44 protein-coding genes and 1 pseudogene (2 of these 45 only partly in view) are annotated in these 57,671 nt (G+C 50.4%); 23 read left to right on the top strand and 22 right to left on the bottom strand.

The window, feature by feature from the left end; all coding sequences use genetic code 11:
* Nucleotides 1–66, top strand: partial view of a hypothetical protein gene (locus BFO_RS05120; RefSeq protein WP_014224586.1) — the 3' portion only. Its footprint begins 147 nt before the window's first position; only the last 66 of its 213 coding nucleotides appear in the window; the start codon falls outside the window, past its left edge; it ends in the stop codon at nt 64–66.
* A 230-nt stretch (nt 67–296) separates the two neighbouring features.
* Here BFO_RS05120 and BFO_RS14385 read toward each other — a convergent pair whose 3' ends face one another.
* Both BFO_RS14385 and BFO_RS05130 read right to left on the bottom strand, forming a co-directional pair.
* Complete coding sequence (locus tag BFO_RS14385) at nt 297–2,543, bottom strand: S1D family KLIKK protease miropsin-1 (protein ID WP_014224587.1); 2,247 nt, start codon at nt 2,541–2,543, stop codon at nt 297–299.
* 372 nt (nt 2,544–2,915) lie between these two features.
* Entirely contained in the window at nt 2,916–3,113 is a 198-nt protein-coding gene (locus BFO_RS05130; protein WP_014224589.1) for a lipoprotein, read from the bottom strand.
* A 412-nt stretch (nt 3,114–3,525) separates the two neighbouring features.
* Here BFO_RS05130 and BFO_RS05135 point away from each other — a divergent pair, with 412 nt between their 5' ends.
* From BFO_RS05135 to BFO_RS05190, 11 genes are all read left to right on the top strand, one after another.
* Nucleotides 3,526–5,580: an alpha-L-fucosidase gene (locus BFO_RS05135; RefSeq protein WP_014224590.1), complete on the top strand. Its 2,055-nt coding sequence runs from the start codon at nt 3,526–3,528 to the stop codon at nt 5,578–5,580.
* Nucleotides 5,581–5,634: 54 nt separating this feature from the next.
* A complete protein-coding gene (locus BFO_RS05140) occupies nt 5,635–6,300 on the top strand; it encodes a MarC family protein (protein ID WP_014224591.1) in 666 nt (221 codons plus the stop codon).
* Between the two features lie 287 nt (nt 6,301–6,587).
* Entirely contained in the window at nt 6,588–7,862 is a 1,275-nt protein-coding gene (gene purD / locus BFO_RS05145; RefSeq protein ID WP_014224593.1) for a phosphoribosylamine--glycine ligase, read from the top strand.
* Between the two features lie 15 nt (nt 7,863–7,877).
* A complete protein-coding gene (locus tag BFO_RS05150) occupies nt 7,878–8,894 on the top strand; it encodes a hypothetical protein (RefSeq protein ID WP_014224594.1) in 1,017 nt (338 codons plus the stop codon).
* Complete coding sequence (locus tag BFO_RS05155) at nt 8,882–9,331, top strand: YqaA family protein (RefSeq protein ID WP_014224595.1); 450 nt, start codon at nt 8,882–8,884, stop codon at nt 9,329–9,331. The genes BFO_RS05150 and BFO_RS05155 overlap by 13 nt, the downstream gene beginning before the upstream one ends.
* A gap of 254 nt (nt 9,332–9,585) precedes the next feature.
* Nucleotides 9,586–10,974 carry an alpha/beta hydrolase family protein gene (locus BFO_RS05165; RefSeq protein WP_041590700.1) on the top strand — a complete coding sequence of 463 codons (1,389 nt, stop codon included), beginning with the start codon at nt 9,586–9,588 and terminating at the stop codon, nt 10,972–10,974.
* A 295-nt stretch (nt 10,975–11,269) separates the two neighbouring features.
* Complete coding sequence (locus tag BFO_RS05170) at nt 11,270–14,287, top strand: SusC/RagA family TonB-linked outer membrane protein (protein ID WP_014224599.1); 3,018 nt, start codon at nt 11,270–11,272, stop codon at nt 14,285–14,287.
* An 11-nt stretch (nt 14,288–14,298) separates the two neighbouring features.
* Nucleotides 14,299–15,840, top strand: a complete 1,542-nt coding sequence (locus BFO_RS05175) for a RagB/SusD family nutrient uptake outer membrane protein (protein WP_014224600.1) — start codon at nt 14,299–14,301, stop codon at nt 15,838–15,840.
* Between the two features lie 19 nt (nt 15,841–15,859).
* On the top strand, nt 15,860–16,651 hold the full coding sequence (locus BFO_RS05180; RefSeq protein WP_014224601.1) for a LamG domain-containing protein: 792 nt from the start codon (nt 15,860–15,862) through the stop codon (nt 16,649–16,651).
* An 8-nt stretch (nt 16,652–16,659) separates the two neighbouring features.
* On the top strand, nt 16,660–17,466 hold the full coding sequence (locus tag BFO_RS05185) for a carboxylesterase family protein (protein ID WP_014224602.1): 807 nt from the start codon (nt 16,660–16,662) through the stop codon (nt 17,464–17,466).
* The gene (locus tag BFO_RS05190; RefSeq protein WP_014224603.1) at nt 17,463–18,815 is read left to right on the top strand and encodes a glucoamylase family protein; all 1,353 of its coding nucleotides are present in this window, start codon (nt 17,463–17,465) and stop codon (nt 18,813–18,815) included. Before BFO_RS05185 ends, BFO_RS05190 begins: the two co-directional genes overlap by 4 nt.
* Nucleotides 18,816–19,016: 201 nt before the next feature.
* On the opposite strand, the gene BFO_RS05195 is transcribed toward BFO_RS05190, so the two are convergent.
* The 14 genes and pseudogenes from BFO_RS05195 to BFO_RS15545 all read right to left on the bottom strand — a co-directional run bounded on the left by BFO_RS05195 (nt 19,017) and on the right by BFO_RS15545 (nt 38,099).
* Nucleotides 19,017–19,574, bottom strand: a complete 558-nt coding sequence (locus BFO_RS05195) for a hypothetical protein (RefSeq protein WP_014224604.1) — start codon at nt 19,572–19,574, stop codon at nt 19,017–19,019.
* 822 nt (nt 19,575–20,396) lie between these two features.
* On the bottom strand, nt 20,397–22,415 hold the full coding sequence (locus tag BFO_RS05205; RefSeq protein WP_014224605.1) for a RagB/SusD family nutrient uptake outer membrane protein: 2,019 nt from the start codon (nt 22,413–22,415) through the stop codon (nt 20,397–20,399).
* A gap of 21 nt (nt 22,416–22,436) precedes the next feature.
* Nucleotides 22,437–25,664, bottom strand: a complete 3,228-nt coding sequence (locus BFO_RS05210; RefSeq protein WP_080561782.1) for a SusC/RagA family TonB-linked outer membrane protein — start codon at nt 25,662–25,664, stop codon at nt 22,437–22,439.
* Between the two features lie 742 nt (nt 25,665–26,406).
* Nucleotides 26,407–26,874 carry a DUF5018-related domain-containing protein gene (locus tag BFO_RS05220; protein WP_014224609.1) on the bottom strand — a complete coding sequence of 156 codons (468 nt, stop codon included), beginning with the start codon at nt 26,872–26,874 and terminating at the stop codon, nt 26,407–26,409.
* Between the two features lie 36 nt (nt 26,875–26,910).
* On the bottom strand, nt 26,911–28,770 hold the full coding sequence (locus BFO_RS05225) for a RagB/SusD family nutrient uptake outer membrane protein (RefSeq protein ID WP_014224610.1): 1,860 nt from the start codon (nt 28,768–28,770) through the stop codon (nt 26,911–26,913).
* 24 nt (nt 28,771–28,794) lie between these two features.
* Nucleotides 28,795–30,531, bottom strand: a complete 1,737-nt coding sequence (locus tag BFO_RS16065) for a SusC/RagA family TonB-linked outer membrane protein (protein ID WP_052299240.1) — start codon at nt 30,529–30,531, stop codon at nt 28,795–28,797.
* On the bottom strand, nt 30,500–31,897 hold the full coding sequence (locus tag BFO_RS16070; RefSeq protein ID WP_052299241.1) for a SusC/RagA family TonB-linked outer membrane protein: 1,398 nt from the start codon (nt 31,895–31,897) through the stop codon (nt 30,500–30,502). Before BFO_RS16070 ends, BFO_RS16065 begins: the two co-directional genes overlap by 32 nt.
* A 973-nt stretch (nt 31,898–32,870) precedes the next feature.
* Entirely contained in the window at nt 32,871–33,050 is a 180-nt protein-coding gene (locus BFO_RS05240) for a hypothetical protein (RefSeq protein ID WP_014224613.1), read from the bottom strand.
* A 9-nt stretch (nt 33,051–33,059) separates the two neighbouring features.
* Complete coding sequence (locus tag BFO_RS16075) at nt 33,060–33,278, bottom strand: response regulator transcription factor (protein ID WP_244262958.1); 219 nt, start codon at nt 33,276–33,278, stop codon at nt 33,060–33,062.
* Nucleotides 33,273–33,917, bottom strand: a pseudogene (locus BFO_RS05245) (helix-turn-helix transcriptional regulator); the annotation flags it as partial. The pseudogene BFO_RS05245 and the gene BFO_RS16075, both read right to left, overlap by 6 nt.
* A gap of 56 nt (nt 33,918–33,973) precedes the next feature.
* Nucleotides 33,974–34,915 (bottom strand): TIM barrel protein, encoded by a 942-nt coding sequence (locus BFO_RS05250; RefSeq protein WP_014224615.1) that lies wholly within the window; start codon nt 34,913–34,915, stop codon nt 33,974–33,976.
* Nucleotides 34,912–36,312, bottom strand: coding sequence for a Gfo/Idh/MocA family protein (locus BFO_RS05255; RefSeq protein WP_014224616.1), 1,401 nt, complete (start codon nt 36,310–36,312; stop codon nt 34,912–34,914). The genes BFO_RS05250 and BFO_RS05255 overlap by 4 nt, the downstream gene beginning before the upstream one ends.
* A gap of 41 nt (nt 36,313–36,353) precedes the next feature.
* A complete protein-coding gene (locus tag BFO_RS05260) occupies nt 36,354–37,916 on the bottom strand; it encodes an SUMF1/EgtB/PvdO family nonheme iron enzyme (protein WP_041590704.1) in 1,563 nt (520 codons plus the stop codon).
* A gap of 36 nt (nt 37,917–37,952) precedes the next feature.
* On the bottom strand, nt 37,953–38,099 hold the full coding sequence (locus tag BFO_RS15545) for a hypothetical protein (RefSeq protein WP_155642551.1): 147 nt from the start codon (nt 38,097–38,099) through the stop codon (nt 37,953–37,955).
* A gap of 300 nt (nt 38,100–38,399) precedes the next feature.
* Between BFO_RS15545 and BFO_RS05270 the strand changes: the two genes are divergently transcribed.
* The 3 genes from BFO_RS05270 (at nt 38,400) to BFO_RS05280 (ending at nt 41,495) form a co-directional block, all read left to right on the top strand.
* Nucleotides 38,400–39,245: a hypothetical protein gene (locus BFO_RS05270; protein ID WP_014224620.1), complete on the top strand. Its 846-nt coding sequence runs from the start codon at nt 38,400–38,402 to the stop codon at nt 39,243–39,245.
* A gap of 81 nt (nt 39,246–39,326) precedes the next feature.
* On the top strand, nt 39,327–40,871 hold the full coding sequence (locus tag BFO_RS05275; protein ID WP_014224621.1) for a glycine--tRNA ligase: 1,545 nt from the start codon (nt 39,327–39,329) through the stop codon (nt 40,869–40,871).
* 33 nt (nt 40,872–40,904) lie between these two features.
* On the top strand, nt 40,905–41,495 hold the full coding sequence (locus tag BFO_RS05280; RefSeq protein WP_014224622.1) for an FKBP-type peptidyl-prolyl cis-trans isomerase: 591 nt from the start codon (nt 40,905–40,907) through the stop codon (nt 41,493–41,495).
* Nucleotides 41,496–41,505: 10 nt separating this feature from the next.
* Here BFO_RS05280 and BFO_RS05285 read toward each other — a convergent pair whose 3' ends face one another.
* From BFO_RS05285 to BFO_RS14035, 4 genes are all read right to left on the bottom strand, one after another.
* Nucleotides 41,506–42,150, bottom strand: a complete 645-nt coding sequence (locus tag BFO_RS05285; RefSeq protein ID WP_014224623.1) for a carbohydrate-binding family 9-like protein — start codon at nt 42,148–42,150, stop codon at nt 41,506–41,508.
* 81 nt (nt 42,151–42,231) lie between these two features.
* Complete coding sequence (locus BFO_RS05290) at nt 42,232–43,872, bottom strand: fumarate hydratase (RefSeq protein WP_014224624.1); 1,641 nt, start codon at nt 43,870–43,872, stop codon at nt 42,232–42,234.
* A gap of 294 nt (nt 43,873–44,166) precedes the next feature.
* A complete protein-coding gene (locus BFO_RS05295; RefSeq protein WP_014224626.1) occupies nt 44,167–44,856 on the bottom strand; it encodes a response regulator transcription factor in 690 nt (229 codons plus the stop codon).
* Nucleotides 44,849–46,192, bottom strand: a complete 1,344-nt coding sequence (locus tag BFO_RS14035) for a sensor histidine kinase (protein ID WP_014224627.1) — start codon at nt 46,190–46,192, stop codon at nt 44,849–44,851. The genes BFO_RS05295 and BFO_RS14035 overlap by 8 nt, the downstream gene beginning before the upstream one ends.
* A 356-nt stretch (nt 46,193–46,548) precedes the next feature.
* Between BFO_RS14035 and BFO_RS05305 the strand changes: the two genes are divergently transcribed.
* Together BFO_RS05305 and BFO_RS05310 are read left to right on the top strand one after the other, a co-directional pair.
* Nucleotides 46,549–47,784, top strand: a complete 1,236-nt coding sequence (locus tag BFO_RS05305) for a site-specific integrase (RefSeq protein WP_007366539.1) — start codon at nt 46,549–46,551, stop codon at nt 47,782–47,784.
* 13 nt (nt 47,785–47,797) lie between these two features.
* The gene (locus tag BFO_RS05310) at nt 47,798–48,160 is read left to right on the top strand and encodes a hypothetical protein (RefSeq protein ID WP_007366538.1); all 363 of its coding nucleotides are present in this window, start codon (nt 47,798–47,800) and stop codon (nt 48,158–48,160) included.
* A gap of 91 nt (nt 48,161–48,251) precedes the next feature.
* On the opposite strand, the gene BFO_RS05315 is transcribed toward BFO_RS05310, so the two are convergent.
* Nucleotides 48,252–48,557: a helix-turn-helix domain-containing protein gene (locus BFO_RS05315; protein WP_014224629.1), complete on the bottom strand. Its 306-nt coding sequence runs from the start codon at nt 48,555–48,557 to the stop codon at nt 48,252–48,254.
* 39 nt (nt 48,558–48,596) lie between these two features.
* Nucleotides 48,597–48,890 carry a helix-turn-helix domain-containing protein gene (locus BFO_RS05320; RefSeq protein WP_007366536.1) on the bottom strand — a complete coding sequence of 98 codons (294 nt, stop codon included), beginning with the start codon at nt 48,888–48,890 and terminating at the stop codon, nt 48,597–48,599.
* A gap of 250 nt (nt 48,891–49,140) precedes the next feature.
* On the opposite strand from BFO_RS05320, the gene BFO_RS05325 reads away from it, so the two are divergent.
* The 6 genes from BFO_RS05325 to BFO_RS05350 form a co-directional block, all read left to right on the top strand.
* The gene (locus BFO_RS05325; RefSeq protein WP_014224631.1) at nt 49,141–49,533 is read left to right on the top strand and encodes a helix-turn-helix domain-containing protein; all 393 of its coding nucleotides are present in this window, start codon (nt 49,141–49,143) and stop codon (nt 49,531–49,533) included.
* Between the two features lie 3 nt (nt 49,534–49,536).
* Nucleotides 49,537–49,887 carry a helix-turn-helix domain-containing protein gene (locus tag BFO_RS05330; RefSeq protein ID WP_007366534.1) on the top strand — a complete coding sequence of 117 codons (351 nt, stop codon included), beginning with the start codon at nt 49,537–49,539 and terminating at the stop codon, nt 49,885–49,887.
* 19 nt (nt 49,888–49,906) lie between these two features.
* Nucleotides 49,907–51,484 carry a DUF3945 domain-containing protein gene (locus BFO_RS05335; protein WP_007366533.1) on the top strand — a complete coding sequence of 526 codons (1,578 nt, stop codon included), beginning with the start codon at nt 49,907–49,909 and terminating at the stop codon, nt 51,482–51,484.
* 59 nt (nt 51,485–51,543) lie between these two features.
* Nucleotides 51,544–53,634 (top strand): type IA DNA topoisomerase, encoded by a 2,091-nt coding sequence (locus BFO_RS05340; protein ID WP_007366532.1) that lies wholly within the window; start codon nt 51,544–51,546, stop codon nt 53,632–53,634.
* Nucleotides 53,635–53,872: 238 nt separating this feature from the next.
* Entirely contained in the window at nt 53,873–54,325 is a 453-nt protein-coding gene (locus tag BFO_RS05345; RefSeq protein ID WP_007366531.1) for a DUF1896 domain-containing protein, read from the top strand.
* Nucleotides 54,315–57,671, top strand: the 5' portion of a protein-coding gene (locus BFO_RS05350) for an N-6 DNA methylase (protein ID WP_014224632.1). Its footprint extends 2,508 nt past the window's final position; only the first 3,357 of its 5,865 coding nucleotides appear in the window; it begins with the start codon at nt 54,315–54,317; its stop codon lies beyond the right edge, outside the window. Before BFO_RS05345 ends, BFO_RS05350 begins: the two co-directional genes overlap by 11 nt.

Genomic DNA, 57,671 nt, shown 5'->3' on the forward strand with positions numbered 1-57,671 from the left:
TCTCTACGGTGCGTACTGCGTTCATTTGCGAAGTTTGCGTTCGGACACCGTGTACCTTGTACATAACCATTACCCGAAAGGGCTGCAAGCCAGATATATTTCAGCCCCATCCCGTAAGGGTGGGGTCCCGTCCAACCTTGTTCGGAGGGCTGTAAGCCTGACATGATCGTTAGCGATCAGTATTCAGTATTCAGCCATCAGCTTCCATCCAACAATCAAACAACTCAACAAACTCAACATTTCAACATCCAAACGCCCGAAGGGCATCACTTTTCACTTTTAGTTTTTTACTTTTCTCATTTTTTGATCAACTTCTGCGTATACGTCTGTCCGTTTTTGACCACGCGCACGAAGTACAGTCCTGCCGGCAGTCCGGTCATCGAGATTTGGAATGTCGGCTCATTCGTCCGGAACGAGCGCAGCATCCTCATACCGCTCCAGATTTGGATTTCGTAAGTGCTTCTGTCGGTCGAGAGCACGCTTAATCCGCTGACCTCATTCGTCTCCGTCAGCTGCAAAGTCACTTCGTCCGTGGCCGGGTTGGGGGAGAGGGTGAAGAGGTAGTTTGAGCCACAACTGTATTCATACCTTGCCAAAGGTATATAACAAGGATATCCTGTGATTTGTACCGTGATCATATAGGTGCCGGGACCGGGGAATGTGACAACCGGTTGGATGTTTATGAATGATGTATTCTGATAATTCCCGATTAAAGTATAATCGCTTCCGTCTATTTTCGTATAACTCCAATAATAATTCAATGGAACACGATATAAGTCTCCATTTTCTCCTTGAGGTGACGCAAAGAAACTGGCAGAATTGCTTCCTGAATAGCCGAGAAGCTGTACCTGAAATTTAGGTTGACCGGTCATTACACGTTCTTCTCTGATGGTATATGGGTTTTCTCCTCCCGTAAAAATGTTGGCTTGTATATTGGTTAGTGCAAAGGTTTGATCTGTCACCCGTAACAGTCCGTTATTACTGATCGTAGCAACATTTGGATTGGATACGCTCCACTCCACGATAGCTCCCGCCGGCAGGTTTTCTACCGTATAGGTTGCTTGATCGCAGACGGACGAAGGGCCGGAGATGGAGAGTACTCCTATACCATTTAATGTTTGAAAATTTATCCCCTGTGGATCAAGCCAATCTCTTAACCTCCTTCTCGAATCGGTAGCGCCGTTGCCCATCCAGGAAACACTGAATTTGCCGTAAGAAACTCTTTGTAATTCAGGATTATTTCCACATAAATGTTCAGGACATAGTTGTAAGTTGCCAGGCCCTAAAAGTTGCCCAATAACCTTTCTCTGTGAGTTAATTAAAGGGGAACCAGATGACCCGGGTTCCATTATTGAATGGTGATCATCTCCCGTTTTTATAAATCCGGTCATCCAATAATTATTATTCATACAAGTAGAATTAATGGGAGATGTATTATATGTTGCTATCTTTTTCACATCTCCTTTCGGATGATGAATACCGACACCGCCTGTGCCCGAATTCCCGGAACGATCCCAACCTAAATAGTAAGGGGTAAATCCGATTAAATTACGCGGGTCTTGCGTTAATCGAAGTAAAGCAAAATCAGATGATCCATTGTTAGCGACCACGGTAGCCCCAACTGTTGACCGATGAGCCGGCTCGTTTCCGTTGGAACAACCCGGATGTTCATACCCCCAATAGAAAACCCATTGAGAGGCGTTCGGATTGCTGATCGCATCGAACAGATTTTGACCGTAACCGTTTTGCAGACAATGATTTGCTGTCAATACGTAGGGGGTGTTGTCGTTATTGGTGTTATTGACCAATGAACAGGAGCACCATCCTGATCCGTAATCCGAGACAACCATAATTCTGGCAATAGCGTCCTTTTCCATTCTCCAATTCGCTCCCTCCGGACAATTTACATTTACCTGGCAATCGCCGGAGTCGTTGAAAGGCCTTGTTCGGGGAGTATACGGATTATTAACATACCTGTATCCATAGTCGATGCGAGCGATGGATATAATGGCTTCTTCACGCACGGTTTCCGGTTGATAATATTCGAAAGTAACCGTTTCTCCGTATATCAGACCGGTTGAAAATGCAAATGTACTATTTGACTCGTTATTAAGATACTCGGAGGTTATGGCCCCGATAGATTGTCTTGTTTCTTCGCTGTACACATAGAATTTCGCACCTTTAGGCAACCGGAACTTATCATATAAAGCGTTCGTGGAAAGGGCTCCCGGCAATCTGATCTTCAGCCTCCACAATTTGCCTCCGTCTTTCAATGTTTGCCATACGCCGGAATTGGCCAATGTGTAATGCACTTTTACGGGATAAGCAAATCGCAAAGGGCCACCCGGCAGAGTGTCATTGACTTTATCTTCTGCCCTTATTATCGCCATATCCGGTGCAGATAGCTCTTGCGTAGAAATACTTCTTAATAATTGAGACGGAGTGCTACCAAAGCTAAAAGGAACTTCATGGGTCGTTATTTGTGCGCTTAGGAATTGTATAAAAAACAAATAGCCTAAAATAGAGAATATAGTCTTTTTCATAGCTTTGAGTATTTATAAAGTAAGTAATGTTGCTTATTATCGTAGAAGAATTTCAGTTCATTCTTTTCCCATGTGTACGATTCGAGCGTTTTTATGATGCGATAGAACAATGCTGCGTCACCGTTTTCTTCATCTCCAATCATTGTTACTATACCAATGAACGGAGGAGTTGTAAGATAAACTGCCATTTGATTAAGCACTGTTCCTCCTTTTGCTTCTGTCTCGGAAATAAATTTAATGAATATCCGTGTTTGTACCTAAAAACTCCATTAAACTATTTAATAACAATAATTTGGATGCATGGATTGGAGTAAGAAATAAATTTCTGTAGATTAGCAATATATAATTAATTTTAGGCATATATACGGACATTCATATAAATTTAAATCCGTAGCAGCCTTTGGGTGCAAGGGGAGTGATTTTCCCGGTCTTTGCATCTACTATTCCGGCCAGTTCCCACCGGGTACCGGTCAGCTGGGTAGGAACCTCGTAGTCCTTGTTCTTCTCGCATCCCGTTCCTGCTGTTAGTAAAAGCAGGGCACCTATCCATAAAATAATTTTCTGTTTCATGTTTTTCTGTTTTTAAACGTTTATACTTGTTTTCCGCGTTCCGGATATTTCTTTTACGCTGCGCCTCCGTTGCAGTTTGCGAGGCGCATCAAATTGTCGGGTGGAGTGTCGGTTGTTATTTCCATAGCCTTGCGTTTTTGATGATACTACAAAGTTAGAAACATTTTTTGAGAATATGCAAATATTTTGTCTGTTTTTTTGCGTTCTTTGCGAACTTGGCGGTAAGATCACCGCAAAGGTTACGCAACGTACGCACGATTTATTTGATCGGAAACATTTCAACGCAACGCCCATTTTTATAGTTTGGCTTTTTGCATCTCAAAAAATGGCCCGTAAATCGTTAAAAGAAGCATCCTTCTCAAAAAAAGTTATATCTTTGTGTGGTCATTCATCATGATAAACAATATTAGCAATGAATATAAAACAATTTCTTGTTGTCGGTTGTATAACAGGCTCTCTTTTAGGGTGTGAGAACGGAGTTCCCGAAGCCCCGACGCCTGTTTTGCCGGTTCCTGCGCCTGAGCAGGTTGCCTGGCATAAAACGGAGATGTATGCTTTTGTACATTTTGGGTTGAATACGTTCAACGATCTTGAATGGGGCTATGGTGATACGCCCGCATCGACATTTAATCCGGAAAATCTGGATTGCGATCAATGGGCGCGCATCATCAAGGCCGCCGGATTCAGAGGTATTGTCATTACGACGAAGCACCATGACGGTTTTTGCCTCTGGCCGACGGAAACCACGAAATACAGTGTGAAAAATTCGCCATGGAGAGACGGCAAGGGCGATGTGGTACGCGATCTTTCCGAAGCGTGTAAGAAATATGACTTGAAGTTTGGTGTTTATCTCTCGCCGTGGGATCGGAATCATGCCGAATACGGTCGTCCGGGATACGTGGAGGCGTACCATAACCAAATACGTGAATTGTCGTCGAACTATGGATCGCTCTTCGAGTTCTGGTTTGACGGGGCGAATGGCGGCGACGGCTGGTATGGTGGTGCCAATGAGAAACGTTCGATCGATGCGGTGACATATTACAACTACGAAAAAGCACGCGAAATCATCAAAGAAAAACATCCTGATGCGATGATCTTCGGTGGGACAGTGCCCGATATTCGGTGGATCGGCAATGAAAGCGGATGGGCCGGCGATACGCAATGGAGCATTTTCGGAACCGAGCCGGAGTATCATGATCATTATAAACAAAGTCAGTGGGGCGACGAGAACGGCTCAAGATGGCTCGGCGGCGAAGTTGATGTATCCATACGTCCGGGATGGTTCTATCATGCCAGCGAAGATCATCAGGTACGCACACTCTCGCAGATGGTCGATTACTACTATCGCAGCGTGGGGCATAACGCGAATCTGATTCTGAACTTCCCGATCTCTCTGCGCGGTACGATCCATCCCTTCGACTCGGCACGGGTGATGGAATGGGCCGAAACGATTCGCAACGATTTGAAAGAAAATCTGCTTGCTCGAGCTACGGTTAAAGCATCGGTTGGGCGGGGAAGTAAGTACGCCGCCAGGCAGGTGCTTGACGGAGATTGGGATACTTACTGGGCTACGGCAGATGGCGAAGTAAGCGGTGATCTGACATTCTCCTTTTCGGAGCCGACAGCTCTGAATCGCTTTCTGATTCAGGAATATATCCCATTGGGACAACGGGTTCGTTCGTTTGTTATCGAAGCCGAGCACGAAGGTCAGTGGGTGCCTGTCGAGGCTTATGATTCTACGACAACGGTCGGTTATAAGCGTATCGTCCGTTTCCGGACCGTGACCTCAAAACAGTTTCGGATACGTTTTCTCGATGCCCGTGGTCCGCTCTGCATCAATAATGTGGAGGCTTTTCTGGCACCGGCGCTGATGGTTGAACCGCGTATCATTCGCAACGAGAAGGATGAGGTAATGATTCTGTCGGGCGATAAAAACTCGGTTGTGTATTATACAACGGACGATTCACGGCCTACACTCGAATCGGCACGTTACGATCACCCATTCTCATTTGCACAAAAAGGCCGAATCAAAGCAGCTTGTTATGATGAAACATTCCGGAGATGGAGTCCGGTTACTGTGGCCGAACTCGATCTTCCTGCATCGTCTTATGAAATGACAGATGATAAAATGATCGCACTTTTCGATGGGGACGGAACGACACTGTATGCCTTGCCTCAGGGTGAGAACTCGTTGATTGTCAGGTTGAAAGAAAAGAAAAAAATCGTTGGGTTTCGCTATTTACCCAACCAGCAACGCTATGCCGATGGGCATATTTCTTCGTATCAGGTTTTGGTCGATGGAAAAGAAGTAGCCCAAGGAGAGTTCTCAAACATTCGCAACAATCCGGTCATGCGAGACGTGTGGTTTGCCCAACCGGTCGAAGGAAAAACGCTTCGCCTTGCAGCAAAGAGTATCGTTCTGAATCCGCCCGTAAGAATCGGTGACTTCTCTCTGATTACAGAATAACAACGTGAGAACAGAAGAACTCATTTTTCAGCCGTATAAATAAAATTCATAAGAATGGACTCAGGACTTTTGCCTTTTGCTTTACTGTGTTTTACATCTTTCTTCACACTGACGAATCCGTTGGGAACGATGCCCGTCTTTCTGACGATGACAAACGGTATGACCGAGAAGGAACGTCGTGCCATTGTACGACGGGCTACCATCGTTGCATTCCTCACTTTGATGGTCTTCATCTTTTCCGGACAGTTTTTATTCAAATTCTTCGGAATCTCGACCAATGGCTTTCGTATTGTAGGAGGGGTGATCATCTTTAAAATCGGATTCGATATGTTGCAGGCGCGTTATACTTCGCTCCGGTTGAAAGACGAGGAGATCAAGACATACGCCAACGATATTTCCGTCACACCGCTCGGTATCCCGATGCTTTGCGGGCCGGGGGCCATTGCCAATGCCATTGTTCTGATGCAGGACGCGCATACCATTGAGATGAAAGGTGTACTAATTGGCATCGTGGCGCTCATCTATCTCTTCGCTTTTTTCATGCTCAGCGCCTCGACTCGGCTTGTTAAAGTGCTCGGAGAAACAGGAAATAATGTTATGATGCGTTTGATGGGATTGATTCTGATGGTCATTGCCGTCGAGTGCTTCGTTGGCGGCGCCCAACCGATTTTAGTTGATATCTTAAAGGAAGGAACGATGTCTCTGCCCCTGACGGAATGATGTGGACTCCATCATGAAGATGTGCGCAACGATCTCCGCCTTCATTTTTATCACAAAGCCCTTTCCTTGCCGAAAAAGGGGCTTTCGTTTTGCCGCCTCCGTTTAATTTTTAATCCGATAAATACTTTTACAAGACAACAATAATTCCATATCTTTGCGGGAAATATTGGTGGTATGCAAGACGCCACCGCGAAAATCAGCCTGTTGACAGCCTTCCGATGGCTTTGTGCAAGAAGAAGGGACATCGGGACAAGAAAGAATAGATAGATAAATAAACAAGAAGAACGATGAATATATTGCTATTAGGTTCGGGAGGACGCGAGCATGCATTAGCATGGAAAATGGCTCAAAGCCCGAAGATCGGACAACTTTATATTGCTCCCGGTAATGCGGGGACAGCGACTGTGGGAACAAACGTAGACTTGCAAGCGAATGATTTTGCAGGCATCAAAACGTTTGTGTTGACGAATCACGTCGATATGGTCGTTGTGGGGCCGGAGGATCCGCTGGTGGCAGGGATCTATGACTATTTCCGCGATGATGATGGGCTGGCTCGCATCCCGGTCATTGGCCCGAGTCGTAAAGGAGCTCAACTGGAAGGGAGTAAAGGCTTTGCCAAGGCTTTTATGATGCGACATGATATTCCTACCGCACGCTACCGCAGCTTCACCGCCGACAAGCTGGCAGCTGGCGAGGCCTTTCTCGAAACCTTATCTCCTCCTTACGTGCTGAAAGCCGACGGACTGGCAGCCGGTAAGGGTGTGCTGATTATCGATTCGCTCGACGAAGCAAAGAGGAGACTGCGCGAGATGTTGCAAGGCATGTTTGGCGAGGCCGGCCGCACGGTTGTTATCGAGGAGTTCCTCGACGGTATCGAATGTTCGGTGTTTGTGCTGACCGATGGCAATGATTACAAAATCCTTCCGGTAGCGAAGGATTATAAACGGATCGGCGAGGGCAATACCGGTTTGAACACCGGAGGTATGGGGGCCGTATCGCCCGTTTCGTTTGCCGACGCTCTGTTTATGCAAAAGGTGGAGGAGCGCATCATCCGTCCTACGGTCGACGGGTTGCGCACCGAAGGGATCGACTACAAAGGGGTTATTTTTTTCGGACTGATTAAGGTCAAAGATGAGCCGATGGTGATCGAATACAACTGTCGTATGGGCGATCCCGAAACGGAAGTGGTGATGTTACGTATCGAGAGCGACCTTGTTGATCTGCTCGAAGGAGTAGCCCAAGGCACCCTGTCTACGTGCGAACTGATCGAAGATGTGCGTGCGGCTGTCACCGTGATGCTTGTCAGCGGCGGATACCCCGGAGCCTATGAGAAAGGTAAAGTCATCACCGGCCTCGACACGGTTCATACACCCGACCGTATCGTGTTTCATGCCGGAACGGCCCGGAAAGACGGTGTCATTGTTACATCGGGCGGACGTGTCGTTGCCGTCAGCTCATACGGGATCACGAAAGAAGAGGCCTTGAAGAAATCGTATGCCGGAGCGGAGGCCATCGATTTCGAAAGGAAGTACTATCGGCGTGATATCGGGTTCGATCTGTAAACATCACCACCGGATATGGGACGAGAATCCGAAGAGTTTCAGCGCAGAAAACGGATCAATCTGTCGAGACTGCCCAACCTTATCCTTACCGTACTGGTTTGTCTGGTATGTTGGACGGTAGGATATCAATACTCGGTCGGCTATCCGGTCGTTTGCAATACGGGGGGCTCACCGGTGTGGGAGGCTGTCTGTGCGATACTGCCCGACAAGCGTTTCACCTACCTGATCGGATGCTCGCTGATCTGTTTGCTCGCTTTTATTATACAGCGAATCAATTTTTCGTTCGTTATCGTTCGAGGAAAGACGCTGTTGCCTTTTCTTTTTTTTCTACTTTTTGTCAGCACTAATCCGGATATCTTCCCCCTTCGTCCGGCCTCTCTCACTCTTTTCTTCCTGCTCGGAGCGCTGGCTGAGCTTTTCAGTTCGTACCAAAGCCCCGAACAGACAGGACGCGTTTTCAATTGGTCCGTGTACCTGAGTCTGGGCAGTCTGATCTGGCCGCATCTGCTTTGGATGGTGCCGCTTTTTTGGTTCGGGATGTACCGTCTGCATTCGCTGACGCCTCAAAACCTGCTCACTTCCGTGCTGGGTATCCTTACCACCTTCGGATTCGTATTTGTCTGGTGTCTTTGGAAGCATGATTACACCCTCTTTATTGTACTGAAGGAGCAATTGGCGGCCATCCATCCGTTCTTTCTGAGTAATCCTCTGCGAATCGAATGGCTCAGTTCGATTTGTGTCGTTTGTCTGACGATTATTACGTATATCTATATTTTACTGCATGAATTCGAGCATAACATACGTACACGGCAATTTCTTTCCTTCCTGTTGGTCTTCGCGTTCTATTCGTTGATACCGCTCGGCCTGTACGAACAGCATTCGGTCGATTTTCTATGCCTCTTCTATGTACCCTCATCCATGCTGGTTTCCTATTTCTTCTCCGACCGACGTAACCTGTTGACGTACTTGTTCTATATCCTGATTGTCATCTTCCTCATGCTCTTGCTGCTCGTTCGTTTATGGACTTTCTGATCGATTACGGGTACATCGGTGTTTTCATTGCCTCTTTTCTGGCGGCCACCGTCCTTCCTTTCAGTTCCGAGGTTGTGCTCACAGGAGTCCTGTTGGGCGGCGCATCGTATCTGCCTTGTATGATTGCGGCGACGATGGGTAATTTTCTCGGCGGAATGACATGCTATTGGACCGGAAAAGCCGGGAAGGTGGAATGGATCAGGAAATACCTTCGGCTCAACATCGACAAATTGCTGAAAGTACAGCAATGGATCAGCGGGAAAGGCTCATGGACAGCTTTTTTCGTGTTCGTACCCGGTATCGGCGATTTTATTGCCGTGGCACTCGGTTTTTTACGTGCCAACGTATGGAGGGTCGCTTTCTGGATGCTGCTTGGCAAAGCCCTCCGTTATTGGGTATGGATGGAGCTGGTATATAAAGTGCAGGGAGCCGTCTGAAGTCTTATTGCAAAGCGTTAAAACAGGCATATATCCGAATGGGAGACCGGATGACAAGCAAAATATTTCGTCAGTCCTGCAAAAATACGATTTCATTCGCATCATTTTGTATTGAAGAAATAGACTTTGAAGATAAAAGAAATAAACATTATTCAATTGAGGTTTTATTTTATTCAGAAGAATTGATATTTTTGCAATTGCCGGCTTTATGGTCGGGCTGATTATTTCCAAAACATGAATACATTTTTTTTGTTATGAAAAAAAGAATGCTATGTATGGTGGCAATGCTCATGACGGGAACGCTCTCGGCACAGGAGATTACCGGACCATGGAGCGGAAGTATGTCCGTGAGTGGTTTCAAACTGCGCCTTGTGTTTCACATTCAGCGAAGCGAGCAGGGACTTTCTGCTACGCTCGACAGCCCCGATCAGGGTGCGAAAGGTATTCCGTGCGATACGGTTACATTCAACCCTCCTGCGTTGCGTATCGTTATGCGAAGCTTGGGGGCTTCTTATGATGCGGTATTGGCAAACGATACGCTGAAAGGCACCTTCTCGCAGGTGGGGATGAAGATACCGCTTGATATGGTTCGTAACGATATATCCAAAGGTCTGTTCAAACGCCCGCAAGAGTCTCGTCCGCCATTTCCGTATTACACCGAAGAGGTCACGTTTATTAACTCGACCGATAACATCACGCTGGCCGGCACGTTAACGTTGCCTGCGAAAGAAGGGAAGTATCCCGTTGTCGTTCTGATCTCGGGCAGTGGCCCTCAAAACCGTGACGAAGAGTTGATGGGACATAAACCCTTCTTAGTGGTAGCCGATTACCTGACCCGAAACGGTATCGGAGTACTGCGGTATGATGACCGCGGCACGGCGCAGTCCGGCGGCCGTTTCTCTACGGCTACCTCGTCCGATTTTTCCAATGATGCCGAAGCGGCCGTCGAATACCTGAGGACTCGCCACGAGGTAGATTCTCTCCGGATAGGGCTGATCGGCCACAGCGAAGGAGGCATCATCGCTCCGATGGTCGCGGCGAGGAACAAACGTGTGGCGTTTGTGGTGATGCTTGCCGGGGTAGGTGTGCCCGGCCATGAAGTATTGAAAACACAGGTCGAAGATATGGCTAAAGCATCGGGTGTACCGGACAGCGCACGTAAGATAAACAACCGGATTACAGAAAGGATGTATGAATTAATTCTTACATGCAGTGATCAGAAGTATGTATTGGATAGTCTGACTGTTTACATAAGGCAGTCCGAGCAAGTTGTTCAGCCTGAATTTAGTATAGATGTGGATGATCCGCTTTTGAAAGCCACAGCAAGATGGATGCTCTCTCCGTGGATGCAATACTTTCTGCGCTATGATCCCGCCCCGACGCTCCGAAAAGTAACCTGTCCCGTGCTGGCACTCAATGGCACGAAAGATATGCAAGTTGCCGCACAATCCAATTTGTCGGCTATCCGGAAAGCATTGGAGGAGGGAGGAAATACTGATGTTACTGTTCGCGAACTTCCAGGGTTAAATCATCTTTTCCAGGAGTGCACGACCGGAGCCCTCGATGAATATGCTACAATCGAACAAACGTTTGCCCCTTCGGCACTCGAAATCATCGTCGCGTGGATCAAGGAACGGAAATGAAAGAAAAGGGATTGGTTTACGGCTGTTTCCTCGCCATACGTATCCGGCAGGAAGAAAAAGCCATGAAGGGAATGTGGAGCTCTACCAATCCCTGATATTGTTTTCGTCGGGAAAATAATTGTATTGATCTAAAAGAGGATAAAGCGTTTTGCCGTAGTGAAGCCGTAGGGATATGGCGTATGTTTTATAACATGGCGTAACGTTGCAGCAGGTCGTTTTTTGGGTAGTAGGGGGATTATCGGTTTTTTTGTGAAAAAATCGGATTGTTTGCAGTAACATTAAAAAAAGAATACCCATGAAAAGTAAATTGCTACTTATTTTTAGTTTTCTGCTGATGCCGTTATGGCTTTTTGCCCAGCAACGCATAACCGTTTCGGGCGTTGTAACGGAGCAAGCCACGGGTGAGCCCGCTATTGGTGTCAGTATTCTGGTAAAAGGTACGACGAATGGGACCGTGACCGGCCTCGATGGTTCGTACACGCTATCCGACGTTCCGGCTCAGGCGACGTTGGTATTCAGTTATATCGGTATGACGACGGTGGAGCAGGCCGTCAACGGACACTCACGTATCGATGTGAGGATGTCGGAAGATCAGCAGGTATTGGACGAAGTTGTGGTTATCGGTTACGGAAGCGCCAAGAAGCGTGACCTTACGGGGTCGATCGTCAGTATCAAAGCCGCCGAGTTTGCCGATCGTCCGTCGACGAACCCATTGGCTTCCATACAGGGGAAACTTGCGGGAGTGCAGGTGGTCAATGCCGGACATGCCGGACAGGATCCGGAAATTCGTATCCGCGGCACAAACTCGATCAACGGATATGCGCCGTTATATGTTGTGGATGGATTATTTTCTGACAACATCAACTATTTGAACCCTGCCGATATCGAGTCGATGGAAGTATTGAAAGACCCTTCATCGCTCGCGATCTTTGGTGTTCGCGGCGCCAACGGGGTGATTATCGTGAATACGAAACGCGCCAAATCCGGGCAGACGGTTGTGAACATCAACTCATCGTTCGGATTCAGAAACGTCGCCGACCGGATGTCGATGACCAATGCCGCTCAGTTCCGCGAACTATATGATGAACAGCGAGTCAATCAGGGACTGGGCGCATACGACTATGCGAAATGGAATGCCGATACCGACTGGCAGGACGTGATCTTCCGGCAGGGTTTTATGACGAACCACAATGTAAGCATCACGGGTGCCAGCGAGAAGAACCGTTTCTACTTAGGCCTCGGCTACACATCGGAGGAAGGCAATATTCTGCATGAAAAGTACTCGAAGGTAACGGCTAACCTGAACAGCGATTATCAAGTGACTAATTTTTTGCGCTTCGGATTTCAGGTGAACGGTTCGCGTACATGGCCGTCCGATGCCAAAGGCGTATCGGGAGCCATCCGGGCCGCACCGATTGCTCCGGTCTATCATGAGAAAACCGGCCTGCTACATACACTTCCTGATTTTCAGCGGGCACAGGTGTGGAACCCGATGATCGACGTGGAAACGCGAGCCGGACATGCGGTCGGCGTAAACAACCGGGTGGCCGGAAATATTTACGGCGAAGTGGATCTTCTGAAAAATCTGAAATTTAAAACGACTTTCTCGTTGGATTATGCCGTAGGGGAAGTGCGGAGATTCAGTCCGATTATTTATGTGTACAATCCCGATGTTGCAGGCAAAGAGAATCTGACCGACCGCGAATCGGTGTCGCAAAATAAATCGACACGTACCGTCGCACAGAGCGACTATATTCTGACTTACGACTTGTCGTCGGGCGGACACAGCTTGACGGCGATGGCCGGATTAACCACAAATTATACCGAATATTCGCTGCTGGAAGGCGCAAGAGAACAACATCTTAACGATATCATCTTTTCGATTCCCGATAATGACAAGGATAAATGGTGGATTTCCTCGATCGATGCGAAAGCTTCGTCGAACGGAGGTGCACAACACCGCCGTTTCACCATGTCGTACCTGCTTCGGGCGTTATACAGCTATCAGAACAGGTATTTGCTCAACGTGTCGTACCGTCGCGACGGCGCTTCGGTGTTCCGTTCGGTAGGCAACACGTGGGAGAACTTCTATTCGCTCGGTGCAGGCTGGGTCGTTTCGGAAGAGGCGTTCATGAAAAATCAGTCGATGATCGACTACCTGAAGTTGAAAGGCTCGTGGGGAGTATTAGGAAGCCAGAATACCGGAGGATTCCATTATCCTACGTATCCTCGACTGGAGAACTCGGGCAGCGCTGTTTTCGGCGACAACATCATCGCGGGCTACTCGTTGAAGTATCTGCCCCGTAATCTGTCGTGGGAAAAAACGCACGCATGGGAGGCCGGTCTCGAGATTGCTTTCTTCGGGAATCGGCTTCGTATTGAGCCGGTGTATTATAACAAGGTAACGAAAGATATTATTGTTTTGTTATCGGGTTTCTCGGGGGCGAAAAATTCGCTCGAAAATCTCGGAGAGATCCGTAACCGGGGCATGGAGCTTTCGGCTTCGTGGTCGGATAAAATCGGGGAAAGCGGGCTGAAATACACCGTATCAGGTAACCTGACGACAATCGACAATCAGGTGCTTTCGCTCGGACGTGGCCCCGAGGATGCCATCTTTGAAGGACCGAAAGGCATCTCGCGTTCGATGGAAGGGTATCCTGTGGCACACTTCTACGGTTATCAGGTTATCGGCGTGTACCAGAACAAAGAAGACGTGAAGCGTTACTACCCGAATAAAGTCGGCAGTCCGGCACCCGGCGACCTGAAGTTTAAGGATGTGAACGGCGACGGCGTGATCACGCAGGACGACCGTACGATGATCGGTAATCCGACACCCGACCTTACCTACGGTTTCAACGTCAACCTCGAATATCGAAACTTCGATCTGGGTGTCGACATGATGGGAGTCTATGGCAACGAAATCTACCGGACCTGGGATGACCCGACGTATGCTCAGTTAAACTACCTTACCTCGCGGATGAATCGCTGGCACGGTGAAGGTACGTCCAACTGGGAGCCGATTCTGAACCCGTCGCGGGCATTGAATCTGCTAAATTCAAACTATTTTATCGAAGACGGCAGTTTCTTCCGCATACGTAACGTTCAGTTCGGATACAAACTCCATCCGGCACTGTTGAGCAAGCTGCATCTGAAGTCGCTACGATTGTACGCGAATATTCAGAACCTGAAAACATGGCGGCGTAACACGGGATACACGCCCGAGATGAAAGGCTCGGCCTTGGAATCGGGTATCGACAGAGGAACGTATCCCATGCCGGTGATTTATACTTTCGGATTTAACTTAACTTTCTAAATACATCGATTATGAATCATTCTATCAGAAATATCATAGGAATACTCGCAACAGGCCTTGCGATGCTGACGGGCGGATGCACCGACCTGTTAGATCAGCGTCCGCAGGGAGAGTGGATACAGGGCGATGAAAGCGGTGGCGGATCATTTCAGTCCGATGTCTTTACCTTGTACGCCAAGATGCGCGGGTTTAGCGTAACAGGCGGAACAACGGCACTGGCAGTGCATTGCTTCCGTTCCGAAGATGCCGAAAAAGGCAGTACGGCCTCCGACGGCGCGGCACACGGCAAAATGTTCGACGACTTTGAATACATTGCAACAAACGGACTGATTGCCGGCTACTGGACCGGGAACTACGAGCTGATTATCTTAGCCAATAAAGTCATTGCCGACATCGAGCAGAGCGAGAAGGAAAAAGGTTCCCTATCGGATGGTGACCGCATCAACAAGTCGGAAGCGCATTTCTTCCGTGCCTTCGCTTTCTTCAATCTGGTACGTGCGTTCGGCGACGTGCCCAAAATTGATTTCAAAGTGAACAAGGCCGAAGAGGCGAATATTCCGAAGTCTCCCGCGGCAGATATCTACACTTTGATCGACGCCGACCTGACCGCCGCCGAAGCGCATCTGCCCAAGACGTGGCCGGCCGTATACACCGGTCGTCTGACCTGGGGCGCCGCACGGTCACTGCATGCAAGGACCTGCATGCAACGCAATGATTGGACGAATATGTATGCGGCATCCACGGAAGTAATCAAGTCCGGCCTGTATAACCTGAATACGCCATACGACAAGATCTTCCGTGAATCGGGTGAGAACAGCAGCGAGTCCGTCTTTGAGCTGCAATGTACGGCGACTCCATCACAACCGGGCTCGAACGAGATCGGTAGCCAGTTTGCACAGGTGCAGGGCGTGCGTGGCGCCGGCGAATGGAATCTCGGCTGGGGTTGGCATACGCCGACTCAGTTGTTGGCTGATGCGTTTGAAAAAGGCGATCCGCGCAAGGACGAGACGTTGCTCTACTTTGTCAAGACAGGCGAAGACGCGAATACGATTGAGCCAAACAAACCGTGGGGCGAGCGGCCTGTTGCCAATGCTTCCGTCGTCAATAAATACTATAATAAGAAAGCATACACCGATCCTACGCTGCGTGCCACTTACACAAAGAGTGGCCACTGGTACAACATTCGCCTGATTCGCTATGCCGACGTCGTACTTATGGCGGCCGAAGCGGCCAATGAGACGGGCAAAACAGGCGAAGCGATGGAATACCTCGAAATGGTACGCGCTCGTGCCCGGGGAAGCAATGCTGCTGTTCTGCCGAAAGTAACGACAACCGATCCGGCCGAGATGCGCAAAGCCATCCGTCACGAACGCCGGGTAGAGCTGGGTATGGAGTTCGACCGTTTCTACGACCTTGTGCGCTGGGGCATCGCCCGCGAAGTGTTGCATGCGGCCGGCAAAACGAATTATCAGGACAAGCATGCGTTACTGCCTTTGCCGCAAACGGAAGTCGACAAGTCGAATGGCGTACTCAAACAGAATCCGAATTACTAACCGATTAAAACAAGACCTTATGAAAAAGACAATGTATATGGGAATCGCATTGGCCGGCTTGTTGCTAACGTCATGTTTTCAGGACTTGGGGCAAGACCCGCCGTTCGACTATCCGCAGCAGCCGACACCTCCGCCGCTCGGCGCCGACGGACAAATCTTCTATCTGTCGTTCGACAAGGATTTTGAGGAATACCAAAGTCTTTCTGAGGCTTTACCGACAGGAACACCCTCGCTGACCGACGGGAAAAAAGGTAAAGCATATACAGGGGCCAAAGACAGCTATCTTACGTTTGACGTGGCCAATCTGGCCGCGCCGTTAGGATCGTCGATGACGTTTGCGTTCTGGTACAAGCTCAATCCTGTGCCCGACCGTGCCGGTCTGCTCGTGCTTGCTCCCAAGACGGAAGGCAAGCCTGCCGACAAACAAAATAACCGCAAAGCCGGCTTCCGTATCTTCCGCGAAAAAGCGAGTGCGAAGCAGCGCATCAAGGCCAATGTGGGCAACGGAACGGCCGATAGCTGGTTAGACGGTGGCGCTAAGGCCGACCTTGATCCGGAGACGAACGCATGGAAATACGTTGCGCTGGTGCTGACCGAAGGGAAGGCTTTCCTTTACCTTGACGGTGAAGAGGTGGCCGCCACAAACCTGACCCGCATCAGCTGGGACGGCTGCGATCTGATGTCTATCGGTTCGGGGTCACCGCGCTTCAACGAGTGGAACCACCTCTCCGATCACAGCCTGATCGACGAGCTGCGTATCTACAACAAAGCATTGAGAGCTGCCGAGATCAAACAGTTAATGAATAAATAACGCACACTATGAAACAACGAATCTGCATCTTGCTGTTAGGCTGTGTTTGCGGCATGCAGTGGATTTCCGCTCAGAAGAAATTCCCTCAGTATGAGAGCGACGTGTATGTATCGAAGAGCGGCGACTCGCTGCTTTATCGCAGTCTGAAACCTGAAAACGTAGCCGAAGGTAAAACGTATCCGTTAGTGCTCTTTCTGCATGGAGCGGGTGAACGCGGCTCGGACAATGAGAAACAACTGTTTCACGGAGGCATGCTTTTTACCAATCCCGTTAACCGAACACAATACCCCGCCTTCGTATTGTTCCCGCAATGTCCGGAAGATCGCTACTGGCCTACGCCGCTACGTCCCGACGGTTTCAAAGACGGCAATCCTTTTCCGATTGACGCTGAAATCTCACGACCGCTCGCATTGGTGAAGGAACTCCTCGACCGGACGATGGCCGAATACCCCGTCGATCCCCGTCGTGTGTATGTGATGGGGCTGTCGATGGGCGGCATGGGTACATTCGATCTTGTCTGCCGTTACCCCGATCTCTTTGCTGCCGCGATCCCCATCTGCGGAGGCATACATACCGGGCGATTAGAGAAACTTGTTACATCGACAAAGTTCCGTATCTACCACGGAGATTCCGATTCGGTTGTGCCGGTAGAGTTTTCGCGCGAGGCTTATCTGGCGTTAAAGAAGGCCGGCATCGAGGCAGAATACATTGAATTTCCGGGCATTGATCATGGCAGTTGGAACCCGGCGTTTAGCCAGTCCGATTACCTCTCGTGGCTGTTCGGACAGCGCAAACCGGACGGAGGAGGCTTATGAGAGCAATAGCCTCAGCTTTCCTGTGCCTCTGCCTGACCGTCGGATGCGATAAAAAATCGGAGAAAGAGACACTCCCGGCCGAGCAACGTCTGCTGACATTTGCCGACGACGACGCGTTCCTCGATTATATTCAGCGAACGCACTTGAATTATATGTGGGACGGAGCCGAGCCGACATCGGGCTTGGCTCCCGAACGCATCCATATAGACGGCGTTTATCCGCAGAACGATGCCGACGTCGTGACTACGGGCGGTAGCGGCTTCGGCCTGGCAGGGCTGTTAGTCGCCGTTGAGCGGGGATTTATCCCGCGCGATACGTGTGTCGGGCGGCTTCACCGTATCGTCGATTATCTGGCGCGTGCCGACCGGTTTCACGGTGTCTGGCCACACTGGATCTACGGAAAGACCGGAAAAGTAAAGCCGTTCAGCTCGAGAGATGACGGGGGCGACCTTGTCGAAAGCGCTTTTCTGATGCAGGGCCTCCTGTGCGTGCGTGAATATTTCAAGGAAGGGAATGCGTCGGAACGTGCATTGGCGCAGAAGATCGATACACTTTGGCATGCGATGGAGTGGGACTGGTATCTGAACGGTAAGGATGTGCTGTACTGGCACTGGAGTCCCACACACGAATGGCAGATGAACTTCTCGATCGAAGGATATAACGAGTGCTTGATCGCATATATTCTTGCGGCTTCGTCGCCCACACATCCCATTCCGGCTTCGGCTTACCACAACGGATGGGCACGCGGCGGAGGTATTCGCAGCGAGTCCGTTGCTTACGGGCTACCGTTGCGGGTCAAACATAGCGGTGCCGAAGGCTACGGAGGGCCTCTCTTCTGGGCACATTACTCTTACATCGGCTTGAACCCGACAGGGCTGAAAGACCGGTATGCCGATTATGGCGAGGTGAACCGTAATCAGGCGCTGATCAACTATGCCTACTGCGTACAGAACCCGCAAGGGCATAAAGGATACGGCGAGAACTGCTGGGGACTGACGGCCAGCTACACGGTCAATGGCTACACGGCGCACAGGCCGATGCAGAACGATCCGGGCGTCATCACGCCTACGGCGGCGCTGTCGAGTTTCCCCTATACCCCCGACGAATCGATGAAGGCTCTGCGTCATTTCTATTTTACTCTTGGAGACAGTATCTGGGGAGTGTATGGCTTTTACGATGCTTTCAGTATCGGTCACGGTTGGTATCCGAAACGTTATTTGGCGATCGATCAGCTGACCATTGCCCCGATGATCGAAAATCATCGTACGGGGCTGCTCTGGCGTTTATTTATGAACGCCCCCGAAATACGCGAAGGACTGAAGAAGTTGGGCTTTGAAGTTGCTGTTTGAAACCGAAGAGCGAGCCGCTATAAGAAGAAAATGCCTGTAATAACGGTGGATAAAAGGAAGTAACATATTTGATTTATTTTTACCCGAAAGCAATAAAAAAGAAAAAGGAAAAGTACTATCCTTTCCTTTCTCTTTTTTTATGATTGACGATGCCATCCTTAAGATCACAACATCAGTTGATAATACAACGAATTAGGTCACTTAGGAAGTTGTGGTTCGGATACTTTTGATGGTCGAATGCACTTCGGAATATTCGGGCTCATGCACTTCTCTAACTTCACTCATCCCTCTGAAATCGGAAGAAGAAAAATATTTCATCAACTGCAAATAAAAGACTTTTCCTGTCGCATCTTCGTGAATATAGAGTTGCAGGGGCTGATTGTTCGCTTCCGCCGCATCAGCAAGACCTTTGAAATCACCGGCCTCGAACATCTGCAAAAGTGCTTCTTCGCTCACAGCCGAAGAATCGAATTTCTTCACAGCGCTCTTTACAATCTTGCCACCACTCTGCTTGTTGTAGTATGCTTCGCCACCGAAATAAGCCACAAAACCAAAATATAACAGCCCGATTACACCAATCACACGAATCAGGGAAGAGGAAAGCGGAAGAATGGAAGGGAAGATGATCAGCAACAAACAGATGGCTGCCAATACATAGTAGACAATCTTCTTTGTCCCGTTTGTTCTTTTTTCAATGTCACTGTTTGCCTCATAATATGCATAGAGGTTCACCGGATAATCTTTTTTTTCTGTTTCCATGTTCTCTTTTTTTAAGTGTTGATTTATATCTATTGTTTCATTTCTGTCGTACCTTTCTCATGAGTTCCCTCTTAGAATTTTTTCGCAAAGGTACATTTTTTATGTGAGTTCGGGATAAAAATTCTTATAAACCCGGATTACGCAATAGAAGAAATAAGAATGAATTTAATTCAGGCCTTCAGCCCTCCGAACAAGGTCCGGATGTCGATACCCCACCCTTGCGGGATGGGGCTGAAATAATTCGGGCTTTCAGCCCTTTCGGACAATGGTTAATGGTTATGCGCGGTACACTCCGAATCATGTACCCGGCAAATAACCATTGACAATTAACAATTGAAAAACAGCCCTGAAAGGGCGAGATAATTCAGCCCAATGCGAAGCGTTGGGGAAAAAGCAATATCCCCGTTGGGAGGGCTGTAAGCCTGACGTAACCATTGTCGTACATTCGCACATCCATTATTAATGGTAAACGCCGAACAGTATATTGCGTAATTTGGGATAAAAGTTGGTAATCATGCGTTTTTTTATTCTTAGGAAAGAATGAGTTAAAGAGGCCGCTTATAGGATTGTCAAGGATAAAATGACCGAACTGTTTTGCATGTTCGATGAGGTTAGCGAGATTCACGTAACCGAGTGGGAGGAAAACCTCGTTTTTTTCGTACTCGGTTTGCATGAAAAGAAGTGATAGCAAAACAAACAGGCACGGATTCCACAGATCAACACGGCTATTCATCATCCGCGAAAATATGTGTAACCCGTGCCTGAAGGAAAGCTTACAAAAGTGTTTTAATGTGCTTTCTCAAAACAGACAATGTCCGGTTTTTATTTCTCGGCGTGTGCTCCGCCGGTTGTCGGCCAGTAGATGTTCTGATAAAGATTACTTGTTTCTATTTTCTTATCCGGAGAAGCCAAGCGTAAATCTTCGTTCCCGATGGGATAGAGATAGTATGCCTCGTGCCAGTTATAACCGTCGCGCAGTTCGTTGGTACTTTGCATGCTCCGACTGTAAGGACGCAGATAGATACTCAGGTCCTTGCTTGAGACAATGGCTTCGGCCGATCCGTCGGCTTTCAAGTCGCCGTATTTTTTATAGGTTTCGGTCCAGAAGTTGACACCTTCGGGAATCCATTTGGTCGTAATCATGCGATCGAAGGCACGCCAGCGTATCAGGTCAGGAAAGCGTTGTCCTTCGCTGAAGAGTTCGGCCATGCGTTCACGACGGATATTGTAGAGAGTTTTGTCTATCATTGCCGTACCTGAATAGACTGCGAAGTCGTTTTCTTTCGTCAAGTCAGTAGCTGCAATCGTGGCATCGATATCCGTACTTACCCCTGCGCGTGCACGCAACTTCTGCCAATAACCTTTGGCAGTGGCATCCAAACTTTTGTTCAGTTCATAGGAAGCCTCCATATAGTTCAGGAGTGCTTCGGCAGAACGGAAGATAGGACAGGCGTTGGTACCCCGGCGTTCGTCGTTTTCCGTCTGGTTATAGTCGTAAGTGTAATACTTGCGCGGCTGATAGCCGGTGATAGCACGTTTTTCGCTTACACTTGTAGTAATGTCAGGTTTGGTAAAGGCAGTACCGGCAGTAGGGGCTTTCGGATCGGAATCGAGCATGTTGCTTTCTCCCCATACGAAGAGTTGCAGGCGTTCGTCGCGTCCGGCCTTGGCATCGTCTATCGACACGTCACCCTTGTACGTATCGTCCGCATAGATGGGAAGCCCCTTCTTGGTCAGGAAAGTCTCGACAAAGACGCGGGTATAACCGTCGGCACATCCTATCTTGACGCGATGCGGGACATCGTTCTTGATGTTTTGCGCCGAGCTGTACTCTTTCCACAGCAATACCTCAGGCACGTTTGCCAGCGATGGTTGGCTGTACATCTCGAAATAGCCGTTCCATCCGTAAACGGTTCCGTTTGCGGGATTCATGGTGTGAGTATTCTCCGTCAGTTCTGCTTTGTCGGCCACTTGCTTGGCTGCGTTCATCGCTTCGGTCAGGAAAAAACTCACTTCAGCATCGATATCGAAAGACTTTCCGCTGTTGTACGCCATCTTGGCTCCCGGCCAGTTGGCATCGCCCGGCACGCGTCCCGAGCCTTTGTGGTATTTTTCGAATGTTCCTTCAAAAAGAGCCACTCTCGACTTGAACAGCAGGGCTGTCTCTTTATTAATGCGCTGTCCTTTGAATTTTCCACGGTCGGCAAGGAAACCGATGGCTTTGTCCAGATCTGCAAGGATAAAACGTGCCACTTCATTGCGCGGCGCCCGCTTGCTGGCTTCTATGATGGCCGCATCATTATCTTCCAAAACAGTGGTAACGATAGGCAGGTCGCCGAATCTGGCCATCGTATTGAAGTAATTGACGGCTCTCAGGAAATAGGCCTCACCGATATAGTTGCGAATAAGAACGTCGTCACCGCTGATTTTCTTAGCCTCATAAGCCGGAATGACCCTCTCGAGGAAGTAGTTGCAGATACGGAAGTTTCCATAGTAGCCTTGCAGGCTCTTTCCGGCAGGCACTTCCCAGTGTCCATTGGAGAAAAGTCTCGTATTTCCGTTCACATCCTGCACAAAGATGTCGGTATTCCGGTCGGAGCGTGCCAGACCGTCATTCCATACATTCACATCGTGATACATGCCGCCGTTGAAAGGCAACTGTAGAAAGCCGTCGTAGTAGCTGTTCAGGTATGAAGCCAGCTGGTCGGCGTTGTTGTAGTAGGATTCGGGCGTAATCTGGCTCACCGGATCCAGGTCCAACAGATCGTTGCACGAGGTGGAGATCATGGAAACGGTTCCCAGTATCGTGCACAGACTTAGATATTTTATATTGATTTTCATAAGTTTTTTTACTTTAGATGATTAAAAACTGAGGTTTACACCCACTGAAACAGTCCTTTGCAACGGGTAGGTTTTGGCTGCTCCCCAGCCTTCGTCTCCGTAACTGCCGAATACTTCCGGGTCGTAGATGCTGGAGAGTCTGGTGAGGGTGAACAGATTGTCGCACGATACATAGATGCGGCAGTTGCTCAGACCGGAGGGATGGAGAACGGACTGCGGCAGCGAGTACCCGAACTGGAGATTCTTGCAACGAATGTAAGAAGCATCCTGCAGGTAGCGCGTCTGTGCAATTTGGTTCTTCCGGATTTCTCCAAAGTAAGGTTTCGGATAATAAGCTCCCGTATTTTCCGGTGTCCAATAGTCCATGTGTTCTTTAAAGGCTGCGCTTTGCCACACATTGCCCACTGCCCCCCAGAAGTAGGGGTCGCCTGAACCGAAATGCCAGTCGCGTTTCAACACACCTTGGAAGAAGATGGAAAAGTCGAAGCCTTTCCATTCGGCATCCAGATTGAGACCGAAGCGATAACGCGGCGTAGAGTTACCGATGCGTTTCAGGTCACCATGATCGTCCAACGTATTGTTTCCGCTGTTCACAATACCTTCGTCGATGATTTTACCATTGGCATCCTTGCGGTCTACGAGGTTCTTGAACATCACGTCGCCTGCTCCCCAGTTGCTGCCCCAATTGGGCTTGTTCTTTTTCAGCCACTCGGTCATTTCGGCATCGGTTTTGGCAATGCCGACACTTTCGTATCCCCAGATTTCGTTGAGATACTTCCCGTTATAATAACTGTAAATATCTCCTGTTTCATTGGGATATCTCAGAATCTTAGAACGTGCATCGGAAAGATTTAGGCGTGCGCCGTACTTAAAGTCGCGTATCCGGTCGCGCCAGCCTATTTCCAGTTCCCAACCGGTAGTACGCATATCGCAGTTGTTGGTTTTGGGAGCGTTGGTTCCCAATACGGAGCCCAGTCGCGGAGCAGGGCCGATCATATCTTTGGTGGTGCGGCTGTACCAATCGAACGAGCCGGTCAAGCGGTTATTGAACGCAGCCCAATCCAGACCGACGTCCCACGTTTCTACCGTTTCCCAAGTCATACTACTGTTAACGATGCCGGGAATGTAGGCAGTATTGGGTTTTTCACCGTTGATGAGCCATCCGCCACTGGCTGAGGAGATGCTCTGCTGCTGATAGAAAGGATACCAATCCCAAAAGCTGTCATATCTGGAGCTGGTGTTACCCAATTGCCCCCACGAAGTGCGCAGCTTCAGCAGGCTGATGTTGTCGGTCAGTTTTTCAAAGAAGTCTTCGCGAGCAATGTTGTATCCTACGGAAAAGGAGGGGAACCAGGCCCAGCGCTTATCACCCACGAAACGTGAAGAACCGTCGTAGCGGATATTGGCTTCAAGGAGGTATTTACCGTCGTAGTCATAATTCAACCGGCCGAAGTAACCGGCCGTGGCACGGTTCCAATAAGAATCGCCATTTTTCTTATCCTTTTGCGCCTGGCTCAGGTAAGGTTTGTTAGAGGTGGTCAGATCGGTGCCGCTGCCCCACAAGTTGTCCTGATCATAGCGTTCGTAGTTGACACCCAGCAACAGCTTACCGTTATGTTTGCCGAAACTGCGAACGTAGTCGGTGTACATATTGACTGCGTAGTAATTCTGCCGGAAGCGATTGTCGGAAACGGAGGTTGTTGATCCATAGCCGCTATCGCGCATAAACCGCGTATTGTTCACATAGTAATGGTAGACAGGAATGACATTCCGGGTGAATTTTTCGTTTTGGGTGCGCATGGCACCTTCGGCATAGATGTTCCAGCCTGTGATCGGGTTGAAGGTAAACTTCACCTGCTGGGTGAAGTGATCTTTGTGTTCCTGATAGATACCGCCATCTTCCAGCTCGGCGATTTCCATACCTTCAAACCAATGTCCGTTAGGATCTTTGACGGGGCAGGTAGGCCAACGGCGTGCGATATTGTGGAAGAAGAGCCCCGTAAGGTATTGGGGCTTTTCGAAATCGGTACGCGTCCATTTGATGGAGTATTCCAGTCGTGCCCACTTAGCCAACTCGGCCGAGAGTTTACTGTTCATGGTGTAGCGGTTCAGCTCGTCGTGTCCGTGGCGGATGAGACCGTTCTGGTTGAGGACACTCCCGCTGACCGACCAGTTGAACTTTTCCGTTCCTCCGCTCAAGCTGAGGTTGTGCTGGGTAGAAGGAACGTTTTTCTTATAAAACTCGCTGAACCAGTCAGTGTTGGCAAATGCGCCGGTATAGTCTTTCCATTTTCCGCTTTTGGAATCGGCTATTGTGCCGTAATATTCGGGTTTGGAGGGGTCTGTGTATTCGCCACGCAGGAATTTTTGTATCCTTTCCATGGTTTCCTTGTTGAACTGATTAGGACCTCCGGCATTAACGGAAGCCCGGTTGAAGTATGAGGCAAAGGAATAAGAGTCTACCATATCGGGCAGTTGGGTGGCGGTGCTGAAGCGCATGTCGCCCGAATAGTTCACCTTCACCTTTCCGGACTTGCCGCTCTTGGTTGTGATGAGGATGACACCGAACGCAGCCCTCGAACCGTAGATAGAAGCCGAAGCGGCATCTTTCAATACGGAGACCGACTCGATGTCGTTCGGATTCAGCGTGTTCATATTGCCTTCGATGCCGTCGATCAGAATCAGCGGACTGTCCACAGAGCCATCGCCGATGGTACCCGTACCGCGAATATTGATGCGCATCGCGGTGTTCAGGTCGCCGCCATTGGAGCCGGTAGTCAAGTTCAGGCCCGGAATGGCTCCCTGCAGAGCCTGGGATACGTTGGCCACGGGACGCGCTTCGATGGCGTCGGCATTAATCATGCTGACAGCTCCCGTCACGTTGACTTTCTTCTGGGTGCCATACCCTACCACTACCACCTCATCCAGCAGTTTCGTATCACTTTTCATCTCCACGTTAATCGTCGTGCGTCCTTCTATGCGGACATCCTGTGGCTGAAGCCCTACATAGCTGAAAGTCAATATCCCATCGGAAGGCACATCGTTCAACACATAATTCCCGTCCAAATCGGTTATTGTACCTTTCGACGGATCTTCTTTTACTACGACCGTAGCCCCGATAACCGGTTCATGGCCATCATCGGTCACGATGCCTCGCACCGTAATCGTTTGCGCCGAGAGCGAAAACGCCGAGATACACAGAAAGAGTGTAAGCAAGCTTCTCGCTCCAAAAAGTTTTTTTCTTCTCATGCTTTTTTAATTGATTCGTTATATAATTGATGATAGTTCGTCGATTTCAGTTTCAGTTGAAAACTGCAGCGTATGGAAATGATTCGGGAAAACGGGGAGTCTTCGCACGTCGTGAAGCCATACCTTGCGGAGAGGAGAGTCCTCCCCCCTCATCCGCACAGCATGCCGCGACGATTTAGCCCGATTAAAAAACAAAGTTGGCAGACCGGCTGCCGGCCGGAAACCATATGAAAAAAAGATGATGAAAATATTAGAAGGGAAAAAGAATGATTCGGAAGAAGTATTATTTAATAAATAAAAGTTTATTAAATACCCCCCCCCGTCATTAATATTTATTAAGAAGTTGAAAGCGTTTTGTTTCGCCGGAAAATAACTTCTTGGGATTGACAAGTACAACTCGTTTGTATCGAAATTCATTCTCTTTTTAGTGTGTTGAGGCTGCAAAGATAGAGTAATTTTTTTTAATGCTCCCCGTGGCGTTATATGTTATATAACATTTTTTTTGTGGAGAGTGATGTATGCATGAAGAGGTTGCATGTCGAAACTAATAGGAGAGTGCAAAGAGGAAGCAGAAGAGTACATTCAGACAGAGGTGGGTGTCATATTGCCCATATGAGACACCTTTGCCAAGAAACCGAATGCAAAACCCCACCCCCACGTGCGGTAGTGTGAGAGCCCGGAAAATGAAAATAGGAGGAAAATGAAAAAGGTTTTCCTCCTACTTGATTTTTAGAATTGTTTTTTACTTCCTAAACTGTACGATTTTGATCGTCCAGTCTTTATTCTTTCCATTAGCAGCTGTCACCCGGAACTTACGTTCCTGGCTCCAATTGTCCGGGGTTCCCAGCGGGGCACTTCCTTCAATCGGAGTAATACGTGCAGCAGTAGAAACAGTTACCTGTCCCCATAATTTACCGGCCGACACCTGAGAACGTATCGTTTCATTGAAATCTCCTTTTGCATCAGGAACTGTTACCGTGACCTCAATCGTCGCTTTTGTCTGATCGACCTTGTTCGACGTATCCAATCGTTGCTCTTTCACGACAGGTTCTCCTGTAATCGGGTCTTTGATGTCGCTCGCCCAACGATAATAGAACTGTACGGCGCTGATTTCAGCTTCTTCGTATGCCGGAAGTTCTTCCCAATCGCATGCTATTACAAAGGGTATGCATAAAAGCATTACCAACCATTTACTTACTGTATGTTTCATTTTAGTATCTTTTTTATCAATTCATAATCTGACGAATTATTCCCAGCCCGGATTTTGATCCGCATCCGATATGGCTGAGTTGGCTTGAATAACCGATTTGGTTATTGGGAACAGATAAGAACGGACGTCAAATCTGCGTTGATTGTTTTGCAATTGCACCTGTCCGACATACATTGCTGAACGATCCGTTTTAATTTCGACAAACGTAGCCGGTTGTTTCAACTCATCGATTACGCTTCCCGGTGCTTTACCGTCATTCGCTTCGTGACCATACTTACCCCAGCGTAAGAGACTGAAATAAAAGTCGCCTTCCCAGAACAGTTCCACTCGACGTTCGATTTTATAATCTTTCCATGTTTCTGCTGCTGTTGAGGCCTGCGAAGCAGGTAGCCCCCCATGTACCGTTCGGGTCTGATTCAGCACGGTGACAGCTTCCGATACTTTATTTAGTCGGAGCAAAGCTTCCGTTTTGTTCAACAATGCACGTCCGTAACGGAACAATATCTTATGATAGTTCGTATAGACATTGTAAAAAGGACGTGGAGTCATATTGGTATAAATATATTTACGCGTAGCGTAGTTGGTCAACGGTACATGGTCTGCTGCATAGCGTGCAGTAGCCCAGCGGCTCGTATTGCCATGACTGTATGTGGTAATGTCTTCGCCCAGGAACACCGATCCGTCATGAATGATGGATGCATCGAAACGTTTGTCACGATGTTTATACATCAGATCGCTGATATTCGTTCCCGGTGTCTTCACTTCGAAAGCCTTGAAATGTCCTTCTACGAGTTCCGCTTCCTCTTTATGTTCGATTTTCGACAATGCTTCGGCACGGCTCAACGGTTTCGTGTTTTCTGTAAACTGCGAAGCCTCATACCAACGAACAGCTTTTCCGCTTTTCTGATCAACGACCAAATAGTCGTCTACGAGATTTTGGCTCGGAGTATGGTCCAACCAGCATTCAAAGATGTCGGCTTTTTTAAAGAGCGGTCCGCAATTGGTAACTTCTAATTTGCTGTTCAGTACGTTCGAGACGAGGTTAATCATATCGGTGTGCATCATCTGTGTATTGTCTGCACTCCAGTATCGAGCCAGAATGATTTCGGGAGAACTATACGCGCCGTTCTGATTAAACATGTTTTCGTAATTAGGGTCTAACGAAACATGGGAGATGGCATTGACGGCATCGACGGTTTCCTGATAAAGGCTCTTTCCGTTTTGTAACGCAGCTGCGTCATTCGTATAGGCCGCAGCTGTAAGACAAACTTCGGACAGGAATGCGAGTCCGGCATTTTTATTCAGACGTCCGGCGACGACTTTCGTCGGCAAGTTCGGGATGGCTTCACGCAGGTCTTTCAAGATATGACTATAACTTTCCACGATGTCTTTCGTAAGTGGAATGTTAAATTCGTCATTTGTTTTCAGCACCTTGTCCACCCAAATATATCGTCCGCCCTTGCGTGCCAGATCATAATAGATCATCGCTCGCATCATTTTGGCTTCGGCCGTGTAACGTTTCTTATACGTTTCGTCTAATACGGAAGATTCCGCCACTTTTTCGATGATCAGGTTGCAGTTACGAATCGCTCCAAAACGGTCGTTCAATCCCCAACCGTACGTGTTTTCCATCAATCCTCTGGCTTCGTTCGGACAAGAGGTACGGCAGTTGACCATATTATTGGTAAAAGTCTTATCCCAAGTTGCAAAGTTCAGGTAAGGATCACAGGCATGGCCATAATTACTGACAACAAACGCATCGACAGTTCCCTGACTTGTCCATACCGTATTGTCACCATAGCTTTCTTTGGGATACGTATCCAGAAAACTTTCACAGCTTTGCAGTCCGATTACTCCTGTGAAGAGGAGGACTGACATATAATTTTTGTATTTCATTTCTTTATATCTTTAGTTTATTAGTTAAAAACCGATATTTAAACTGACGGTATACACTCTTGAAACAGGATACGTATATCCTGTCCCTTCGCCGGCCTCGGGGTCGAATTCATGTTTTTTGGCCGGGCTGAAAGTAAGAAGATTATATCCGGAAAGGGATAAAACGCACTTGGAGAGCCAAGCTGTTTTCTTCAGCCATTTATGTTTGAAATCATAACCGATTGACATGTTTTTGAGGCGGAGATAATGCGCGTTGACCAACCAAAAGTCGGAGCCGACAAAGTTATTGTTTCCGTTATAACCTGCCGAAGCATGCTGACGGGGATACAGAGCTTCCGTATTGTCCGGTGCCCAGATATCGGTTTGGAATTTGTAGATTACCGGCAGGTAATTACTGTTTCCTCCTTGAAGAATTGAAGCAATGTAGAAGTTATAGTTGCTTGCGCCTTGCCAAAGCATATTCATATAAAAGCCTTTATAGTTCAGATCGGCAGCAAAGCCGAAGTTCGCTCTCGGTTTATTTCCGGCGCCCGAACGTATTTGGTCATCACCGTCTATCTTACCGTCACCATTGAAGTCGTAGTATTTCAAGTCTCCTGCCATCAGATTGACAGAACCGTTGCGTTTCGGTGAATTAAGTACATCTTCGTAGTTACGGTAATACCCCAGATTGCGGTATAGATTGCCTGAACTGGGGCCTACCTGCGTATTCCGTTTGTACGGGTTCTTCAACGATGTTTCCGCTTCGTTGGGGTTTCTGTTCCAACGCTCGTCATATAACGTCATATTGGATGAAAGGCCATAGTACAAGTCACCGATTTTATCTTTCCATTGCAATACGAATTCGAAACCGCGTCGGATGTTTTCACCGTCTGATTTCACAACGGGCAGATTCTTACCCAGCGGAGAGGTATATCCAATGTTCGAAGGAGTAGCCAGATACCCTGTCGTTATTTTGGCAAAGTAATCGACCGAACCGGACAGACGGCTGTTCAACGACGCGAAATCCCAACCGATGTTAAAGTCTTTCGTCGTATACCATGTCATATCCGGACTCACTAAGGACCCTTCGCTGAAGCCGGGCACCCATTGGCTGCCGATGTATGCGCCACGCTGATTCAATCCGTATGAAGTCAGATAAGTATAGCGGTCGGCTACGCCGTCTCCGTTTTGGTCTAAAAAATCCTGACCGATTTCACCATACGAAGTGCGAATTTTAAACAAATTAAAGATTCGGTTCAGGTTCAGGTTTTCCCAGAACCATTCGTCCGAAGCCATCCATGCCAATGAGCCGGAGAAGAATGTTCCCCAACGATTGCCTTTCGGGAAATAGTCGCTACCGTCATGACGGCAATTGAGTTCTACCATGTATTTGGAAGCGTAATCGTATTTAAGACGTCCGATAAAAGCGGCACGGCGTTCGCCGGCGCCTTCGCCTGAACCATTTTCCATCGTGCTGCTTGGCCCGGCTCCCATTTGATCTACGTCGAAGAGATAGTTTTTACGTGATGCTTCCAGATTGTCATAATCACGGCCGCTGGCTTCCATGCCAAGGGTTGTACCGATAGTATGTACTTCGCTGAATGTACGTGCATAGTCGGCAAGGAGCTGCACATTGAAATTGTCGCGGTGATTCGCTTCTTTTTTCAGATTCGGTTTACCTGGAGTCGCGGGTTTACCTTCCCAATCGTACGTCAGAGCACTTTTATTCCATGATTTGTAACGGTCGTTAACGACGCCATAACTTCCGATAGCTTTCATCTTTAAATCCGGTAACCCAGGGAAGGCTCCACTCAAGATTCAAATTTGCTCTGACCGTATTTTCCTTCGAAGCATAATATCCGCCATCGCTACTGATATCCACCAACGGGTTATCAGTCGTTCCGCTGTATATTTGTCCGAAGGGATTATATGCTGCTTCCATCGGTCGTTTGTTTTGGATGTGTGACCAGGTGAAGTAGTAACCGCGACCGTCTGTGGTAGCCGGTTCGACGGTATTGACAATATAGGCATCAATTCCGGAAATCACTTTCAGACCAATTGATTTAATATCGGCCTCAATATTCGTTCGGAGGTTGTAGCGTTGCATATTATTAGCATTGGTACGATAGATCGATTCCTGATTATAATAACCCAGACCGGCGTATATCTTCATCGTTTCGGTACCTCCGGTAACTGCAAGATTGTGTCGTGTTTCCGGAGAGAAGGTACGCATGGTCAACTTATGCCAGTCCGTATTCGGATGGCCTTGCGGATCAGTACCGTCTCTAAACAGCTGCAGATCTTTTTCCGTATACTGCGGAGCACGGCCGTCGTATTGCAAGCCGCGGTTTACGTAGAGTGCCGCGGTATAGGAATCGAGTTTTTCGGCTAAATAGGCTGGTTGGCTTAAGGTATAATTGAAATTATAGTCTACATTGATTCTGCCTGCTTTACCTTCTTTCGTTTTAACCAGGATAATGCCATTGGCCGCACGCGCACCGTAGACTGCTGTTGCCGAAGCGTCTTTCAAAACAGACATCTGATCGATGTCTTCGGGGTTCAGGTTTTGAAAGTCGCGTTCTTCACAAATGATTCCGTCGATAACGTATAACGGTCTGCCACCACCACGTATCGAGATTGAGGCTTTGGTGTTGACTCCACCGCCTGATTGCTGTACGATTAACCCCGGCGCACGGCCTGCCAAACTTTGTGTGATGTTAGGCACGGGTACCTTAGCTAGTTCGTCGGCTTTGACTTGCGATACGGCCGAGGTCGTCTTCCGTTTCGACGTTGTACCGTATCCTACGACAACCACTTCGTCCAGCAGTTTCGTATCGCTCTTCATCTCTACATTGATCGTCGTGCGTCCTTCTATGCGGACATCCTGTGGCTGAAGCCCTACATAGCTGAAAGTCAATATCCCATCGGAAGGCACATCGTCCAATACATAGTTCCCGTCCGGATCGGTTATTGTACCTTTCGACGGATCTCCTTTTACTACAACCGTAGCACCGATAACCGGTTCATGGCCATCATCGGTTACGGTACCTCGCACCGTAATCGTTTGCGCCGAGAGCGAAAGAGCCGAGATACACAGAATGAGTGTAAGCAAGCCTCTCGCTCCAAAAAGTTTTTTCCTTTTCATGCTTTTTTAATTGATTCGTTATACAATTGATGATAGTTAGTCGATTTTAGTTGAAAACTGCAGCGTATGGAAATGATTTGGCAAAACGGAGAATCTTCGCACATCGTGCAGCCATACCTTGCGGAGAGGAGAGTCCTCCCCCTCATCCGCACAGTATGCCGCGACGATTTAGCCCGATTAAAAAACAAAGTTGGCAGACCGGCTGCCGGCCGGAAACCATATGAAAAGATGATGAAAATATTGGAAGGAAAAAAGAATGATTCGGAAGAAGTGTTATTTAATAAACAAAAGTTTTTAAATACCCCCCCCCGTTATTAATATTTGTTAAAAAATCAAGGACATTTTGTTTCGCCGTAAAATAACTTCTCGGGATCGACAAATACGACTCGTTAAATGTATCGAAATTCATTCTCTTTTTAGTGTGCTAAGGCTACAAAGATAGGGTAAATTTTTTTAATGTCTCCCGTAGTGCGATATGCTATATAACATTTTTTTGTATGTAGAGAGTGATGCATGACCCATGCTTAACCCAAATTATGCGACCCCCTGTTTGGTGTTTACCATTAATAATGGATGTGCAAATGTATGACAATGGTTATGTCAGGCTTACAGCCCTCCCAACGGGATATTGCTTTTTCCCCAACGCTTCGCATTGGGCTGAATTATCTCGCCCTTTCAGGGCTGTTTATTAATGGTTAATTGTCAATGGTTAATTGTCTGCCGGGTACATGATTCGGCGTGTACCACGCATAACCATTAACCATTGTCCGAAAGGGCTGAAAGCCCGAATTATTTCAGCCCCATCCCGCAAGGGTGGGGTATCGACATCCGGACCTTGTTCGGAGGGCTGAAGGCCTGAATTAAATTCATTCTTATATCGCGTAATCCGGGTTTAAGGAGGTTGCCTGCCGTGGAAGACGCGGGATATTTTCTCAGACGCCCTGCCCCCCCACCGATGCCGGTTTGAGGCCGATCAGCTCGGTCGTTTCCGGTTTTTGTAGAGCGGAACAAAAACAATAATGCCTGAGGCGACAATGGAAAAAACGGTCATAAAGTCGATCGTCTTAGTCGATGTCAACAAGATATATACCAGAAAACCCCACAGCAGGATGATGCAGACGGCTTGTGTGTTCGTGATTTTTCGGCGTGCCATGAGATGCGTTTATTTGATTTCGGTGATGATTTTATGGGTGATGGCATAGAACGTAAGTCCCGGAATGGTTTTGATGCCGAGCTTGGCCGTGATGTTTTTGCGATGAGTCAGGATGGTATTGAGGCTGACAAAGAGCCGTGCGGCAATTTCTTTGTTCGTATATCCGCTGACGATGAGTCTGAGCACTTCCTTCTCACGGTTCGAGAGATGGCTGTTATCGTCGACCATCGGGAGCAGGATGCGGTTGCGAATGCGGTTGTGCTGCCGGATGTCGCGCCCCAGTGCGTCAATGGCGAACAGAACGGCATAACACAGGTTCTCGTCATACACTCCGGTCAGATGCTTGATCATGATGTTCCGCATATCGTCCATCATGGCTTCGATCGATTCGTCGGTATCGACCGATCGTTTCGACCGTGTATTTCTCCGGTTCTGCTCTTTTTCGCCGAGCGAAAGGAGTTGGGGAAACCATTCTTTCTCGTCGGTTTGAATGCGTCCGCACAGTTTCTCTCTGAACGAAGCGAAGATATTGCCCAGCAGTTGCAGCGAAGCATTGCTCCCCCCCGACGTATGAATAAAGAGCTGCAAGTGCCGGTCGATGTTGGGCAACTGGTATTGCAGATAATACCGGTTCGTTTGCTTCAGATAGTCGATAATCTGCGTGAGGTGGAAGTTTTGCAGTTTTTTCTCCGGAAAATAATCTTCGTTGATAAACGTATTGACGATGGTGAGGAAAAAGTCCGTATCGATATCGTTTGCTTCGCAAAGCGCCATGACCGTCTCGTCGCCTACCCCCAGCCGTATGCCGAAGCGATTGATCACCGGAATGAGCGAGAGGTGCTCGCTCACCACCTCGCTCATTCTCATATTTGCATATACTAACGGCATCCGCTTCCGCTATACATTTATATATAGTGTGTTCCTTATGCCTCGTCCCACTGCTTGCGAAGCAGCTCGACGGCGGCCGTAGCCGTGGCTACGCGATCGTTGTTCTGACAGCCGCATTCAAAGCTCACGTACTTATCGTAGCCGAGCATCTTGAGCGCGCGGAAACCGTCGACGTAGCGGTCGGCCTCTCCGTCTTCGCCCGGCATCAGGCGACGCTTGCGGCTGGCTATATGTACGTGCTGAAGCAGCGATCCGGCCGAAAGGAATGCGCCCATATCGGACGTTTCTTCCCATGTCATGTGCCAGAAATCGCCCATGCAACGCACACCGGGGTTGTCGATGTCGCGACAGATGGACGCCGCATCGGCTACCTGACGGAGGTAGAACGCTTCCTTACGGTTCAGCGGTTCGAAGATGACCGTCGTCCGGTGCTCGGCGGCAAACGTGCCGAGTTCGTCGAACCACCGGCAAAGGAAGTCGCGTGTCTCCTGCGTATGCGGCATGGCCGGCTGTTGCGCGTTGAACGCCGGCACGATGATGACACCGGTCGAGCCCAGCTCGCCCGCGGCAGCAATGATTTCGCGCATCGTATCGCGACAGAGGTTACGCACAGCTTCTTCTTCCGAAAGCATAAAGCCTTCGAATCCGGCGCATATCGCGCTGATTTTAATGTTACGTCCTTCGAGGGCTTTCTTCAGCTCGTCCTTCCGCGCGGCCAATCCTCTGCCTCCCACTTCGAGGCCGGTTACGCCGAGTTTCTCCATCACATCGAGCTTGGCCGTCAGCTCCAGATCACCCAACGTACCCTCCTGAAACGAGAGGTTTAGCTTCACGTCTTTCTTCGTGTCGCCACCTTCGTCCTTGCAGCAGGCTTTTGTTTCTGCGCCTGTCGTCGAGCCTCCCGAGCAGGCGGCCATTGTTGCCAGCGCCGCACTGCCCAGCGAAGCCTTCAGAAAGTTTCGTCTGTCGATACTCATGACTTTTTCTCTAACGGTTTACCGGGTACGGGAACCACGAACGGTTTCATATCCATTTTACCCAGATTCAGGTCGGCCGGCGTATAGTCGAGCGCTGCAGCCGTCATGGCTTCCCAGGTCGTTTCTTCGCCCGTATAGGCCGATTCGCGTCCCATGATGGCGGCCATGTTCGATACGGCAGTTTCCGAAGCCTGATCGATCGATTTGCCGGCGCGAATGGTATTGATCCAGTTCACATGCTCCAGCGTATAAGGATCGTTCTGTTTGAACGATGCCTTTTCGGCTTCAACGTCGTATTTCCAAATCACATTGCCGGCCAGGTCCTTGATCTCCATGTCGGCGCTGTTCCACGAACCTTTCGTTCCCTGAATAAATTCGCTGACGTTGTTGGCGCAACCGTCTATCTGGCGACACATACTGTGCAGATGAATCCCGTTCTCCATCGTGAAGTCGATGCTGAAGTTATCGTACTGGTCGCCCGTGATCCGGCGCTGACGCGAGCCGAAGCCTACGGCTTTCACCGGTTTCAGCCCCGAGAACCATGTAAACACATCGATGTTGTGTACGTGCTGTTCCACGATATGATCGCCGGAGAGCCATTTCCAGTTCACCCAGTCGCGGATCATCCATTCGCAGTCGCTCCATCCGGCCCGACGCTCCCGGTACCACAACATGCTTTGATTCCAATAAACCGTTCCGCCCGTAATCTCGCCGATCGCACCATTCATGATCTGCTGGTACGATGCGATATAACTGCGCTGATGGTGGCGCTGCGTACCGGTGATTACGCACAGGTTCTTGGCCTGTGCCTGCTTGGCCGTAGCCATGATGGTGCGGTAGCCTACCGCGTCGACACAGATCGGCTTTTCAAGGAAGCAATGCTTGCTTTTTTCTACGGCATACTGGAAATGAATGGGACGAAAGTTGGGCGGCGTGGCAACGATAACCACGTCTACGTCGCTGTCGATAACCTGCTTGTACGCATCCAACCCGACAAAGCGCTTATCGGCGGGGATGTCGATATTCTTTTCGTCTTTCAGTTTCTGAGCCAGACTGTCTACCCGATCCTGAAACGTGTCGCCCAATGCCACAATCGATACGCCATTCGCTGCCGCGAGGAAGTTCATCGCTGCGCCACTGCCGCGCCCTCCACAACCGATGATGCCGGCTTTTAACTCTTTACCGTCGGCCGCCATATCGGGCAACTCGGGCACATAATACGTTCCCGGTTCTTTCAGCGGTTTGTTGGCCGCATTCGCATTCTCGTTACTGCTTGCGCCTCCTCCACACGAGGTAAGCAGGGTGGCAGCCCCCCCCGTACCGACCATTCCGGCTGCTCCTGCAAGAGCGGTGCTTTTGAGGAATGATCTTCTACTGATACTGCTTTTTTTTGTCATGACAATTTTGAGTTAGATATACTGTTTTTTTTAGTTCCTGATTATTTTGCTTTCAGCGACGAGTCGGGCTCGCAAACCACGCGGAAGCCGATGCCCCGGATGTCGGAATACCACCAAATACTCTTCGGCTGCTGCGGGTCGGTCTTCAGCCAGTCGTCGTGGTGCGTATGACTGCGGGCGGCACAGCGCACATCGGCGGCATCGCTCGTATAGTTGCCGCCACGTACGACCCATTCTTCGCCTTCGGTCACCAACGGATTGGTAACGGTCGAGCCTCCTTTGGCATACGCCTGCGGATCGTATTTGTCGGCACAATATTCCATCACATTGCCGAGCATATTTTTCAGCCCGAACGGGTTCGCTTTGACTTTACCGGGCTCCTGTGTTTTGTTCTTCGCGTTTTTACCGTAAATGACAAATGCTCCGATGGGTTCGGTCTTCGCGCTGATAAACTTGCGGATGAAACCTTCATCGGAATAATCTTTCGGTCTTCCTGCGAAGAAATAAGGTGTTTCCGTTCCTCCGCGAGCCGCATATTCCCATTCGGCCTCGGTCGGCAGACGATATTTCTTACCGGTCTTGAGGGAGAGCCACTGGCAGAACGTCTCGGCGGCGTAGTGCGTCATCGTAATGGCCGGTCGCGTGCCTCCTCCCCATCCCTGATCCGGAAATCCGAAAGGCGGCGTAGGACCGGAAACACCGTCCACGTCGATGTTCGCGCGGGTATTATTGGCGTAAATCGTTTCGGGCGGGGTACGTCCTTCGCTGAGCGTAGCCGCGTAGAATGCCCAATATTGATCCCATGTCACTTCTACCTCGGCCATAAAGAACGGACTGACTGTTACGTTTCGTACCGGCATCTCATCTTCTCGGCGGAAGTCTTCCTTATCGGGACTGCCCATCTTGAATGTTCCGCCCGGAACGGCGATCATTTTGAACGATACGGGAGTGCCCGGAATTTGTTCGGTAAAATCGGCAAAAGAAGTCACAACGGTTGCCGAGTCGAAGAGTGGCCCGGATGCTGCGGCGGAAGCTCCCGGAATACCGGTCATCTGTCCGTGCTTGTAGTTCGGGTTATAATGTCCGGCATCGAGGTGACAACTGATGCATTGCAAATTCAGTTTTTTCTCGTTTTCTTCATAGTAAAGATGCGCGGTGATCCCTGCATCGGTAATCCCTGCGGGAAACAGATTCTTATGACACTCCTTACACGATTCGTTCGGGATATATTTCACGGCATGTTCGAGCTGCGACTTCATTTCCCAATCGAATGTATCTCTTGTCAGGTAGCCCCACACGTCGCGCATTCCAAGTCGTATCTTGGCCGAATAATGATTCCATGTCTGATTCTTCGGAGGCAGGTGGCAGTCGACACAATGAACGGTGACACCGCTGCCGTTGTTTACGTGCGATGACAATTTCCATGTTTCTTCCGCATGCGGATGGACGTGACAACTCATGCATGCCTCGTCCGTCGAATAGTAGACGGATACTTCATAAAGCGACATAAAAAAGGCCATGCCGACGATAAAGCCGAACAGAAACAAGGGCCATTTCCTTTTCTTCTTTCTTTCGTCTCTTCTCGATCGGTAGCTCGTTCTCATATTTTATTTCAGTCGTTCGTTATATTTGTTTTGTTGTTAATCGATCCATGGCTGCCATTTGCCGTCCATCTCACAAATCAGTACGATCTTGTTATCCATAAGAGCGGCACAACGATGGATGGAGCCAATGAATGCATTGATCCCACCTCCGATCATTCCCATGCGTAGCTTTCTGTTTCTCATGCGCAAATTAATGTCTTCAATCAGAAAAAATAACCGATTGAGCCGCTAAAGGTACTTCTTTTCCGATAATTCGCCAAATTTTTGTAAAGAGGATTGTTTTACGTCTTATCAACAGTCTCTTGCCTACGGGGAAGAGAAGAACGATAAGAAGACTTCCTGCTCCCGTGCCCATCAATTCAATGCATTTACCCGCATCGAAAACGATATTTCGGTTAAAGTCCCAGAATAGAAAATAGGTCACCTCTCTATTCGATCGATAAAGAAACATTACCTTTGTACTTCATTTATAAAACAAGAAAGATGGAGAAGAAAATATGGCTTCTTTGCGGATGGATGCTTTTGCTCTCCGCATGCGGAAGGGAAAAAGAAGCAAAAGCAGGTCTGGAACGTGCCCGGGTGCTGTATGAAGAGCGGCAATTCGCTGCGGCCAAGAATGCGATCGATACGCTCCGGATGCGTTATCCGGAGGAAGTGGCCGTGCTGAAAGAGTCGCTGACGTTGATGCGTCTTGTCGAACGCGGCGAGAGTGAGCGCAACATCGCTTTTTGCGACAGCATGATACCGATTCGTGCGGAAGAAGCCGAAGCAATGAAGAAAAATTTTGTGCTCGAAAAAGATACGGTATACGAGGACGTGGGGCATTATGTCTGGAAGCAAAAGACCGTCGAGCGCAATGTGGAGCGCAGCTATATCCGTTGCGGGGTCGATGAAAAAGGCGAAATCTATCTGGCCAGCGTTTTTTTCGGACGGGCTCCTCTGAATCACACCGGGCTGAAGTTCTGTACACCCGACGGGGCTTACGCCGAGACAGCTTCCGTCCCTTACGATGGGGGCGTGAATTACCGTTTCAAAGATTTGGGCAATACGACCGAGATTGTCACATACAAAGCTGAGAACGGTATTGATGCCATCAAGTTTATCTGCGGGCTTGATGACAAGGCGCGTGTGAAGGCCGAATATACCGGAGGCAAGCCTTTCTCTCTCATGCTGAGCAACGATGACAAGAAAGCCATCCGTGCAACGTTCGAGCTGGCCGTCATTCTGAGCGACCTCGAAAAGATGCGTCGGGAGAAAGAAAAATCGATGAAGAAAATCACGTACATCGATCAGAAGTTCGGCAGTGGCGAAATGCTGAAAAAGAATTAAAAAAAGCCGCATACCGGTTGCCCATTCTCAATAAATCTTTACCTTTGTCTCCCCTTAGAAAAATGGGATAAAACAGGTGTTATGGCACAACAGGAAGATATATTTAAGAAACTGATTTCGCATTGCAAAGAGTATGGGTTCGTATTTCCTTCGTCGGATATCTACGACGGATTAGGAGCTGTATATGATTACGGTCAGTACGGTGTAGAACTGAAAAACAACCTCAAAAAATACTGGTGGGACAGCATGGTGTTGCTCCATGAGAATATCGTAGGGATCGACTCCGCCATCTTTATGCACCCGACCATTTGGAAGGCTTCCGGACATGTCGATGCGTTTAACGATCCGCTGATCGATAATAAGGACAGCAAAAAGCGTTATCGCGCCGATGTGCTGATTGAAGATTACCTCGCGAAGCTCGATGAAAAGATCAACAAGGAAGTTGAAAAGGCCGCCAAGCGATTCGGCGAAGCGTTCGACGAGCAACAGTTCCGCTCTACGAACCCGCGTGTACTCGAAAACCAAGCCAGACGCGATGCAGTACATACACGCTTTGCCGACGCAATGAACGCCAACGACCTCTCCGAGCTGCGGCAGATTATCCTCGACTGCGAAATCGTATGTCCCGTGTCGGGCACCCGCAACTGGACGGAAGTGCGGCAGTTCAATCTGATGTTCGCCACTGAGATGGGCTCGACGGCCGACGGTGCGATGAAAGTCTACCTCCGTCCCGAAACGGCTCAGGGTATCTTTGTCAACTACCTCAACGTTCAGAAAACGGGACGGATGAAATTACCGTTCGGCATTGCACAGATCGGGAAAGCGTTCCGTAACGAGATCGTGGCGCGGCAGTTCATCTTCCGCATGCGCGAATTCGAACAGATGGAGATGCAGTTCTTCGTTCGTCCGGGCGAAGAGTTGAAATGGTTCGAACAGTGGAAAGAGATGCGTATGAAATGGCACCGTAACCTCGGTATGGGCGATCATAAATACCGCTTCCACGATCACGATAAACTGGCGCATTATGCCAATGCCGCTACCGACGTCGAATTTGAAATGCCGTTCGGATTTAAGGAGGTGGAAGGAATTCACAGCCGTACCGATTTCGACTTGTCACAACACGAAAAATTCTCCGGGAAAAAAATTCAATATTTCGATGCCGAACTAAACCAAAGTTATACGCCTTACGTGATTGAAACCTCCATCGGGGTCGATCGGTTATTCCTGAGCATCATGGCAGGAGCCTATCAGGAAGAGACGCTGGAGGGCGGAGAGTCACGCGTCGTTCTGAAGTTACCACCCGCACTCGCACCCGTCAAACTGGCTGTACTGCCGCTGGTGCGTAAGGACGGACTGTCGGAAAAAGCCGAAGAAATTTTACACATGCTGCGCTTCGATTTCCGTTGCCAGTACGACGAAAAAGATTCCATCGGCAAGCGTTACCGTCGTCAGGACGCGATCGGTACGCCGTACTGCATCACGATCGACTACAACACGATGAAGGACGATACGGTAACGATTCGTTTCCGCGACACGATGCAGCAGGAGCGGATGCCGATCGCCAAATTGCACGAAATCATTTCGGACAAGGTCAGCATGCGCAGTCTGCTCGAAGGTTTGAAGTAATTACAGAGACTAACGGATATACATACACGAAAAATGAAGAAAAACGTTTTCTGTCTGATCACACTATTTGCGGCGCTGTTCGCCGCGGTAAGTTGCGACAAAAAGGACGATGATGAGGCCGGTCAGGCATGGAAGCTCGCCAATGAGCAAGCATTCAATGCCATCAAAAATAATCCGGCATACACCGAGTTTAAGTCGCCCGGCAACGAAGGAAGCATATACTACAAAGTTCTCAGGAAAGGGACCGGCACGAAACCCATCTTTTACACCAGCACCGTGAAAGTGTATTCGAAAGGGTGGTTTGTGGCCGACTCGAAGGAGCGTGGTATCACCAACGGCATGATGTTTCAGAAATGGCTTGCGGAAGATGGTATACCGGCAACGCTAAAAGTGTCCGAGCTCCTCTCGAAAAATGGCGTCACTGTTTCATTTAAGGGGATACAGGCTGCTTTGCAGAAGATGGTGAAAGGTGATAAATGGGAGATATGGATCCCCTACCAGTTAGGCGGAGGAAAGAGCAAAGCGTCGACCTTAACCCTCGGTTTCGGAGGCGCTTCGCGTCCTCCTATTCCGGCTTATTCGACACTGGTCTTCGAAATCGAAGTTGTGGAAGTCATGCAGTAGTAGTTGCGCTTTAAAAGTGCAACTTACCGAAGTGTTCGGGACAGTGATAGTCCGGTGACGGCAGCTCTATCGGGCTCCAAGTGACGTAATGCGGGTTTTCCGTACTGTCCGCACATTTGTAGAAGTTGCCCCGTATGCTTTCGGGCAGATGGGCGGCGTCAAGCCCCATCAATTCAAACGGAATAGCGACCGTCACTTCCCACGTATAAATACCTTTCTTTTCTTCAAAAGTCTCCCGGTTTACGGTTGTATAACGGCGTATTTTCCGGTATTCGTCATCGGTGAGCGGGGTGCGGTCATGGCGTCCTGCTCCGCGTGCCGCCAGACACGTGCCGATACAGTTAAATTCAAAATTCGTATAGAACAAGTCGTCATTACGACGCATAAAAAACTCGACGCAACTGTCGGGGTGTACGTACTGTCCGTCCCGACCGGCTACAGCCCGGAGCGATAGTCCGTGCACGAAATAATGGAGATATAATTCTTTGTCGCCACGTGCGATATCGAACGCCACAATCGGTTTGTACGGAAATTCGGGCCAATTGATCGTGTCGAGACTTTGGCGTAAGGCGATAGTTTCCATCGCAGCCGTTACGCTCTTCAAATCCATGCCGTCCAATTCGGGGCAATACGGTACTTTCAATGTTTTCATCATTATGTGTAGCGTTGTAGAAGTATTCATTTGTTGGGAAAAAGAAGGAATGACGCGCTCACTCCCTCTTTTGTCAGATGTTTGTTATTTGCAGGCGCAAGAGGGTTTCAGCTGTTTAAAGAAATCGTTTCCTTTGTTGTCGACCAGGATAAATGCAGGAAAATCTTCGACTTCAATTTTCCAGATCGCTTCCATGCCGAGTTCGGGATATTCGAGGCATTCGACCTTCTTGATGCTTTCGAGCGCGAGCACAGCTGCCGGTCCGCCGATGCTGCCGAGGTAGAAGCCTCCGTATTTCCTGCAGGCATCGGTCACCTGCTGGCTGCGGTTTCCTTTGGCAATCATCACCATGCTTCCGCCGTGAGACTGGAAGAGATCGACGTATGAGTCCATACGTCCGGCCGTCGTCGGGCCGAATGAGCCGGAGGACATGCCTTTGGGCGTCTTCGCCGGCCCGGCGTAGTAGATCGGGTGATCTTTGATATACTGCGGCAGCCCTTCTCCCTTGTCGATGCGCTCTTTGAGCTTGGCGTGCGCAATATCTCGCCCGACGATGATCGTACCGGAGAGTGACAGGCGTGTCGAAACGGGATATTTGTCAAGTTGTCGGAGAATTTCCGCCATAGGTCGGTTCAGGTCGATCTTCACCGCGTTTCCTTCGCCAGCTTGACGCAGCGGTTCGGGGATAAGACGCCCGGGATGATCGTCAAGCTTCTCGATCCAGATACCGTCTTGATTGATCTTAGCCTTGATGTTGCGGTCGGCCGAGCACGAAACCCCCATTCCTACGGGACACGATGCGCCGTGACGCGGCAGACGAATGATGCGGATATCATGAGCAAAATATTTTCCGCCGAACTGTGCGCCGAGACCTATTTTACAGGATTCTTCGAGCACCTTCTTCTCTAATTCGATGTCTCGGAAGGCGCGACCGCCTTCGTTGCCCGTTGTCGGGAGGCTGTCGTAGTAATGCGTCGAAGCAAGTTTGACGGTCAGCAGGTTCTTTTCGGCCGATGTTCCGCCGATGACGAACGCGATATGGTAAGGCGGGCAGGCGGCTGTACCGAGCGTCTTCATCTTTTCGACGAGGAAAGGTACGAGTGTGTCCGGGTTCAGCAAGGCTTTCGTTTCCTGATACAGGTAAGTCTTATTCGCCGAGCCTCCTCCTTTGGTGACACAGAGGAAATGATATTCCATCCCTTCGGTGGCTTCGATATCGATTTGCGCGGGCAGGTTGCATTTCGTATTCACCTCGTCGTACATGGTGAGGGGAGCATTCTGCGAGTAGCGGAGGTTTTCTTCCGTATACGTCTTGAACACGCCTTTCGAGAGCGCTTCCTCGTCGCAAAAGCCTGTCCATACCTGCTGTCCTTTCTCGCCGTGGATGATGGCTGTTCCCGTATCCTGACAAAGCGGGAGTTGTCCTTTACACGACACCTCGGCGTTGCGCAGGAAGGTCAGGGCAACGAACTTGTCGTTATCGCTCGCCTCGGGATCGGCTAAGATTTTAGCGACCTGTTCGTTGTGTTCGCGCCGCAACAGGAACGAGACATCGCGAAAAGCCTGATTGGCCAGGAGGGTCAATGCTTCCGGCTCGACTTTGAGGATCGGGTGTCCTTCAAACTCACTGACCGACACATGGGCTTTCGTCAGCAGATAATACTCCGTCGTGTCTTTTCCCAACGGGAACGGCGGCTGATACTTGAATTCAGGTGTTGTTGCCATAATTCTATGCTCTGATTTTTACGTTACATCGACATCAATAAATTTCCTGCTCGCAAAGATACATAATAAATTGAGAATGGAGGACGGTTAATGCGATATTTTCGGTTGTTGTTATCTCTCGTTTTCTTCGGGAAAAAGCCGCATAAGACGAAGCGTTTTTTTGTTGCTGTTACCGATGGTGTACGGGTAAAAAACTTATCGCTGCACAACAGCAAGGTCAAAGCATGCTGTTTGAATGGTATTGTTGCATAAAATGGGGTGGGAGGACGAATCTTTGGGGCTGTTCGTCTGCTTTCAGCATGTCAGCTTAAGTCCGATCCCTCGCACGGTTACGATGGAAACGCGTTTGTCTCCGGTGAGGCGTTTTCGCAGCTGTGTAACAAACACGTCCAGACTGCGTGAGGTGAAATAATCGGCTTCCGGCCAGAAGCGCTCGAGAATGGCCTCACGTCTGACGGTTTCGTTCCGATGTTCGCATAAGAGCTGCAAGATTTGTGCTTCGCGCGGCCTGAGCGAAATGGCTTCCCCGTTCTTGTCGTACAATTCCGACTTCGATGCATCGAACCGAAAGCTGCCCAATGTATATTGTAAGGAGGTGTCTCTGGACTGTTCACCGTTCACCCTCCTGAACATCGCTTTGATATGTGCGTCAAGCTCTTCGGGAGTATAGGGTTTCTTGATGTAATTACTTACCCCTACATTATAGCCGTGGATGACATTCGCCGGTTTATCGAATCCTGAAGCAAAGATGATGGGTAATGTTTTTTCCGTTTTCCGTATTTTGGATACCATTTCATAACCGTTCATCACCGGCATTTCGATGTCGGAAACAATGATATCCGGCGCCTGTTCTTTCCATTGCTGCAAGCCTTCTTTGCCGTTCACGGCGGTGAGAACTTCGTAACCGCCAATCATGTCTTCCAGTCCGCTGCGTACCATGTAGAGCAGCTGAGCATCGTCTTCGATCAATAAGAGTTTAATCATGTTGTTTCGTAGTTAATGAAAAAGATAATTCTTGCATCAGGAGGGGGAAGACCAGTGTAAACCGGCTGCCTTGGCCTTCGATGCTTTCTACTTCAATGCTTCCGTGGTGTGCTTGCATGACTTGCTGCACATAGGTCAGTCCCAGCCCGAAGCCGGTCGCTCCTCCGCGCAGCGAGCGTTTGTTGGCGGCTGAGGCGCGTTCGAACTTTTCGAAAATCAGGGCCTGGTCTTTTAACGGGATGCCGAATCCGTTGTCCGAAACACTGATTCTTTTTTCGTTCGGAGTGGTATGGCACGAAATTTGGATATGTACCGAGGTGTCGGAATATTTGACGGCATTATCAATCAGGTTGCTGATGATTTCACGCAAATGCATCGGATCGGCATAGACCTGTTCCGCTTCCGAACAATCCGCCTCGAAAGTAATCCTTTTGTCCGTTCGGATCGAGAAGCTACGAACCTGCTCGTCGATCAGCGGCTTTAGCGGCACTTTAACACGGTCGAGGATCAGTTTTTCTTCTTCTATTTTGGCAAGCGTCATGACTTTGTCAATCAACGAATGCAGACGACAACAACTGTTTTCAATGATGTCGAAATGTTTCTTTTTCTTCTCCGCATCGTGATCGATCTTGCCGCTAACTAAAGCGCTTATTCCTATCATGATCGTATTCAACGGAGTTTTCATATCGTGCACCATCGCGTTCGAGAAATTTTTGCGCAATTCGGCAATCCGGTTTTGGAGGAGGATAATTTTGACTTGATAAGCGATGCCCCACCCCACAAAAAATATGGAGACCAATGACCCGAGGAAAAGGAGTCCGAGCCGATTGAATACATTCTTGTGAGGCGAAACGATAACGGCGCGAATAGCTTCGGTACTGTCTCGGCGGAGAATTGCAGGGTCCGTCTCAACTATTCCCCACCATGCATGAAACGTCGGGTCGGTGCTCTCCAATATCTCGCCCGTGCGCAGATTGACTTTGTTGATAATCGTTTTTGTATGGATGTTCTCGGCAGAAAGATCGGCGCGGTAAATAGAGTCAAGTTGTGCCAGTGAAACGGGGGCATTATATTCAATAAGTATCTCCTGAAAAGGAACATAATCGTCTTTTCCGTCTTCTCTCAACTTACCTGCAACAATTCTTGTGCCTTCCGGAATCGCCCCTTTTGTTCGTTTCATAATATCTTTGAACGTAGAAGCCACAAAAACCGCATTGCATGTTTCTTCCAGCTGATTATAGTGCATATGGTACACATAAACCGACCACATTGCTTGCAGACAAAACAATACAAACAATGATGCCGCAGTTACAATCTTAGGTCTTCTTGTATTCATGATACCTGCTTTTATTATTTAACGATACAAAGTTACTACAAAAAAGTGAAATGCGGAAAGATATAGTGATAGAATTGAGTTACAAGGGTTTCAGTTGTGCTTCCGATTATTCGTGAAGCCATCGCAATCACCCCTAAAGCCAAATCAGGACGCCGCTACGTTACTTGTCCGTAACCATGCCCGAAAAGGCGACAAACGGACACGGATAACGAAACAAGGCGTTAAGGATTAGTGAGTTATTGACAACCCACGCAACAAATCCGGTTACGGAAAAAGATTGCGCCGTTCCTCCCCGTTTTGCGTACCGGCGACGGACTCTTCACCGACTAATTTTGAACCTAAAAAAATTAAGGACGATGAAGAGTACATTTTCAGTAATCTACTACCTCAAACGTCAGGTAGTGAAAAAGGACGGGACAGTACCCGTCATGGGACGCATCACGGTGGACGGCAGCCAGACGCAGTTCAGTTGCAAACTGACCGTCGATCCCAAGCTGTGGGACACCAAAGGGGGACGTGTCACGGGCAGAAGCACGGCGGCACTCGAAACGAACCGCATGCTCGACAAGATGCGTGTGCGCATCAACAGACATTATCAGGAAATCATGGAGCGTGACAATTTCGTCACGGCGGAGAAGGTCAAGAACGCCTTTCTCGGACTGGAACACCGCTACCACACGCTGATGCAGGTGTTCCGCCAGCACAACGAGGACTACGAGAAACAGGTGGAGGCTGGCATGAAAGCCAAAGGCACGCTCCTGAAGTACAAGACCGTTTACAAGCACCTGCAAGAATTCCTCACCATCCGCTACCGCGTGAAGGACATCGCGCTGAAAGAGCTTACGCCCGCTTTCATCTCCGACTTCGAGATGTTCCTACGCACGGACAAGCACTGCTGCACCAATACCGTGTGGCTGTATGTCTGCCCCTTGCGGACGATGGTGTTCATCGCCATCAACAACGAGTGGCTCACACGCGACCCGTTCCGGGAGTATGAAATCAAGAAGGAGGAAACGACACGCAGTTTCCTGACGAAAGAGGAAATCCGGCTGCTGATGGAGGGCAGGCTGAAAAACGCCAAGCAGGAGCTTTACCGCGACCTCTACCTGTTCTGCGCCTTCACGGGCTTGTCGTTCGCCGACATGCGCAACCTGACGGAAGAGAACATCCATACCTACTTCGACGAACACGAGTGGATAAACATCAACCGCCAGAAGACGGGCGTGGTGTCCAATATCCGCCTGCTCGACATCGCAAAGCGCATCATCGACAAATACCGGGGTCTGTGCGGGAACGGCAGGATTTTCCCCGTTCCCCACTACAACACGTGCCTTGCCGGAATCCGTTCCGTCGCCAAGCGTTGCGGTATCACCAAGCATATCACGTGGCATCAGAGCCGCCACACGGCAGCCACGACGGTGTTCCTCTCCAACGGCGTACCCATCGAAACGGTGAGTTCCATGCTGGGACACAAGAGCATAAAGACGACGCAGATATACGCGAAAATCACCAAAGAGAAGCTCAACCAAGACATGGAGAACCTTGCCGCAAGGTTGAACGGCATCGAGGAATTTTCATGTTGCACCATCTAAAAACAGAGAAGCCATGACACGAGGAACCATCATCATAGAGGACAACACGGTCAGCGTAACCGGTAACGAGATATGGATGACCGCCACAGAAATCGCCGGACTGTTCCACACGGGCGTCCCGGCTGTGAACGCCGCCATCAGAGCCGTCCGCAAGCCGGACGTGCTGAACGACTACGAGGTGTGCCGCTACATGCGGCTTGAAAACGGGCTGCACGCGGATGTTTACTCGCTTGAAATCATCATCCCCGTTGCCTTCCGGCTGAACACCTACCATGCACACGTGTTCCGCACGTGGCTGGTAGAGAAAGCACTCTCGAAGGAAAAGCGGCAGGCATACGTGATGTTCATACAGAACGGAAAAGCCGGGTATTGCTGAAAACGCAGAAGACATATAATAATAAGAATAAAAAGGAAACGGACAGCCCCGTGAAGGAGTTGCCCGTTTCCTTTTTTTTCATGCAGCCGCCTTATTCCATCGGCTTGCGGTAGTTCGCCTCCAGCAGCTCACGCAACCCCGATTCGGGGTAAAGCACCTTCCCTCCCAAAAGGATAAAGGGCAGCACCCTGTTGTTGCGGTACTCCTGCAAGGTGCGGCGGCTGACACGGAGCAGTTCCGCCACCTCCCTGTCCGTCAGGTAACGTTCCCCGTCCAACGGCGGGCGGTAACTTTCCAGAAAGGCGGAGAGCCATTTCGAGCCTTTGCGCATGTTCTGCACGACGGAGGCAAGCGGCTCGTCCTCCATTGTAAACACTTCATTGTTCTCGTTCATCATCATTTCGGATTCAGTGGGTTGTGAATAATAAAAATCAAATCATTTCCCGCAGGGATAGAGCGTGCCGACAAGCGGAATGAGCTTTTTGACCTCCTCCGGCTTGTAATAGAACCTGCGGTTAATCTGCGAGTAGCCGATAAGCCGCCTGTCACGCAAGGTCTGCAACGTGCGCGGGCTGATCCTCAACTGCCCGCAGACCTCCTCGCCCGTGAGCCACCTTTCCATCCGCCCGCCGTCGCTCCTGCGCCTCAGGGCGGCTACCTTCTCCGCGAGGGCGTTGAAGGACGCCACCATCATCTCGAAGGTCTTTTTCTCGATAGATACTATTTCCATAAGCAAAACATTTCAGAGTTTGCCGCAAAGGTAACGAAGCCGCCTTGAACACGTGCCGTTTCCCACTAAAAGGCAGCTTGTTGCGTCGTCTGTCCGGGTTACGGAGCCATTATCCGTAAAAATCTTACGTGAGCCACGTAGTGAGCTGTTAAAGCCCCTTTGGTTTATTGCCGAATTTTGTCGCAGAAACATAGCGCAAGCCGAGCGCAGCACGTCAAGCTCGCTTGAACGGTATGCCGAGGCGCAGCCTATGTTCATGCAAATAAACCAAAAGAAAGGACTGAATATGAAAGTGATAACGATGGAAAGTTCCGCCTTCACCGCATTGACGGAACAGATAGCCGAGATAGCGGCACACGTGCGTGCCGTTTCCGGCGGTAGGAAGGAAGAATCCCCCGACAGGCTGCTCACCACCCGCGAGGCGGCGCACCTGCTGAACGTGAGTTGCCGCACCCTCCAGCGCATGCGCAGCGAACAGCGCATCGCCTATGTCGTGCTGCGCGGCAAGTGCCGCTACCGGCAGTCTGAAATAGACCGCCTGCTCGAAGACAGCACCGTCACGGGCGAAGCCGCGACACCGGAACAGCTGAAACGCAACCACACGCTGCGCACGGGCGGCAGACCCAAAGGAAGGAGGACGTAGGACATGGAACTGCTTACCCGCAACAATTTCGAGAACTGGATGCAGAAGGTGATGGAACGGCTCGACCGTCAGGACGAGATGCTGCTCTCCATGCAGCCGTCCGGCAAAGCCCCGAACCCGATGAACGGGATCAGGCTTTTCGACAACCAAGACCTGTGCATGCTGCTCCAAATCAGCAAGCGCACCCTGCAACGCTACCGCAGCATCGGCGCGCTGCCTTACAAGACGCTCGGCAAAAAGACCTATTACAGCGAGGCGGACGTGCTGACGTTCCTCTCCGAACATGTAAAGGACTTCCGCAAGGAAGATATAGCCTTCTACAAGGCCCGTATCCATAATTTCTTTCAAAAATAACCATTAAAACATTTTTCAGATGGCAAAGAAAAAAGACGAAAAGGACGTGCTGGTTGTCCGTGACGAGAAGACGGGCGAAATCAGCGTGGTAGCCGGGCTGAACGCCGACGGCTCCCCCAAGCGCATCCCCGCGAAAGCGGAGAACGCGCAGAGTTTCCTGCAATTCGACCGGCACGGCGACGTGCTGGACAACTTCTTCAAGAACTTCTTCCGGCAGTGCAAGGAACCCAGCCGCTTCGGTTTCTACCGTGTCGCGGCGGACCAAGCCGACAAGCTGCTGGAGGTTATCAAGGACTTGCTGAAAGACCCCGACGGCAACAAGGAACTGCTTGCGCCCCACAAGGTGGACACCTCCGGCTACGAAAAGAAAGTACAGGAGGAGCAGTCCGCCGAAAAGCAGGAACAACCGGAACAGAAACAAGATGACGAACCTAAAAAACAGGAAGAGATGGAACAGAAAAACGAACAGAATCAGGAAAGCCCGCAGCAGACGCAGGGCAACCGGGGCTACCAGCCCATCGACGAGAGCAAGATCAACTGGCAGGAGTTGGAGGAGAAATGGGGCGTGAAGCGCGACGACCTTGAAAAGTCGGGCGACCTTAACAGAATGCTCAACTACGGCAAGTCCGACTTGGTGAGGGTGTCGCCCAATTTCGGCGGAGAGGCTTTCGAGCTGGACGCCCGCCTCTCCTTCAAGAAGGACGGCGAGGGCAATGTCAGCCTTGTGCCGCACTTCATCCGCAAGGAGCAGAAGCTCGACGAGTACAAGGAACACAAGTTCTCCGACGACGACCGGAAGAACCTGCGCGAAACAGGCAACCTCGGCAGGGTCGTGGACCTCGTGGACAGGGAAACGGGCGAGATCATCCCCTCGTTCGTCAGTATTGACCGCAAGACGAACGAAATCACGGATGTCCCGACGAACAAGGTGCGCATACCGGAACGCATCGGCAAGACGGAAATCACCAAGCAGGAGCAGGACATGCTGCGTGCCGGGCTGCCCGTGCGCGACAAGCTCATCGAGCGCAAGGACGGCAGGAAGTTCGTCACCACCCTGCAAGTGAACGTGGAGCAGCGCGGCGTGGAGTTCGTGCCGGGAACCGGCAGGTCGCCCCGTACCGCCCGGACGCAGGAAACGAAGAACACCCCCGCACAGGGACAGGCGCAGGGTACGGAGAATGCCGGAGGCACGAACAAGGAGCAACGCCGCAACACGTGGACGAACGCCGACGGCAGCATCCGCCCCATCAGCAAATGGAGCGGCGTGGACTTCACCGAACAGCAGAAAGCCGACTACGTGGCTGGCAAAGCCGTGAAATTAGAGAACGTGACCGACAAGCAGGGCTTCCACGCCACGATGTACATCAAGTTCAACCCGGAGAAGGGACGCCCGTACCGCTACGACACCAACCCCGACAACGCGCAGAAGGTCGCCCCTTCCAACGAGAGCCGCACGCAGGTGGCGGTGAACAGCGAGGGCAAGACCAACGAGGCTACCAAGAACCTGAAAGAGCCGTTGCGGAAGGGACAGACCGCCCCGAAGGACACCGCACAGCAACAGCAGCAGAAAAGAAACAACAAGGGCATGAAGATGTAATCCCGTGTCCGCCACTAAATCCGAAGTAACATTTGTAAAATTCAAAACGACAGAAGAATATGAAGACAATCATTGCAGAAAAGCCGTCTGTGGCACGTGAGATCGCCCGTATCGTGGGCGCGACAAAGAGAGAGGAAGGATATTTCGAGGGAGGCGGCTACGCCGTGACTTGGGCGTTCGGACACCTTGTGCAGCTTGCCATGCCCGACGGCTACGGCATACGCGGTTTCGTCCGTGACAATCTGCCCGTCATTCCCGACACCTTCACGCTCGTCCCCCGTCAGGTAAAGACGGAGAAGGGCTACAAGCCCGACAGCGGCGTGGTGGCGCAGATCAAGACCGTTGCCCGGCTATTCAAGGAAAGCGAACAGATCATCGTGGCGACCGATGCAGGGCGCGAGGGTGAGCTTATCTTCCGCTACCTCTACCATTATACCGGATGCACCACCCCGTTCGTCCGCCTCTGGATAAGCTCGCTTACCGACAAGGCTATCCGCGAGGGACTGCGCAACCTCGAAGCGGGCGGCAAATACGACAACCTCTATCTTGCCGCCAAAGCGCGGAGCGAATCAGACTGGCTCGTGGGCATCAACGGCACGCAGGCACTCTCCATCGCCGCCGGACACGGCACGTACTCCATCGGGCGGGTGCAGACACCCACGTTGGCGATGGTGTGCGCACGCTATTGGGAGAACCGCCGCTTCACGCCCGAAGCCTTCTGGCAGCTCCATATCGCAACGGACGGCTGCGATGAAGGAACGGTGAAGTTTTCCTCTTCCGAAAAGTGGAAAGAGAAAGAGCCTGCGACGGAACTATATAATAAGGTGAAGTCGGCAGGCACAGCCACCGTCACGAAAGCCGAACGCAAGGAGAAGACGGAGGAAACACCGCTGCTGTACGACCTGACGACGCTCCAGAAGGAAGCCAACGCCAAGCACGGCTTCACGGCGGAACAGACGCTTGAAATCGCGCAGAAGCTTTACGAGAAGAAGCTCATCACCTATCCGCGAACCGGAAGCCGCTACATACCCGAAGACGTGTTCGCCGAAATCCCCAAGCTGCTCGCCTTCATCGGGGCTTTGCCCGAATGGAAAGGCAAGGTGCAGCCGAAATGCGTCCCGACACGCAGAAGCGTGGACGGCGGCAAGGTGACGGACCACCACGCCCTGCTCGTCACGGGCGAGAAGCCACTATTCCTCTCCAAAGAGGACAGCACCGTCTATCAGATGGTTGCCGGACGCATGATCGAGGCTTTCTCCGAAAAATGCGTCAAGGACACCGCCACCGTCACGGCGGAGTGTGCCGGAGTGGAGTTCACGGTGAAAGGCAGCGTCATCAGGCAAGCCGGATGGCGTGCCGTCTATAGCGTGGAGGACAAGGAAGAAACCTCCATCCCCGATTGGCGGGAAGGCGACACGCTGACGCTGAAAGGCTGCTCCATCACGGAGGGAAAGACCAAACCCAAGCCGCTGCATACAGAAGCGACACTGTTGTCGGCAATGGAAACGGCGGGCAAGGACATAGAGGACGATGCACTCCGTCAGGCGTTGAAGGACTGCGGCATCGGCACGCCCGCCACCCGTGCGGCGATTATCGAAACGCTCTTCAAGCGCGGCTACATGGAACGCTGCAAGAAATCGCTTGTGCCGACTGAAAAAGGGCTTGCCCTCTATTCGGTCGTGAAGACGATGCGCATCGCCGACGTAACCATGACGGGCGAATGGGAGAAGAATCTGGCACGCATCGAGCGCGGGGAAATGCCCGCCGAAACCTTCCGCAGGGAGATAGAGGCGTACACACGCGAAATCACCTCCGAACTGCTCTCGTGCGACAAACTGTTCGCCCGCAGGGATTCCGGCTGCAAGTGTCCCAAGTGCGGGACGGGCAGCATGCAGTTCTACGGCAAGGTGGTACGCTGCGACAACGCGGAGTGCGGGCTGCCCGTGTTCCGCCTGAAAGCGAACCGCACCCTTTCCGATGACGAGATCAAAGACCTGCTCACCGACGGGCATACGAAGCTGCTCAAAGGCTTCAAGAGCAAGCAGGGCAAGAGCTTCGACGCCATAGTCGCCTTTGACGGGGACTATAACACGACTTTCGTGTTCCCCGAAAGGAACACGAGCAGGAAATTTTCAGGACGGAAGAAATAGTATTAACTTTTGAGAAAGTAGGCTGCACCTCAACAATAGAAATAAACGGGTTTATTTCGTATTGTCTTCGATTTGCACTACCTTTGCCACTTGTTCAGAGTAATGAATTGTTCTTCGATACCGGATTACACTCATACTTTGGATTTAGTGGTGGCACTCGGAGGGATACCGAGTGCCTTTTCTTTCTCCTTTTCAGACGACTATCCCCGTCATTATCAATCCACTAAATTCCAAAGTAATGAACAACAAGAAGAAAAACGAGGGTCAGACCGACTTTTCCTATTACGGTCTGTACCTGCTGGACTACCTCCGCACGAACAGGTTTGAACAGGCTTCCGACGATGCCTTCATCCGGGAGCGTGCCGACCGTGCCGCCGAAACGTATGAGCGTGCGCGGCTCGAAGGCTATCCGCCCGAAGGGGCGCAGGAGTTGGCGATGGACACGCTCCTGCGGGGGCTTCGCTATTCCAAGTACGCCATCCTCCGCGAAGTCGTGGAAAACGAGTTTGCCGACGAAGTGCCGGGAAAGAAACGCGAAGCCTTCATCCGAAAGTTGCTGCCGCCGGTCGGCAACGTATTCTCCGCCTATGACCTTTCGGACGACAATTTCGCCCTGTCGCCCGAATACGACCTGCTCTACACGGAGCTGACGGGAGCCGCCGTCCTTTATATCGGGGAATATGGCGTTTAACCGCAAACAACGGCTGCGGGACAACATCGAGGCGATACGGACGGCATTCATCCTTGACAGGGAACGGAGGACGGCAACCGCCGAGGAACAAGCCATACTTCGGAAGTATTGCGGTTTCGGCGGGTTGAAGTGCATACTGAATCCTGCAAAGGAACTGACGGATGCCGTGCATTGGGCGAAATCGGACCTCGAACTGTTTACCCCTACGGTAGAACTGCACAGGCTGGTGCGTGAAAACAGCAAGGACGATACGGAGTACAAGCGGTACGTGGATGCCATGAAGCAGTCCGTGCTGACCGCTTTCTACACCCCGCCGGAGATAACCGGCACGATTGCGGAGGCTCTGCATGAACACGGCATACGTCCCGACCGTGTGCTGGAGCCGTCGGCGGGCGTGGGCGCATTCGTGGATGCCGTGCTGGAAAACAAGCCGGACGCGGACATCATGGCTTTCGAGAAAGACCTGATGACGGGCAAGATATTGGGACACCTGCATCCCGACCAAAAGGTAAGGGTGCAGGGATTCGAGAAGATAGAGAAGCCCTTCACGGACTATTTCGACCTTGCCATCTCGAACATCCCGTTCGGCGACGTGGCTGTGTTCGACCCGGAATTTACAGGAAGCCAAGACCCGGCAAGGCGTTCCGCACCGAAGGCAATACACAACTACTTCTTCCTGAAAAGCCTTGACGCGGTGCGTGAGGGCGGCATCGTGGCGTTCATCACCTCTCAAGGGGTACTGGACGCACCGTCCAACGCGCCCATACGCGAGTATATGATGCGTAATGCCAATCTGGTGGGAGTCGCACGCCTGCCGAACAACCTCTTCACGGACAACGCGGGTACGGAAGTGGGCAGCGACCTGATTATCCTGCAAAAGAACAGCGGCAAGAAACGGGAGCTGTACGATTATGAAGAGTTGTTCGTGCAGACGGAAAAGACACCGATAGGCAGTTTCCAGAACGGGTATGTCGGCAGCATCGGCATGATTCCCCACTCGGATCTGATAAGCGGCACAGACCCTTACGGGAAACCAGCCTATAAAGTCATGCACCGGGACGGCATCGGGCAAATGGCGGAGGATTTGCGGGAACATATGGATATTGAGCTGTATAAGTTGGACAAAAAGCTGTATGAAATGCACAGCCTGCATCCGGCACAGGGGAAAAGCACGGTAACAGAAACCATTTCCACACCGGTTGTCACTCCTGAGATACAGCCACGTCATGAAATGGCAGCGAAGCCCGAAGCGGCAACACCGCAGCCGGAGGAAGAAAAGTCGGAGATAGAGCCGCGCCGCCCCGATTATTCGGAGGGCGTGCAGCTCTCCCTGCTCGACCTCTGGGGCATGACCGAGGAAGTACGCAAGCAGGAAGCCCCCGCCAAGAAGAAAAAGACGGCGAAAAAGGAAAGCCCGGCAAGGCGTATGCCTCCCAAACCGCAGGCGCAGGTTACGCCGAAGGTTACGACTGCACCGCCACAGCCGTCTGTTGCACCACTGACGGAGAAGAGGGACAGCCATGAAACAAAGCCGGTGAGTTTCGCAGCCAAAGGCGATCTGGATGATATTTACGCCTCTTTGGATTGGGACACCAATCCGCCCATCAACGGTTTCTATGAAATGATGATGGACCTCACGCCGGAGCGACGCAAGGAACTTCGCAGGCTGGCGGCACAGCATCAGGAGAAGCAACGGGTGGACGGGACGGCGGTGAAAGCCGCTCCCGCCATTGACATGCCGGAAAAGGAAGCGACAAAACGCCCCGAAGCACAGACGGAAGTCGCAACCGTTCCCGTTACGGACAATAACGCAAGTGAGACAACAACTTCCCTTTTCCCTGAATTTGAAACGGAAAAGCCGAAGGAGGAACCTCTCGACCTTTCTCCCCGTCCGTTCAACGGTATGCTGGAGCCGCACTACCGTGACGGCTCTATGGTACTGGATGCTTCACGCAATCTCGGTTATTTGAAGGGCCTCACGCCTTACGGCGCGACATTCCAACCGCTTGACCTGACCGGCTACCAGAAGGAGAAAGCGATGTTGTATGTGTCACTCCGTGACGCATACGAGCGGCTTTACCGCTACGAGGCGGAGTATCACGATGAAGGGTCTGCGCAACGCGGAGCGTTGAACACCTGCTACGATGAGTTTGTCATGCGCTACGGCAACCTCAATGCCAAGCATAACGTGAAACTGTTGATGATGGATGTCGCCGGACGCGACATCCTTTCGCTGGAACGGGCGGAGGACGGCAGGTTCGTCAAGGCGGACATTTTCGAGCGTCCCGTTTCCTTCTCTGTGGAGAGCCATGCCAACGTAAGCTCTCCCGAAGAGGCACTCTCCGCGTCGCTCAACAAGTTCGGCACGGTCAATCTCGACTATATGCGGGAGATAACCGACAGCACGGAGGAGGGATTGCTTGACGCCCTCAAAGGACGCATCTTCTACAACCCGCTCGTAACCGGTTACGAGATAAAGGACAGGTTCATCGCCGGGAATGTGATAGAAAAGGCGGAGCGCATCGAGGCATGGATGGGCGACAACCCCGAAAACGGACGTATGCCGGAAGTGAAGCAGGCGTTGGAGGCTCTGAAAGAAGCCGAGCCGCCGCGCATCGCCTTTGAGGACCTCGACTTCAATTTCGGGGAACGCTGGATTCCGACGGGCGTGTATGCCGCCTATATGAGCCATCTTTTCGACACGGACGTGAAAATCGCCTACTCCGCAAGCATGGATGAGTTTTCGGTGGCGTGCGGCTGCCGCACCATGAAAATCACGGACGAGTTTTTAGTGAAGGGCTATTACCGGAACTATGACGGCATGCACCTGTTGAAACACGCCCTGCACAACACCTGCCCGGACATGATGAAATCCATCGGTAAGGACGAGCATGGCAATGACATCAAGGTGCGTGACAGCGAGGGCATACAGCTCGCCAACGCCAAGATTGATGAAATCCGCAACGAGTTCTCGGAATGGCTGGAAGAGCAGTCGCCGCAGTTCAAGGAACGGCTGACGACGATGTACAACCGCAAGTTCAACTGTTTCGTGCGCCCAAAGTATGACGGCTCTCACCAGACATTTCCCGACCTCAACCTCAAAGGGCTGGCAAGCCGGGGTATCAAGAGCGTCTATCCGTCACAGATGGATTGCGTCTGGATGCTCAAACAGAATGGCGGTGGCATTTGTGACCACGAGGTGGGAACCGGTAAAACGCTGATAATGTGTATTGCAGCGCATGAGATGAAGCGCCTGAACTTGGCGCACAAACCGATGATTATCGGGCTGAAAGCCAATGTCGCGGAGATTGCCGCCACCTATCAGGCGGCATATCCCAACGCGCGG

This window comes from Tannerella forsythia 92A2 (assembly GCF_000238215.1).
Taxonomy (GTDB): domain Bacteria; phylum Bacteroidota; class Bacteroidia; order Bacteroidales; family Tannerellaceae; genus Tannerella; species Tannerella forsythia.

Bases quoted from the DNA above. Each gene is read 5' to 3' on its own strand.
- BFO_RS14385 (WP_014224587.1), bottom strand. From the start codon at position 2,543: ATGAAAAAGACTATATTCTCTATTTTAGGCTATTTGTTTTTTATACAA.
- BFO_RS05130 (WP_014224589.1), bottom strand. From the start codon at position 3,113: ATGAAACAGAAAATTATTTTATGGATAGGTGCCCTGCTTTTACTAACA.
- BFO_RS05135 (WP_014224590.1), top strand. From the start codon at position 3,526: ATGAATATAAAACAATTTCTTGTTGTCGGTTGTATAACAGGCTCTCTT.
- BFO_RS05140 (WP_014224591.1), top strand. From the start codon at position 5,635: ATGGACTCAGGACTTTTGCCTTTTGCTTTACTGTGTTTTACATCTTTC.
- purD (WP_014224593.1), top strand. From the start codon at position 6,588: ATGAATATATTGCTATTAGGTTCGGGAGGACGCGAGCATGCATTAGCA.
- BFO_RS05150 (WP_014224594.1), top strand. From the start codon at position 7,878: ATGGGACGAGAATCCGAAGAGTTTCAGCGCAGAAAACGGATCAATCTG.
- BFO_RS05155 (WP_014224595.1), top strand. From the start codon at position 8,882: ATGGACTTTCTGATCGATTACGGGTACATCGGTGTTTTCATTGCCTCT.
- BFO_RS05165 (WP_041590700.1), top strand. From the start codon at position 9,586: ATGAAAAAAAGAATGCTATGTATGGTGGCAATGCTCATGACGGGAACG.
- BFO_RS05170 (WP_014224599.1), top strand. From the start codon at position 11,270: ATGAAAAGTAAATTGCTACTTATTTTTAGTTTTCTGCTGATGCCGTTA.
- BFO_RS05175 (WP_014224600.1), top strand. From the start codon at position 14,299: ATGAATCATTCTATCAGAAATATCATAGGAATACTCGCAACAGGCCTT.
- BFO_RS05180 (WP_014224601.1), top strand. From the start codon at position 15,860: ATGAAAAAGACAATGTATATGGGAATCGCATTGGCCGGCTTGTTGCTA.
- BFO_RS05185 (WP_014224602.1), top strand. From the start codon at position 16,660: ATGAAACAACGAATCTGCATCTTGCTGTTAGGCTGTGTTTGCGGCATG.
- BFO_RS05190 (WP_014224603.1), top strand. From the start codon at position 17,463: ATGAGAGCAATAGCCTCAGCTTTCCTGTGCCTCTGCCTGACCGTCGGA.
- BFO_RS05195 (WP_014224604.1), bottom strand. From the start codon at position 19,574: ATGGAAACAGAAAAAAAAGATTATCCGGTGAACCTCTATGCATATTAT.
- BFO_RS05205 (WP_014224605.1), bottom strand. From the start codon at position 22,415: ATGAAAATCAATATAAAATATCTAAGTCTGTGCACGATACTGGGAACC.
- BFO_RS05210 (WP_080561782.1), bottom strand. From the start codon at position 25,664: ATGAGAAGAAAAAAACTTTTTGGAGCGAGAAGCTTGCTTACACTCTTT.
- BFO_RS05220 (WP_014224609.1), bottom strand. From the start codon at position 26,874: ATGAAACATACAGTAAGTAAATGGTTGGTAATGCTTTTATGCATACCC.
- BFO_RS05225 (WP_014224610.1), bottom strand. From the start codon at position 28,770: ATGAAATACAAAAATTATATGTCAGTCCTCCTCTTCACAGGAGTAATC.
- BFO_RS16065 (WP_052299240.1), bottom strand. From the start codon at position 30,531: ATGAAAGCTATCGGAAGTTATGGCGTCGTTAACGACCGTTACAAATCA.
- BFO_RS16070 (WP_052299241.1), bottom strand. From the start codon at position 31,897: ATGAAAAGGAAAAAACTTTTTGGAGCGAGAGGCTTGCTTACACTCATT.
- BFO_RS05240 (WP_014224613.1), bottom strand. From the start codon at position 33,050: ATGGCACGCCGAAAAATCACGAACACACAAGCCGTCTGCATCATCCTG.
- BFO_RS16075 (WP_244262958.1), bottom strand. From the start codon at position 33,278: ATGGTCGACGATAACAGCCATCTCTCGAACCGTGAGAAGGAAGTGCTC.
- BFO_RS05250 (WP_014224615.1), bottom strand. From the start codon at position 34,915: ATGAGTATCGACAGACGAAACTTTCTGAAGGCTTCGCTGGGCAGTGCG.
- BFO_RS05255 (WP_014224616.1), bottom strand. From the start codon at position 36,312: ATGACAAAAAAAAGCAGTATCAGTAGAAGATCATTCCTCAAAAGCACC.
- BFO_RS05260 (WP_041590704.1), bottom strand. From the start codon at position 37,916: ATGAGAACGAGCTACCGATCGAGAAGAGACGAAAGAAAGAAGAAAAGG.
- BFO_RS15545 (WP_155642551.1), bottom strand. From the start codon at position 38,099: ATGAGAAACAGAAAGCTACGCATGGGAATGATCGGAGGTGGGATCAAT.
- BFO_RS05270 (WP_014224620.1), top strand. From the start codon at position 38,400: ATGGAGAAGAAAATATGGCTTCTTTGCGGATGGATGCTTTTGCTCTCC.
- BFO_RS05275 (WP_014224621.1), top strand. From the start codon at position 39,327: ATGGCACAACAGGAAGATATATTTAAGAAACTGATTTCGCATTGCAAA.
- BFO_RS05280 (WP_014224622.1), top strand. From the start codon at position 40,905: ATGAAGAAAAACGTTTTCTGTCTGATCACACTATTTGCGGCGCTGTTC.
- BFO_RS05285 (WP_014224623.1), bottom strand. From the start codon at position 42,150: ATGATGAAAACATTGAAAGTACCGTATTGCCCCGAATTGGACGGCATG.
- BFO_RS05290 (WP_014224624.1), bottom strand. From the start codon at position 43,872: ATGGCAACAACACCTGAATTCAAGTATCAGCCGCCGTTCCCGTTGGGA.
- BFO_RS05295 (WP_014224626.1), bottom strand. From the start codon at position 44,856: ATGATTAAACTCTTATTGATCGAAGACGATGCTCAGCTGCTCTACATG.
- BFO_RS14035 (WP_014224627.1), bottom strand. From the start codon at position 46,192: ATGAATACAAGAAGACCTAAGATTGTAACTGCGGCATCATTGTTTGTA.
- BFO_RS05305 (WP_007366539.1), top strand. From the start codon at position 46,549: ATGAAGAGTACATTTTCAGTAATCTACTACCTCAAACGTCAGGTAGTG.
- BFO_RS05310 (WP_007366538.1), top strand. From the start codon at position 47,798: ATGACACGAGGAACCATCATCATAGAGGACAACACGGTCAGCGTAACC.
- BFO_RS05315 (WP_014224629.1), bottom strand. From the start codon at position 48,557: ATGATGAACGAGAACAATGAAGTGTTTACAATGGAGGACGAGCCGCTT.
- BFO_RS05320 (WP_007366536.1), bottom strand. From the start codon at position 48,890: ATGGAAATAGTATCTATCGAGAAAAAGACCTTCGAGATGATGGTGGCG.
- BFO_RS05325 (WP_014224631.1), top strand. From the start codon at position 49,141: ATGTTCATGCAAATAAACCAAAAGAAAGGACTGAATATGAAAGTGATA.
- BFO_RS05330 (WP_007366534.1), top strand. From the start codon at position 49,537: ATGGAACTGCTTACCCGCAACAATTTCGAGAACTGGATGCAGAAGGTG.
- BFO_RS05335 (WP_007366533.1), top strand. From the start codon at position 49,907: ATGGCAAAGAAAAAAGACGAAAAGGACGTGCTGGTTGTCCGTGACGAG.
- BFO_RS05340 (WP_007366532.1), top strand. From the start codon at position 51,544: ATGAAGACAATCATTGCAGAAAAGCCGTCTGTGGCACGTGAGATCGCC.
- BFO_RS05345 (WP_007366531.1), top strand. From the start codon at position 53,873: ATGAACAACAAGAAGAAAAACGAGGGTCAGACCGACTTTTCCTATTAC.